Annotated in this window: 57 protein-coding genes (2 of these 57 cut by a window edge); 24 read left to right on the top strand and 33 right to left on the bottom strand. The window is 41.1% G+C overall.

The genetic code is table 11. From position 1 onward, the window contains the following. Nucleotides 1-146, top strand: the end of a protein-coding gene (locus I2F62_RS02865) for a hypothetical protein (RefSeq protein ID WP_324625515.1). The gene continues 244 nt to the left of window position 1, outside the view; 146 of the gene's 390 nt are visible here — the last part of the coding sequence; its start codon lies off the left edge, out of view; its stop codon occupies nucleotides 144-146. 36 nt (nucleotides 147-182) lie between these two features. Here I2F62_RS02865 and I2F62_RS02860 read toward each other — a convergent pair whose 3' ends face one another. The 6 genes from I2F62_RS02860 to I2F62_RS02835 form a co-directional block, all read right to left on the bottom strand. Then, nucleotides 183-1,862 (bottom strand): AMP-binding protein, encoded by a 1,680-nt coding sequence (locus I2F62_RS02860; RefSeq protein WP_324625514.1) that lies wholly within the window; start codon nucleotides 1,860-1,862, stop codon nucleotides 183-185. 103 nt (nucleotides 1,863-1,965) lie between these two features. Beyond that, nucleotides 1,966-4,185: a DNA topoisomerase IV subunit A gene (gene parC / locus I2F62_RS02855; protein ID WP_324625513.1), complete on the bottom strand. Its 2,220-nt coding sequence runs from the start codon at nucleotides 4,183-4,185 to the stop codon at nucleotides 1,966-1,968. 215 nt (nucleotides 4,186-4,400) lie between these two features. Further along, nucleotides 4,401-5,720 (bottom strand): MFS transporter, encoded by a 1,320-nt coding sequence (locus I2F62_RS02850; RefSeq protein ID WP_324625512.1) that lies wholly within the window; start codon nucleotides 5,718-5,720, stop codon nucleotides 4,401-4,403. A 50-nt stretch (nucleotides 5,721-5,770) separates the two neighbouring features. Next, nucleotides 5,771-6,412, bottom strand: coding sequence for a trimeric intracellular cation channel family protein (locus I2F62_RS02845; RefSeq protein WP_324625511.1), 642 nt, complete (start codon nucleotides 6,410-6,412; stop codon nucleotides 5,771-5,773). Between the two features lie 43 nt (nucleotides 6,413-6,455). After that, nucleotides 6,456-6,926, bottom strand: a complete 471-nt coding sequence (locus tag I2F62_RS02840; RefSeq protein ID WP_420713707.1) for a YchJ family protein — start codon at nucleotides 6,924-6,926, stop codon at nucleotides 6,456-6,458. A 66-nt stretch (nucleotides 6,927-6,992) separates the two neighbouring features. Beyond that, nucleotides 6,993-8,570 (bottom strand): TerC family protein, encoded by a 1,578-nt coding sequence (locus I2F62_RS02835; RefSeq protein ID WP_324625576.1) that lies wholly within the window; start codon nucleotides 8,568-8,570, stop codon nucleotides 6,993-6,995. A gap of 389 nt (nucleotides 8,571-8,959) precedes the next feature. Here I2F62_RS02835 and I2F62_RS02830 point away from each other — a divergent pair, with 389 nt between their 5' ends. Further along, nucleotides 8,960-9,574, top strand: coding sequence for a TIGR00730 family Rossman fold protein (locus I2F62_RS02830; protein ID WP_324625509.1), 615 nt, complete (start codon nucleotides 8,960-8,962; stop codon nucleotides 9,572-9,574). Between the two features lie 90 nt (nucleotides 9,575-9,664). Here I2F62_RS02830 and I2F62_RS02825 read toward each other — a convergent pair whose 3' ends face one another. The 3 genes from I2F62_RS02825 to I2F62_RS02815 form a co-directional block, all read right to left on the bottom strand. Next, nucleotides 9,665-9,949, bottom strand: coding sequence for a YciI family protein (locus I2F62_RS02825; RefSeq protein ID WP_324625508.1), 285 nt, complete (start codon nucleotides 9,947-9,949; stop codon nucleotides 9,665-9,667). Nucleotides 9,950-10,072: 123 nt separating this feature from the next. After that, nucleotides 10,073-11,881 carry an aminopeptidase P family protein gene (locus I2F62_RS02820; protein WP_324625507.1) on the bottom strand — a complete coding sequence of 603 codons (1,809 nt, stop codon included), beginning with the start codon at nucleotides 11,879-11,881 and terminating at the stop codon, nucleotides 10,073-10,075. A 3-nt stretch (nucleotides 11,882-11,884) separates the two neighbouring features. After that, nucleotides 11,885-13,408, bottom strand: a complete 1,524-nt coding sequence (locus I2F62_RS02815) for a peptide MFS transporter (RefSeq protein WP_324625506.1) — start codon at nucleotides 13,406-13,408, stop codon at nucleotides 11,885-11,887. A 453-nt stretch (nucleotides 13,409-13,861) separates the two neighbouring features. Here I2F62_RS02815 and I2F62_RS02810 point away from each other — a divergent pair, with 453 nt between their 5' ends. Next, nucleotides 13,862-14,227, top strand: coding sequence for a hypothetical protein (locus I2F62_RS02810; RefSeq protein ID WP_324625505.1), 366 nt, complete (start codon nucleotides 13,862-13,864; stop codon nucleotides 14,225-14,227). A gap of 185 nt (nucleotides 14,228-14,412) precedes the next feature. Here I2F62_RS02810 and I2F62_RS02805 read toward each other — a convergent pair whose 3' ends face one another. After that, a complete protein-coding gene (locus I2F62_RS02805) occupies nucleotides 14,413-14,781 on the bottom strand; it encodes a SemiSWEET transporter (protein ID WP_324625504.1) in 369 nt (122 codons plus the stop codon). Between the two features lie 289 nt (nucleotides 14,782-15,070). Here I2F62_RS02805 and I2F62_RS02800 point away from each other — a divergent pair, with 289 nt between their 5' ends. After that, nucleotides 15,071-15,460 (top strand): hypothetical protein, encoded by a 390-nt coding sequence (locus I2F62_RS02800; RefSeq protein ID WP_324625503.1) that lies wholly within the window; start codon nucleotides 15,071-15,073, stop codon nucleotides 15,458-15,460. Between the two features lie 2 nt (nucleotides 15,461-15,462). Here the strand turns inward: I2F62_RS02800 and I2F62_RS02795 are convergent, their stop codons facing one another. Both I2F62_RS02795 and I2F62_RS02790 read right to left on the bottom strand, forming a co-directional pair. After that, a complete protein-coding gene (locus I2F62_RS02795; protein WP_324625502.1) occupies nucleotides 15,463-16,428 on the bottom strand; it encodes a 2-hydroxyacid dehydrogenase in 966 nt (321 codons plus the stop codon). 106 nt (nucleotides 16,429-16,534) lie between these two features. Next, nucleotides 16,535-17,800: a hypothetical protein gene (locus I2F62_RS02790; protein ID WP_324625501.1), complete on the bottom strand. Its 1,266-nt coding sequence runs from the start codon at nucleotides 17,798-17,800 to the stop codon at nucleotides 16,535-16,537. A 316-nt stretch (nucleotides 17,801-18,116) separates the two neighbouring features. Here I2F62_RS02790 and I2F62_RS02785 point away from each other — a divergent pair, with 316 nt between their 5' ends. Next, the gene (locus I2F62_RS02785; protein WP_324625500.1) at nucleotides 18,117-18,395 is read left to right on the top strand and encodes a hypothetical protein; all 279 of its coding nucleotides are present in this window, start codon (nucleotides 18,117-18,119) and stop codon (nucleotides 18,393-18,395) included. A gap of 54 nt (nucleotides 18,396-18,449) precedes the next feature. On the opposite strand, the gene I2F62_RS02780 is transcribed toward I2F62_RS02785, so the two are convergent. Beyond that, a complete protein-coding gene (locus I2F62_RS02780; protein WP_324625499.1) occupies nucleotides 18,450-19,196 on the bottom strand; it encodes an IS5 family transposase in 747 nt (248 codons plus the stop codon). A gap of 225 nt (nucleotides 19,197-19,421) precedes the next feature. Between I2F62_RS02780 and I2F62_RS02775 the strand changes: the two genes are divergently transcribed. Further along, nucleotides 19,422-19,940, top strand: coding sequence for a hypothetical protein (locus I2F62_RS02775; RefSeq protein WP_324625498.1), 519 nt, complete (start codon nucleotides 19,422-19,424; stop codon nucleotides 19,938-19,940). Nucleotides 19,941-19,996: 56 nt separating this feature from the next. On the opposite strand, the gene I2F62_RS02770 is transcribed toward I2F62_RS02775, so the two are convergent. Continuing rightward, complete coding sequence (locus I2F62_RS02770) at nucleotides 19,997-20,569, bottom strand: hypothetical protein (RefSeq protein ID WP_420713706.1); 573 nt, start codon at nucleotides 20,567-20,569, stop codon at nucleotides 19,997-19,999. A 103-nt stretch (nucleotides 20,570-20,672) separates the two neighbouring features. Beyond that, nucleotides 20,673-21,149 (bottom strand): Holliday junction resolvase-like protein, encoded by a 477-nt coding sequence (locus I2F62_RS02765; RefSeq protein WP_324625496.1) that lies wholly within the window; start codon nucleotides 21,147-21,149, stop codon nucleotides 20,673-20,675. Nucleotides 21,150-21,275: 126 nt separating this feature from the next. Here I2F62_RS02765 and I2F62_RS02760 point away from each other — a divergent pair, with 126 nt between their 5' ends. From I2F62_RS02760 to I2F62_RS02740, 5 genes are all read left to right on the top strand, one after another. Further along, complete coding sequence (locus I2F62_RS02760; RefSeq protein WP_324625495.1) at nucleotides 21,276-21,920, top strand: ParA family protein; 645 nt, start codon at nucleotides 21,276-21,278, stop codon at nucleotides 21,918-21,920. Between the two features lie 120 nt (nucleotides 21,921-22,040). Continuing rightward, nucleotides 22,041-23,129: an AI-2E family transporter gene (locus I2F62_RS02755; RefSeq protein WP_324625494.1), complete on the top strand. Its 1,089-nt coding sequence runs from the start codon at nucleotides 22,041-22,043 to the stop codon at nucleotides 23,127-23,129. A 244-nt stretch (nucleotides 23,130-23,373) separates the two neighbouring features. Continuing rightward, the gene (locus I2F62_RS02750; RefSeq protein ID WP_324625493.1) at nucleotides 23,374-23,916 is read left to right on the top strand and encodes a superoxide dismutase family protein; all 543 of its coding nucleotides are present in this window, start codon (nucleotides 23,374-23,376) and stop codon (nucleotides 23,914-23,916) included. A 162-nt stretch (nucleotides 23,917-24,078) separates the two neighbouring features. Continuing rightward, a complete protein-coding gene (gene yccS / locus I2F62_RS02745) occupies nucleotides 24,079-26,229 on the top strand; it encodes a YccS family putative transporter (RefSeq protein WP_324625492.1) in 2,151 nt (716 codons plus the stop codon). Between the two features lie 11 nt (nucleotides 26,230-26,240). After that, on the top strand, nucleotides 26,241-26,786 hold the full coding sequence (locus tag I2F62_RS02740) for a hypothetical protein (RefSeq protein WP_324625491.1): 546 nt from the start codon (nucleotides 26,241-26,243) through the stop codon (nucleotides 26,784-26,786). Nucleotides 26,787-26,834: 48 nt separating this feature from the next. On the opposite strand, the gene I2F62_RS02735 is transcribed toward I2F62_RS02740, so the two are convergent. Both I2F62_RS02735 and I2F62_RS02730 read right to left on the bottom strand, forming a co-directional pair. Next, nucleotides 26,835-28,061, bottom strand: coding sequence for an MFS transporter (locus I2F62_RS02735; RefSeq protein WP_324625490.1), 1,227 nt, complete (start codon nucleotides 28,059-28,061; stop codon nucleotides 26,835-26,837). A 302-nt stretch (nucleotides 28,062-28,363) separates the two neighbouring features. Beyond that, nucleotides 28,364-29,773 carry an FAD-binding oxidoreductase gene (locus I2F62_RS02730; RefSeq protein ID WP_324625575.1) on the bottom strand — a complete coding sequence of 470 codons (1,410 nt, stop codon included), beginning with the start codon at nucleotides 29,771-29,773 and terminating at the stop codon, nucleotides 28,364-28,366. A gap of 324 nt (nucleotides 29,774-30,097) precedes the next feature. Between I2F62_RS02730 and serA the strand changes: the two genes are divergently transcribed. Together serA and I2F62_RS02720 are read left to right on the top strand one after the other, a co-directional pair. Beyond that, nucleotides 30,098-31,330, top strand: coding sequence for a phosphoglycerate dehydrogenase (gene serA / locus I2F62_RS02725; protein WP_324625489.1), 1,233 nt, complete (start codon nucleotides 30,098-30,100; stop codon nucleotides 31,328-31,330). A gap of 95 nt (nucleotides 31,331-31,425) precedes the next feature. After that, on the top strand, nucleotides 31,426-32,325 hold the full coding sequence (locus I2F62_RS02720; RefSeq protein ID WP_324625488.1) for an EamA family transporter: 900 nt from the start codon (nucleotides 31,426-31,428) through the stop codon (nucleotides 32,323-32,325). Between the two features lie 36 nt (nucleotides 32,326-32,361). Here I2F62_RS02720 and I2F62_RS02715 read toward each other — a convergent pair whose 3' ends face one another. Continuing rightward, nucleotides 32,362-33,132, bottom strand: coding sequence for a sulfite exporter TauE/SafE family protein (locus I2F62_RS02715; RefSeq protein WP_420713703.1), 771 nt, complete (start codon nucleotides 33,130-33,132; stop codon nucleotides 32,362-32,364). Between the two features lie 7 nt (nucleotides 33,133-33,139). Further along, nucleotides 33,140-34,051 (bottom strand): tRNA pseudouridine(55) synthase TruB, encoded by a 912-nt coding sequence (gene truB, locus I2F62_RS02710; RefSeq protein ID WP_324625487.1) that lies wholly within the window; start codon nucleotides 34,049-34,051, stop codon nucleotides 33,140-33,142. A gap of 259 nt (nucleotides 34,052-34,310) precedes the next feature. Between truB and I2F62_RS02705 the strand changes: the two genes are divergently transcribed. Continuing rightward, nucleotides 34,311-35,351: a lipase secretion chaperone gene (locus I2F62_RS02705; RefSeq protein WP_324625486.1), complete on the top strand. Its 1,041-nt coding sequence runs from the start codon at nucleotides 34,311-34,313 to the stop codon at nucleotides 35,349-35,351. Nucleotides 35,352-35,412: 61 nt separating this feature from the next. Next, the gene (locus I2F62_RS02700; protein ID WP_324625485.1) at nucleotides 35,413-36,375 is read left to right on the top strand and encodes a triacylglycerol lipase; all 963 of its coding nucleotides are present in this window, start codon (nucleotides 35,413-35,415) and stop codon (nucleotides 36,373-36,375) included. 70 nt (nucleotides 36,376-36,445) lie between these two features. Here the strand turns inward: I2F62_RS02700 and rplS are convergent, their stop codons facing one another. From rplS to ispH, 12 genes are all read right to left on the bottom strand, one after another. Beyond that, nucleotides 36,446-36,817 carry a 50S ribosomal protein L19 gene (gene rplS / locus I2F62_RS02695; protein WP_324625484.1) on the bottom strand — a complete coding sequence of 124 codons (372 nt, stop codon included), beginning with the start codon at nucleotides 36,815-36,817 and terminating at the stop codon, nucleotides 36,446-36,448. Between the two features lie 229 nt (nucleotides 36,818-37,046). After that, nucleotides 37,047-37,784, bottom strand: a complete 738-nt coding sequence (gene trmD / locus I2F62_RS02690; protein ID WP_324625483.1) for a tRNA (guanosine(37)-N1)-methyltransferase TrmD — start codon at nucleotides 37,782-37,784, stop codon at nucleotides 37,047-37,049. Nucleotides 37,785-37,827: 43 nt separating this feature from the next. Further along, nucleotides 37,828-38,376: a ribosome maturation factor RimM gene (gene rimM, locus I2F62_RS02685; protein ID WP_324625482.1), complete on the bottom strand. Its 549-nt coding sequence runs from the start codon at nucleotides 38,374-38,376 to the stop codon at nucleotides 37,828-37,830. Nucleotides 38,377-38,389: 13 nt separating this feature from the next. Then, nucleotides 38,390-38,647, bottom strand: a complete 258-nt coding sequence (rpsP, locus tag I2F62_RS02680; RefSeq protein ID WP_324625481.1) for a 30S ribosomal protein S16 — start codon at nucleotides 38,645-38,647, stop codon at nucleotides 38,390-38,392. A 136-nt stretch (nucleotides 38,648-38,783) separates the two neighbouring features. Further along, nucleotides 38,784-39,227 (bottom strand): type IV pilin protein, encoded by a 444-nt coding sequence (locus I2F62_RS02675; protein ID WP_324625480.1) that lies wholly within the window; start codon nucleotides 39,225-39,227, stop codon nucleotides 38,784-38,786. After that, entirely contained in the window at nucleotides 39,227-39,691 is a 465-nt protein-coding gene (locus tag I2F62_RS02670) for a prepilin-type N-terminal cleavage/methylation domain-containing protein (RefSeq protein WP_324625479.1), read from the bottom strand. The genes I2F62_RS02675 and I2F62_RS02670 overlap by 1 nt, the downstream gene beginning before the upstream one ends. Before the next feature lie 8 nt (nucleotides 39,692-39,699). After that, nucleotides 39,700-43,299 carry a PilC/PilY family type IV pilus protein gene (locus I2F62_RS02665; protein ID WP_324625478.1) on the bottom strand — a complete coding sequence of 1,200 codons (3,600 nt, stop codon included), beginning with the start codon at nucleotides 43,297-43,299 and terminating at the stop codon, nucleotides 39,700-39,702. 17 nt (nucleotides 43,300-43,316) lie between these two features. Further along, nucleotides 43,317-44,021, bottom strand: a complete 705-nt coding sequence (locus tag I2F62_RS02660; RefSeq protein WP_324625477.1) for a pilus assembly protein PilX — start codon at nucleotides 44,019-44,021, stop codon at nucleotides 43,317-43,319. Then, entirely contained in the window at nucleotides 44,018-44,920 is a 903-nt protein-coding gene (locus I2F62_RS02655) for a prepilin-type N-terminal cleavage/methylation domain-containing protein (protein ID WP_324625476.1), read from the bottom strand. Before I2F62_RS02655 ends, I2F62_RS02660 begins: the two co-directional genes overlap by 4 nt. Nucleotide 44,921: 1 nt before the next feature. Beyond that, complete coding sequence (gene pilV, locus I2F62_RS02650; RefSeq protein WP_324625475.1) at nucleotides 44,922-45,458, bottom strand: type IV pilus modification protein PilV; 537 nt, start codon at nucleotides 45,456-45,458, stop codon at nucleotides 44,922-44,924. Further along, nucleotides 45,448-45,906 carry a pilus assembly FimT family protein gene (locus I2F62_RS02645; protein ID WP_324625474.1) on the bottom strand — a complete coding sequence of 153 codons (459 nt, stop codon included), beginning with the start codon at nucleotides 45,904-45,906 and terminating at the stop codon, nucleotides 45,448-45,450. The genes pilV and I2F62_RS02645 overlap by 11 nt, the downstream gene beginning before the upstream one ends. Nucleotides 45,907-46,032: 126 nt before the next feature. Further along, on the bottom strand, nucleotides 46,033-46,983 hold the full coding sequence (ispH, locus tag I2F62_RS02640; protein WP_324625473.1) for a 4-hydroxy-3-methylbut-2-enyl diphosphate reductase: 951 nt from the start codon (nucleotides 46,981-46,983) through the stop codon (nucleotides 46,033-46,035). A gap of 129 nt (nucleotides 46,984-47,112) precedes the next feature. Here ispH and gmk point away from each other — a divergent pair, with 129 nt between their 5' ends. The 6 genes from gmk to bfr all read left to right on the top strand — a co-directional run bounded on the left by gmk (nucleotide 47,113) and on the right by bfr (nucleotide 51,982). After that, nucleotides 47,113-47,733, top strand: a complete 621-nt coding sequence (gmk, locus tag I2F62_RS02635; protein ID WP_324625472.1) for a guanylate kinase — start codon at nucleotides 47,113-47,115, stop codon at nucleotides 47,731-47,733. A gap of 74 nt (nucleotides 47,734-47,807) precedes the next feature. Beyond that, nucleotides 47,808-48,086, top strand: coding sequence for a DNA-directed RNA polymerase subunit omega (rpoZ, locus tag I2F62_RS02630; RefSeq protein WP_324625471.1), 279 nt, complete (start codon nucleotides 47,808-47,810; stop codon nucleotides 48,084-48,086). 196 nt (nucleotides 48,087-48,282) lie between these two features. Continuing rightward, nucleotides 48,283-50,391 (top strand): RelA/SpoT family protein, encoded by a 2,109-nt coding sequence (locus I2F62_RS02625; protein WP_324625470.1) that lies wholly within the window; start codon nucleotides 48,283-48,285, stop codon nucleotides 50,389-50,391. A 148-nt stretch (nucleotides 50,392-50,539) separates the two neighbouring features. Further along, nucleotides 50,540-50,917 (top strand): RidA family protein, encoded by a 378-nt coding sequence (locus I2F62_RS02620; protein ID WP_324625469.1) that lies wholly within the window; start codon nucleotides 50,540-50,542, stop codon nucleotides 50,915-50,917. 155 nt (nucleotides 50,918-51,072) lie between these two features. Continuing rightward, on the top strand, nucleotides 51,073-51,267 hold the full coding sequence (locus I2F62_RS02615; RefSeq protein WP_324625468.1) for a bacterioferritin-associated ferredoxin: 195 nt from the start codon (nucleotides 51,073-51,075) through the stop codon (nucleotides 51,265-51,267). Nucleotides 51,268-51,511: 244 nt separating this feature from the next. Continuing rightward, entirely contained in the window at nucleotides 51,512-51,982 is a 471-nt protein-coding gene (gene bfr / locus I2F62_RS02610) for a heteropolymeric bacterioferritin subunit Bfr (RefSeq protein ID WP_324625467.1), read from the top strand. Between the two features lie 72 nt (nucleotides 51,983-52,054). Here the strand turns inward: bfr and I2F62_RS02605 are convergent, their stop codons facing one another. Further along, nucleotides 52,055-53,731 (bottom strand): PglL family O-oligosaccharyltransferase, encoded by a 1,677-nt coding sequence (locus tag I2F62_RS02605; protein ID WP_324625466.1) that lies wholly within the window; start codon nucleotides 53,729-53,731, stop codon nucleotides 52,055-52,057. A 184-nt stretch (nucleotides 53,732-53,915) separates the two neighbouring features. Between I2F62_RS02605 and I2F62_RS02600 the strand changes: the two genes are divergently transcribed. Next, nucleotides 53,916-54,839, top strand: a complete 924-nt coding sequence (locus I2F62_RS02600) for a pirin family protein (protein WP_324625465.1) — start codon at nucleotides 53,916-53,918, stop codon at nucleotides 54,837-54,839. A gap of 270 nt (nucleotides 54,840-55,109) precedes the next feature. Continuing rightward, nucleotides 55,110-55,838 carry an META domain-containing protein gene (locus tag I2F62_RS02595; protein ID WP_324625464.1) on the top strand — a complete coding sequence of 243 codons (729 nt, stop codon included), beginning with the start codon at nucleotides 55,110-55,112 and terminating at the stop codon, nucleotides 55,836-55,838. A gap of 45 nt (nucleotides 55,839-55,883) precedes the next feature. On the opposite strand, the gene I2F62_RS02590 is transcribed toward I2F62_RS02595, so the two are convergent. After that, complete coding sequence (locus I2F62_RS02590; protein WP_324625463.1) at nucleotides 55,884-56,750, bottom strand: pirin family protein; 867 nt, start codon at nucleotides 56,748-56,750, stop codon at nucleotides 55,884-55,886. 233 nt (nucleotides 56,751-56,983) lie between these two features. On the opposite strand from I2F62_RS02590, the gene I2F62_RS02585 reads away from it, so the two are divergent. Beyond that, nucleotides 56,984-57,671, top strand: the 5' portion of a protein-coding gene (locus tag I2F62_RS02585; RefSeq protein ID WP_324625462.1) for an FFLEELY motif protein. 23 nt of this gene lie beyond the right edge of the window; 688 of the gene's 711 nt are visible here — the first part of the coding sequence; its start codon is at nucleotides 56,984-56,986; its stop codon lies beyond the right edge, outside the window.

Below are 57,671 nucleotides of genomic sequence, written 5' to 3'. Positions count from 1 at the left end.
GTTTGGTGGATAATTATTTTAGCTATCAACATGCATTCGATTTTCCACATTTTAAAATGCAATTATCAGGCATGTTGCCCTTTTTGGTGATTATTCACTTTGCTCGCCCTTATTTAGACCAAATGATGCTCAAAAAAGAGGCATAAAAAAAGACCGAGAATTCGGTCTTTTTTTTAAACACTTTATTTAGTCTGGTTGCGCAGTTCTTTACGCAAAATTTTCCCTACATTCGATTTCGGTAAATCATCCATAAATTCGACATAGCGCGGGCGTTTATAACCAGTCAGATTTTGCTTAGCGTACGCCAACAATTCTTCGGTGGTTAAGGATTGATCTTTTTTCACCACGAACAGTTTTGGAACTTCACCCGATTTTTCATCTGGCACACCAATCGCGGCCACTTCCAGAACTTTTGGATGATGAGCAATGACTTCTTCAATTTCGTTTGGATAAACGTTAAAGCCAGACACCAAAATCATGTCTTTTTTACGGTCTACAATTTTAATATAGCCGCGCTCATCCATCACGCCAATATCGCCAGTGCGGAAATAACCATCTTGAGTCATGACTTTTTCAGTTTCATCGGGACGGTTCCAATAGCCTTTCATCACCTGCGGCCCACGAATACCAATTTCTCCGCGCTCGCCCAATGGAACTTCATTGCCATCATCATCTAAAATTGCCACATCGGTTGAAGGCACAGGAATACCAATCGCGCCTGAAAAATCTTCCGATACAGGCGGGTTAAATACCGCCACCGGTGAGGTTTCAGATAAACCATAACCTTCATGAATGGTAATACCAGTATATTTTTTCCATGCTTCAGCTGTCGATGGCAATACCGCCATGCCGCCACCCACTGCTATTTGCATTTTGCTATGGTCAAGCTGTCTAAAGCTTTCATTATTAATCAAAGCATTAAATAAGGTATTTACGCCAGGGAATAACGTTGGCTTAAATTTATCAATTTCTTTAATTAAAGCTGGTAAATCACGTGGATTTGCAATCAGCAAGTTGGTTGCACCTTGGCAAATACCATACAGTTCACACACGGTGAACGCTAAAATATGATAAAGCGGCAAAGCCGAAATTAAACGGAAATCGTCAATTGGTTCTTGGCTGAACTTGCTGTCAAATAAGTTTTGAATTTGCAGCATGTTGGCAATTAAATTGCGATGGGTTAATTCTGCTCCCTTCGCCACACCGGTAGTTCCGCCGGTATATTGTAAAACCGCCAAATCGCTAAGCGTCAGCGTTGGGCGCTTATACGCGCTTGGGCTAACTTTGCTGATTGCATCATTAAATGAAATATGGTGAGGAATATTCCATGCTGGAATTTGTTTACGCACGCTGCGTAAAACAAAGTTCACAATATTGCCTTTAATGAATCCGAGCATGTCGCCCACTGAAGCAACCACAACATGCTTCACTGGCGTTTTACCTAAGATTTTTTCATACACTGACGCAAAATTTTCAATAATCAGCAGCGCTTCTACACCAGCATCGTTTAACTGATGTTCTAATTCTCGCGCGGTGTATAAAGGATTCACGTTCACAAGCACATAACCTGCGCGAATAATCCCTAAACTTGCAACAGGATATTGCAATACATTCGGCATCATTACTGCCACGCGCGCGCCTTTAGATAAACCTAAGCTTTGCAAATATGCCGCAAATTTGCGACTGGCCAGTTCAAGTTCATCGTAGGTGATCTTTTTATCCATAAAAACAAAAGCATCACGCGTACTGTATTTTTTTAAATTACTTTCAAAAACATCAACTAAAGACGTGTTTTCAGCAGGTAAAGTAATTTTATCTTGAATGCCTGTTTTTTTATATTCGTCAAACCAAATTTTTTCCATAATGCCTTTTATCTCCGTCCTACATGTTTCCGTTATATTCTTGGCAAGGTCTTTGTTTATAACCATACCATATTTAACGTATTTATGAAGAACCTTGCTAGGTTTATCTTTGAACAATAAGTTTATTGGCTTTTTGATAGCCACGTGGTAAAAGTTGTCCTTTGGTCGCACGTTTTCCAATATATTTTTGCAAGTCATCGGCCTTTAATTTCAACTGCTGTTGTCCTGCTATGACCTGCAACGTATCGCTCAATTCTAATAAAGTAAATGCAATTATCGTTTCGCCTTGTGCCAATTGCATCAGCTTGTTGCCCTTACCTTTGTTTAAAACCGGCAATTCTGCAAGCTCAATCAATAGCAATTTACCCGCAGAACTTAACACCGCAACGTGGGTAAAATGATGGATTACCGACACAGGTAAAATTTGCGAATCATCCGGTAAAGTTAAGAAGGCTTTTCCTGCTTTTGCGTTGGTATCCAATGCAATGGCTGGGGCTTTAAAGCCGTAGCCGGCATCGCTCATCACCAACAGCGCTTGCTGGTCATCTGCCACTAAAACTTGAACAAAATTAACCCCAGTTGCAGGCGACAATTTAGAACTTATCGGTTCACCCAAACCTCGTGCCGAAGGTAAACTGTTAATTGGCAAGGCATAGCTGCGCCCTGCACTGTCCATCACATAAACGCGTTGATTGGTTTTACCCACGGTATGACTTAAGTATTGATCGCCAGCACGATAATTTAAACTTGGCGCATCGACATCTGCACCTTTGGCCGCACGAATCCATCCCGCTTCAGACAAAACCACAGTTACGGTTTCAGCCGGTAACAAATCTTGTTCTTTAATTTGAACGGCTTCGTCACGTTGTACAATCGCTGAACGGCGGTCATCACCAAATTTTTTCGCATCGTCTTTGAGTTCATCAATCATTAAGCTTTTTAATGATTCTGGATTGGCCAATTGTTCACGAATAATTGCCGCTTTGGCAGCCAATTCGTCTTGTTCTTGGCGAATCTCCATTTCTTCAAGTTTGGCCAAATGGCGTAACTTTAATTCTAAAATGGCTTCAGCTTGAATATCATCAATATTAAACCGCTGCATAAGCACGGGTTTGGGCTGATCTTCTTCACGGATAATTTGAATAACGGTGTCGATATCCAAATACGCAATCAGTAAACCTGCCAAAATATGTAGACGTTTTTCAATTTTATTTAAATGATACTGCAAACGGCGAGTGATGGTCTGTTTGCGAATTTCAATCCACTCAAGCAAAACCTGACGAATCGATTTCACTTGAGGGCGACCATCGGCACCAATCATGTTCATATTGACACGATAACTCGATTCTAAATCGGTGGTGGCAAATAAATGGCTCATGACTTGGTCGGCATCGACCCGATTCGAACGCAGTACAATCACCAACCGCGTTGGATTACGATGATCTGATTCATCGCGAATATCGCTCACCAACGGTAATTTTTTGGCCTGCATTTGGTCGGCAATTTGGGTAATGACTTTTGAACCAGACACCTGATATGGCAAATGCTGAATCACAATCTCATTTTTTTCAACCACATATACCGCACGCATGCGGTAACTGCCACGCCCTGTAATTTGAAGCTTTAACAGCTCTTCTGGCGGAGTAATAATTTCCGCCTGTGTCGGCAAATCTGGGCCGGGAATATATTCAGCGACTTTTTGGTCGGTCAAATTCGGATTACGGACTAAAGCAATGGTGCCTTTAATGACTTCACGTAAGTTATGGGGCGGGATGTCAGTTGCCATACCCACCGCAATGCCGGTTGTGCCGTTTAATAAAATATTGGGCACACGTGCTGGCAGATGCAGCGGCTCTTTTAATGAACCATCGAAGTTGTCTTGCCAATCGCAGGTGCCTTGCCCTAATTCAGACAATAACACTTCGCTATATTGCGACAATTTGGCTTCGGTATAACGCATTGCGGCAAACGATTTTGGATCGTCAGGTGAACCCCAGTTGCCTTGTCCTTCAACAAAAGGATAACGATAGCTAAATGGCTGCGCCATTAAGACCATAGCTTCATAACAGGCAGAATCGCCATGCGGATGGTATTTACCTAATACATCCCCCACAGTACGGGCCGATTTTTTGGGTTTGCTGCTAAATTTTAGCCCAAGTTCACTCATCGCATACACAATACGACGCTGTACAGGCTTCAAACCATCACTAATGTGTGGCAATGCACGATCCATGATCACGTACATGGCATAGTTTAAATAAGCTTGTTCGGTAAATTCCGCTATGGAACGGTTTTCTGTCGCTTGGTGCGAAAGGCTTGTCATAAAAATAGAACCTATAAGGACGCTTAGACCAATTTCATTCGCTAAAGTGATATTTAACTAGATTGCAGGACAAACGTAAATTAAAACGCTGTGTGAATCTTCTCTTTGCCTAATTTTTAGATGTATAACCCAATATTTCCATCATTTTATTGTATTTTTTAGCAATTTTCGATTCAAACTCAATCCATGTTTAGATTGAGATGAATCTACACGTCTTACAAACCAATGGACTCGAGTGTTTTACCTTTGGTTTCTTCGCCCAAAATAACAATAATTGCAGCCACCGCAATCAGCACCAAAGTAAACATCATAAAGACCTGTTGAAAGCCATGTTCGGCAACCATTAAATGGGTCACGGCTAAAGGCGCAACAATGCCGCCAATCCGACCAATTGCCGATGCCCACCCCGAACCAAATGCGCGAATATTGGTGGGATATTGTTCGGGCGTATAAGTATATAAAACGCCCCATGCACCTAAATTAAAAAACGACATTAAACAGCCCCACAACATAATACTGCTGTCGGAGTTCGCTTGACCAAAAAAATACGCACATAAAGCACATAAGCCAATAAAGCCTGCCAAGGTTGGTTTGCGCCCTAATTTTTCGACCAACCACGATGCAACCACATAACCCGGAAGTTGGGCTAAAATCATAAATAAAACATATTCAAACGATTTTACAATGTCGTAACCTTGTTTAAGTAACAAACTCGGCAACCAAGTAAAAATACCGTAATAGGAAAACACAATGCCAAACCACACCAACCACAGCATAAGGCTGCGTTTACGCAAGTTTTTTTGCCACAACTGTGCAAAAGAAACTTTGTGCTGATGCGCAACCGTAACCACTTCAATGTCGTCAATAACATCAACACCTGCTTGGCGCTCTAAGCTTTGCACCAACCGATGTGCTTCATGAATCCGCCCACGATGAATTAAATAAGGAATCGATTCAGGGATGTTTTTTAAAATCACTAAAATATAAAACACAGGAAGGCCGCCAATTAAAAAGGCCAAGTGCCAACCAAATTGAGGAATCACAAAATAAGAAATACAGGCTGCGAGTAACCAGCCTAAACCCCAAAAACTTTCAAGTAATACAATAAAGCGACCACGTACCTGTGCCGGAATATATTCACTAACCAAAGTAACCGCAACCGGCAGTTGACCGCCCAAGCCAAGCCCAACCACAAAACGAAATGCAAGTAACCATGTTAAGTTCGGAGCAAATGCACACGCGGCGGTGGCTAAACTATAAATACACAATGTGCTTGCAAATAATGTTTTGCGGCCAAAACGGTCCGCCAACGCGCCTGAAAGTACCGCACCAATGGCCATACCAATAAAACCAATACTAATAATCCAACCACTTTCGGCAGGACTTAAACTCCAATCCTTGACCATTTTTGCCATGATAAAGGCAATCATGCCAGTATCCATTGCATCAAACATCCAACCTAAGCCCACCACCCATAGCAACCGATAATGAAATTTTCCAATGGGTAAGCGTTGTACTCGAGAAATTATATCCATAGTTTTATGCTCTGATGTGGCATTGTGCTGGTACAGATTCAAATAACGTTTTATTCATCCTTAGACGATGCCGAATGGTGATCGTCATCTTGATAAATAAATTTAGGCATTTCTAAACCAAAATAAATGGCAATAACACGTAAACTAAAGCCAAAGGCAAGCGTGGTAATAATGGTCGCCTCCAAAGCCAAACCGACTTTGGTACATAGCCAATAGCAAATTACAGACACAAAGGAAATGCTGGCATACAGTTCTCTACGGAAAACCAAGGGAATATCATTACACAAAATATCGCGTAAAATTCCGCCAGAAACACCCGTTAACACCCCTGCAACCGATGCAACCACAAAACCCTGCCCCATTTGTAATGCAATTTGGCAGCCAATAATGGTGAAACCAATCAGGCCTAAAGCATCTAATAATAAGAAAATAGAATGCATATGTTTCATCCATTTGGCAATCACAATCGTGAATAATGCCGCACAGCAAGTCAGCACCAAATATTCAGGATGTTTCACCCAACCTAATGGATAATGCCCCAGCAACACATCACGCACCGAACCACCGCCCAGTGCCGTCACACATGCAATGAGCACTACGCCAAACCAATCCATACTGCGCCGACCTGCCGAAAGTGCGCCTGTCATCGCTTCGGCAGTAATTGCAATAATATAAATAAAGGTTAACAGCATCGGTTCAATCTCGGGCAGGCAAATGTGGCGCTATTTTACGAGATTAGCGAATAAAAGTAGCACAACAATGCTTAAATTTTTTCTCGGAACCACATAAACAGGCGTGTTTCATGCTTGGGAAGGTTTGAAGCGTCGGGTCGATGAAATACCATGCGTTTTGATGTTTTACAAAATAAGATTGTTCATGATGAATGCGCGCTTGGCCATCGGAATAATAGGCTTTAAATTCCACCATGGCGTGAGATGCATCGACACGAGGCACGCTGTTTAAAATTTCAAGCTGTTGCCATGCATTGTCTATACTCCACGATAACAACGCCGCACGATCTAACTGTGCCTGCTGGCCTATGGCGGTTGTCGCAACAATATAATCGACCTGTTGTTTGGCAAATGCGCTATAACGCGAACGCATCAGTTGTTCTGCTGTTTCAGCCTTGGCTTTGCCCAAATGTAGCGGCTCACAGCAGCTGCTATATTGACCTTGTCCACACGGACAATGGGTGAATTCCATAATAAAATAGCCCTTTTTTAAAGGGCTATTTTAAAGAGCAAGCAGCACTTTGCAAAGTGCCGCTTGGGGTTATTCCGACACGGCTTGCTCGGGCACAATATGAACTTTTTCGATTTTATGTCCATCCATGGTTACAATTTCAAAACTATATCCATCGATTTTCACAACATCGCCATTTTCGGGTAACCGGCCTAAATGTAAGAGCAAATAACCTGAAAGTGTGGAATATTCTTCACTGTCATCGACCAAGTTTTGCCCAAGCAATAATGACACATGACGAATATCGGTTGAACCTTCTAACATCAATGAGCCATCTTCTAAACTCTCTGCTGCTGCTTCAAGTTCATCTTCGTCAGGGAACTCACCGGCAATGGCCTCTAAAATATCAATTGGTGTCACCACACCTTCAATTGAACCATATTCATTTAAAACAATCGCCATTTGCAAAGGTGCTTTACGCAATTGTTCCATCACCATCAGCACATTGGCATTTTCATGCACAATCATCGGTTCACGGATGTGCGTGGCAAATTCCAAACGCTCGGTTTCAATATAATCGTTTAGAATTTTATGGGTCAATGCAATACCGGCTAAATTATCCAACTCGCCATGGGCAAACACTAAGCGCGAATGGGTCATTTGCATTAATTGTTCTTTAACCGCTTCGGCAGGTTCATCTAAATCAATCCACTCTAAATCGGGGCGTGGTGTCATCACCGATTTAACCGGACGTTCAGACAACCCCAACACACCTTGCACCATCACGCTATGGTAAGCACTGTTTTCGCCATCGAATAATTCTTCCGCTAGCGCTTGAGTGGCTAATACATCGGTGTCATGGGCTGTTGGTTCATTGCTTGCACTATTGCCACCAAGCATACGCATGACCGCTGAAGCGGTTTTATAACGTAAGTCGGTGGTGGTGACTAATTTTTCTTGGTTACGGCGTGTGACCTGATTCAAGGCTTCAATCAACACCGAGAAGCCAATGGCAGCATATAAATAGCCTTTTGGAATATGATAGCCAAAGCCTTCAACCAATAATGAGAAACCAATCATCATTAAAAAGCCCAGACACAGCATGACCACGGTTGGATGTTTGTTCACAAACTCCATGAGTGGTTTCGATGCCCACATCATGATGCCGACCGCAATCATCACGGCAATCATCATCACTGGCAGATGTTTCACCATACCGACCGCAGTAATCACGCTGTCTAGCGAGAACACCGCATCAAGCACCACAATTTGGACAATCACCATCCAAAATGTGGCATGTACAGGATTCTCTTCTTTTAAATGTGTGCGACCTTCGAGGCGTTCATGCAATTCCATGGTGCCTTTAAACAGCAGGAACACACCACCAAACAGCAGAATTAAACTGTGGCCTGAAAAAGGATGCCCAAAAAGATGAAACAGCGGTTGGTCGAGCGTGACAATCCACGCAATCGATGCCAACAACACCATACGCATACATAGCGCAAAGGTTAAACCGACAATTCGCGCGGTATTACGTTGTTCAGGTGGAAGTTTTTCTGCCAAAATTGCAATAAAAACGAGGTTATCAATACCTAAAACAATTTCTAGAACAACCAAAGTTGCAAGGCCTACCCATGCAGAAGGGTCCGACATCCATTCAAACATCAGTGATTACCCTCTATTAATGGCTTGGCATCCGATTTGATATGCATAAAAGAACAAAAAGACCCGCACAGTTGGGTCAAATTTTTTATTGTGGAAAAAGAATATCGCGAGTGACTACAACCACTACTCATATTGATCTATACGTTGTGAATCGAATTTTTAGTATAGGCAAGATTTTTTAGAAATTCATCATTTTTTATCCACTTTATTCTGCTTTTATTTTGCAATTTGTAGCTTAACTGCATGCATCGCAAGAAATTTCGCCGCCATGCGTCTGATTTTTTCTACAAAAGATGCACAAATATCTTGTATCACCCAGCGCAAGCCCAGTTAAATTGTCATAGTACTTGCTTAATCTGATAACAGAAATCATGATAAGGCTAAACTCAACAATGAATAGTGCGATGGATATGAGTAAAAATTTAGGAAAAGAGACCGTAGAAAATGTACAACCGCTTATCGCATTATATTGTGGATCACGTGTTGGCAATAAAGCAATTTATCTAGAAAGTGCCATAGAACTTGCCGAAGGCTTGGCACAGCACGGATTTGGAATTGTTTATGGCGGTGCAAGCATTGGCTTAATGGGTCAAGTGGCAGATACTGTTTTAGAAAACGGTGGCGATGTAATTGGCGTGATTCCTGAATTTATGTTGGATTACGAAATTGCCAATGATCGATTAACTGAATTACACATTGTACAAAGTATGCATGAACGTAAAGCGCTCATGGCAGAACGTTCAAGTGCTTTTGTTGCGCTGCCAGGTGGATTAGGCACTTTTGAAGAAATTCTAGAAATTGCCACATGGGGACAACTTGAGCAGCACCAAAAACCAATGATGTTATATAACGTCAATGGTTTTTATAACGCGCTGATTAGCCAATTAGACCATGCCGTTGCTGAAGGTTTTCTACCGCCACAGCACCGTGCCAAATTGATTGTTTGCCAAACCTTAGCCGATATTTACGCCAACATTCAGTACTTAAAAGAATCTGAACTGGTTTAAATAAAATTTAATCGCAGAGTAAAGCGTGTTTAAATGTCACGCTTTACTTTTTTTATTACACCACCTAAAAAGCTGTTCTAGCGTTTAACATTAAATTAATGGATTGATTTCATCTAAGTATTTGGTCGCTTCAAAGCGCATAAAATCATAATCGGCGATGCCGTGAATAAAGAACGGATCCTGCGCCATAATCTGCTTGGCTTCTGTCACTGAATCGACCAACACAATAATCACCCCACCAATCCGGTTTTCGCGGCGCCCAGACACTAAAAATTTCTTTTGTGCATAATACGTGTCTAAAAATGCAAGATGCTCAGTTAAAACCGCGTCAACATCGGCCAGTGGTTTTTTATAACTGAGTGTGACCACAATCATTTTTTTAACTCCATTTTTTAATCTTTTGATTTCAACCAAAGTACCCTTCAAAATAAATCACTTACTTTGGATATTGGTATAGCATGCAAAAAAATAATATCCCCGCAGGGATGTTATTAAAATTTATGCTAAGGCTTGTGTCATCTGTTGCAGCCAAGTTTTGGCATCGCCTGTGACATAAGGCGATAACTTATCCCAAACTTCGGCATGGTATGCATTCAACCAAGCCAGTTCAGATGTGTTCAGCAAAGTTAAATCGATACAACGATAATCAAACGGGCATAAGGTCAAATTTTCGAAATATAAAAAGTTGCCATAACCGGTATTGGCATTTGGCATCGGCTGATTGACCACCAAATTTTCTAAGCGAATGCCCCATTGCCCCTCACGATACAAACCCGGTTCGTTCGAGGTAATCATGCCGGCTTTCATGCCGGAATGTGCAGTAATTGGCGCGTAATACGACAAAACTTGCGGCCCTTCATGCACATTTAAGGCAAACCCCACCCCATGACCTGTACCATGTCGATAATCCAACTGCGCTTGCCATAATTCTTTACGGCAAATACTGTCAAGCAATGGCGCGGCAATGCCTTCTGGAAATACTGTTTGTGCCAATGCAATATGCGCTTTTAGAACCAGCGTATAGTCGCGAGATTGTGCAGGCGTTGGTTGTCCAATCGGAATGACACGGGTGATGTCGGTTGTACCTGCCACATATTGACCACCAGAATCGATCAGCAGTAAACCTTGCCCATCAATCACTGAAAAAGCATCTTTTGTTGCGCGATAATGCGGTAACGCGCCATTTTCATTAAAGCCTGCAATGGTGGCAAAACTGAGGCCTAAAAAGCCTTTTTGCTTGGCGCGAAATGCGGTGAGGTGCTCATCAATATCCAGCTCAGTCACTGTTTCTTTAGCTGCCAAAGCCTGTTCAAACCATGAAAAAAATTCGACCAGTGCCACACCATCTTGCAGCATGGTTTGGCGCATATTTTCTATTTCAAGCGGGCTTTTTTGTGCTTTAAACACACTACTTGGATTAAGTTCGCGCACGATCTGAATATGGCTTGGGCACGCTTCGACATGTGCAATCGACACTTTTGCCGCATCAATCCATAAACGTTGAATGGCTAAATTTTGCAGTACCGATTGGGTGTGCGTATACGGTAAAATTTGAATGCCATCTGCAATTAATGCCGCCTGAAGTGCTGAATTCAGTTTCACTGCATCTACAAATAAAATGGCGGTGTGCTGGTCTAAATAAAAATGAGCCAAAAACACAGGATTAAATTCAACATCGGCACCGCGTAAATTCAGCAACCATGCAATATCATCTAAGGCGGAAATAAAATGTCCATCGCAATTTTTTTGCGTTAACGCCTGCCGCACCGCAGCAATTTTTTCCTGTCGTGAGATCGCAATGGCATGTTCGGGCAACGCATAGATTGGTGCTTGCGGTAAATTCGGACGCTGTGTCCAAATCGCTGCGATTAAATCTAAATCGTTACGTAACTGATAACGTAAACCTAATTGCTGCGTCAATTGCGCATAGATTTGCGCAGATATAACAGCGCCATCCATGGCAATGCTGGCCTGTTCTGGCAAATGCTGTTGCAACCAAAATATATAACTGCTGTTGGGATCGGGCGTTTGCTTTTGTAAAGTAATGCCTGTGCCTTCAAGCTGCTTTGCCGCCTGTACCCAATAGCGGCCATCGACCCATAAACCAGCTTCATTTGCTGTAATGACTAAGGTACCCACCGACCCGGTAAAGCCAGATACCCAACTTCGGCTTTGCCAATGTTCGGGTAAATATTCTGACATGTGCGGGTCGGCACTAGGAATAATATAAGCATCTACACCATGGCTTTGCATTTCTTTGCGCAGTTGTGCCAAACGTGTTTGAACACACAATTCTTGGTTTTGCATGGCTTAGCCTTGTTCTGTTTGCTGTTGCATTAAGCGTAGCATTGGTTTACGTAACAATGCCAGAATCACGGCACCGATCAATAAAATCATCACACATTTAGAAAATAATGGCGGCAATTGGTTCAATTGGTTTCCAGAAACATGACCGCCAATCCAACCAGCAACCAAGTTACCCACCGCAGATGCGGTAAACCAAATGCCCATCATTTGTCCACCCAAGCCTTTTGGCGCCAGTTTGGTCATGGCAGATAAACCCACGGGGCTTAGGCACAATTCACCAAAAGTCATCATCAATAAGCAGCTGATTAACCAAAATGGAGATACCAAACCACCATGATTTAACACCTGCTGCGCTGCCAAAATCATAATTGCAAAACCCAAGGCAGCAAATACCAAAGCCAGACTAAATTTGGCCAAATAGCTCGGTTCACGCTGTCGGCGTGCCAACGTCATCCACACCCATGCGGCAATTGGCGAGAAAATGATAATAAAAATGGCATTAATAGATTGAAACCAAACTGTTGGAATTTCAAAACTGCCAATACTGCGGTTGGTGTAATCTTGTGCAAATAAGTTTAAAGAGGTCGGTTGTTGTTCAAAGACCGCCCAAAACAAGGTGGCCGCCACAAATAAAATAAAACATAAAATCAGGCGATATTTTTCTGTGCGATTTAAACCTTTAAATAAAAATAAGTAAGCAAAGTAGCTCATCACCACAGCAACAATAAACAAGGCAAAATATTCGATAATTGCAATGGGTTGTATTATCACCCATCCTTGATACACACTCCAAATTGCAGTAATCAGTGCCAAGGTTGCCAACATAACACCGCGTTTAATACTGCGGATTTGCTTGCTATTCGCCGCAGGCTGCGGCAAAGGAAAATCGGCTCTTAATCGCGCCACTTGTGGCATGGCCAGACCGCGGAAGATGAGTAGTGAAACCAACATACCGACTCCACCAATACCAAAGCCAATGTGCCAGCCGTAATTTTTAAGTAATGCGCCTGTGATTAATGGTGCAAAAAATGCCCCCAAATTAATGCCCATATAAAAAATGGAAAAACCCGCATCGCGGCGTTGGTCTTGTGCTTGATATAATGTGCCGACAATAACGGAAATACAGGTTTTAAATAGTCCTGAACCAATCACCAAAAAGACTAAGCCTAAATAAAAAAAGACGCTTGAACCCCACGCAGTCAGCGCAATCGACAAATGACCGAGCGCAATAATAATTGAGCCGTACCACACCGCACGTTCTTGTCCTAACCAATGGTCAGATAACCAACCGCCGACCAAAGTAAACAGGTAAATACAGCCTGCAAATAAACCCACAATGGCCGCAGCATTGGCACGGTCTAAACCTAAGCCGCCTTGGCTGATCATTGCCGTCATATACAAAATAAGTAAAGGGCGAATACCATAATAAGAAAACCGCTCCCAAAGTTCGGTTAAAAACAAACCTTGTAGGGGTTTGGGATGTCCGAAAAAATCTTGGTCTAATCGGAGAATGTCCTTATTTTCCATATGCCATCCTTCATCTTCTATCTGTTCATCAAAATGAACATGAGGTTAGCACAAAGTATTTTAAAACCCGCTTAAATTTAACCGTTCACTCTATGTATTTTGTTGAAATTTAGAATAAAAAAACATCAAATCAACTTTTTTGCTTTATTTTTGTTGAATCATGCATCCCATACAGATGCAAAACAACTCAACATCCTCCCAACACAATACCCAAAATGGCAGCGCAGACAGCATGATTGAACCGCTTAAAGTAATGGCGACAACAAGCGTTATCTACAAAAAATCAGCGGCAGTATGTCCTTAAGCGTTTCTGATCTTACTTGACCATTACTGGTTTTTTCAGTACACATTAAGCCAATTGATCAAAAACAAGATAGATCATCATAGGTTGGATGCCGCCACAATCCGAAGTGAACGTCTTCTAATCCTTCAGCATAAAAATCAGGAACATGCATGATCACCGTAGAAACCATTCAACAACTTCAATTTGCAAAGCAAAGTTCTCCTCCAGAAATTATGGTTAAAGGAGATTTAGCAAACAAGTTAAAAATGGGACGTCAAATATCCAAAACCACTAAATGCGTCATCTTGGGCATTTGTCTTCCTTTTTACGTGCTTATGAAACTGGCGCCATTCTATTTTTCAGAAAGCGTCATGCGGATCGCTGAGATATTCGCCCCACTTGATGTCCCCGTCTTTCCTATTGCGGTCATTGTTATAATCATGACCGTCATCCCAGATGGTCTTTTTCTGGGTTATGTCGTAAGCAGCTATTCAAAAGATCAGTTAATTTTAAAGCGGGGAAGAATTTTTTTGTAATGCATCCTGTGCTATGCGCTGAATGAGCACAAGATTTCAGCTTACAAGATTTTATACAGTAATGCTTTTGCACATTTACAGCCAATCGCGAATGGTTTTTTTGGCATTAAAAAATCCGTCATTGCATAGCCATAAATGCTTTGTGCTGACGGATTTTTTCATGCAAATAATGACAATATTAAAGATTAAGCACTGGTTTGTAAGAACTTTTTCATTCTTTTGGGACGTTCGTGATACAGTTTTAATAAAATAACCGACATGGCCAAAACTGCAGTTAAACCATTGGCAATCATAATTGGTAAATCGTGCATTTTAAATCCGTACACCGTCCAACTGGTCACACCAAAAAATAATGCGGCATACATGCCTAAAGACACACCTTCAGTATTTTTATTTTTAACAATATGAATCACTTGCAATAAAAAAGATCCGGTGGTAATCCATGCTGCTAAGGCGCCGAGCGCGACCGGCCAACGGTAAAGCATTAATACAGATAACACCACAGCCGCAATGGTTGCCAATACAATATAAATTTTCTTATAAAATTCTTTCATCGATATTTATTCCCCGATAATTGAATTCCCTTCAGATGAGCATGAGCAAAAAATGACAATGCTCATCGGAAGAAAACTACGAAATAATAAAAATTAATCTGTTTTTACCATAACAACTCTATGTACACGTTTTCAACTGAGGTAGCAAACCGTAGCATTTATTCACAAAAAAAGAACAATGCGCGATTTAGATCTTCAACAACAATAAACAAGCAACAACAAAAGCATTGCATGACTTTAAAGCCGCACTGTTTATAATCATTACACGCGTTTTAAAGGAAAATTTCGCATGCACAATTTATTGCGTCGTTGTACTCCGTTGTTTTTGCTGACAGCAAGTTTAAGTCTGGCCAGTTTTGCAGAAACGACAACAACACCAACGAATACTTTACCTGACAATCCAAGTTTGGGTCGGATGCTACTTTATAAAACGGGGCAAACCATTACCCGCGTAGGCGATGCCACACAACGTGGAGCTGATCGTGCATCGCAAAAAATTGCCACCACTTGGGACAATTCAAAAACAGTGGGCGCGCAAACGGGACAAGCCATTGAAAATAAAACCGAGCAAGTCAAAGAAGCGACTGCACAAAAATGGCAACAAACTAAAGAGGTCGTCACCAGTAGCCGCCCTTCAGGCACGAATATTCCAATCGAACAAGTCAGCTTAAGCCAATAATTTTAGCTGGCGTTGACTTGCCTAATCGGTTGCTGACTCAAAAATGCCGCCGCATTTTCTGCCAGTTGTTCTACAATCCGTTGCCTTGCCTGAACACTGCCCCATGCCGAATGGGGCGTGATAATGAAGTTCGGTAAGGTCGTATCTAATAAAACATTGCCTTGTTTGGGTGGTTCTTGACTGAGTACATCGGTTGCAGCACCAGCAATAATGTGGTTACGTAACGCATCAGCCAATGCAGCTTCATTTACAATACCACCACGCGCGGCGTTAATTAAAAAGGCCGTGGCTTTCATTTGTTTTAATTCAGCTTCGCCAATTAAATTTTGGGTCTGTTCAGTCAATGGACAATGTAAGCTTAGAATATCCACTTGCGGTAAGAGTTCTTCAAGGCTTAAACGATCGGCATGTGCGGGTCGATGCGGCAACTGCCCTACCAAAACATTCATACCCAAAGCGCGCGCCAAACGAGCAACTTCTTGCCCCAATTCGCCATACCCCAATATGCCCAAGGTTTTTCCAGACAGTTCAATAATGGGATAATCTAAAAAGCAAAACTGTTCTGCTTGTTGCCAACGTCCCTGCTGCACCGCATTGTGATAGCGCACTAGATTGGTCGCCAGTGCAAACATCAGTGCCAGTGTATGCTGTGCAACTGATGTTGTGCCGTATCCCTGACAATTACACACCACAATGCCCTGTGCTTGGGCTGCCTGTAAATCAACATTATTGACGCCAGTTGCCGATACCAAAATCAATTTTAATTTCGGCAATTGCGACAAAATGGCTTGATCTAAAGTCACTTTATTAACAATCACAATCTCAGCGTCAATAGCACGTTCAACCACATCTACAGGCGAAGTTGCCGCATACAACGTTAAATTGGGTAGAACCTGTTGTAACGGGGTAACATCTAAATCTTGCTGATCTAAACTGCTGTAATCTAAAAAAACTGCCGGATTAACCATATTATTTTCCCCTATTCTAAGGCTGTAATCACCGTTTAAAATCTATGCGTTTGAAATCTGCACGTGCAAAAAAAAGCAGAAGATTCTCTCTTCTGCTTTGTACAATTTAGGCAATAATGAATTGTTGCTGATCTTTGACTGGTGGATCAACAAAATAACATAGACCTAAATCGTCACTATGTAAGTTTTGCTGCTTGTAACTCAGCACATAATACTCTGCATGTTTTTTAATAATAATTGGGCTCATGTCTGAAGATAACGCATCGTCTTCTTTCACCAACTTCATAACATGACGGTCATTCATGGCAATCATATAACGTTCGTTATTTAATTCGACTTTTACAATACACGTCGCTTTGGTCAGCAGCGGCACTAAATATTTATGATTTAATTGAATAGCATCTTGCGAATAGCTTTCAATTTTATGGCTAATCAAATTAAAAACTAAGAAATTGCCATAATGATCTTGCAGTTGCGCACGCGTGGTATCGACAGGTAAATTAACTTTAATGCCCAGTTTTTGTAAGTCTTGCTCGGTGACTTGGCGTTTGCTTAGCATAATGCGGGTAATCATTTGCTTCAGGCTGGCGTCAAAATATTGATCATCCAACTGCATTTGATTACTGCGTAAAATACGTCCTAAGGCGGCGCTATGGCGAGTTAATAAATTACGAACAACGGTACGATAATAAAATTTACTGTTCTTTTTTACACGGCGCATTTCTTGGTAGAAATAGTTTTTATCCCAAGGATGGCGAATAAAATCGTTTAACAAACTTGAACTTGCCAATACCGACAACGCCTCATGCCCTGTAAATGGTAAATGCAGTGTATGCACATGCTTCAGTTTCGATTTTATTTTTAAATAGTGTTCACGGTCTTCTGCATAATACGGATCGTAAACAATAATGTATTCACTGTTTGGCAGCACATCGTCTGCTTCAATTTGCATATCGCGATGCAATGCAACATCAAAAAATTCGGCATAACGGCGGTCTTCGACCTGCTGCGGGTCGATACTATATTGCGGAACAAAGGCAATAATTCGATTCATTTTCAGCAATTTAGAATATTTAATCGCTGCATAGCCGCCCATAGAACCGCCATAGCCAATCACTGTTTCAAATTGGTCTAAAATAGGTTGTACAGCGCTCATCATCTCGGCCATGCTGGTGCTTGGAAACCACGATTTTTGCTTGGGCATAACCCCAATCACATTATATTCGTATTTCGCCAATGATTTTTCAGCATTGATGCTTAAACCTTTGGCACGGGTAATCAGATCGCCAAACGAAAAAATAAGCTCCTTGGAATTTCCTTTTAAAAAAATTACTCGGATTTGTTCGTCTTCAAAAATAATTTGTTTATCCATTACCATACCGAAAAATCAAAAAGGGGGATGCTGCAAGGCGTCACTTGCATAAAATCGAACAGATGCAAATTGCTCTATTTTATAAAGCCTGTTCAGATTAAACAGGGCAAAAGATGACACATTTGTATGATCTTATTTAATTGGGACTATTGTTCATTAAAGCAAGATCGAAGTCTATGTTTTATCTGCATGATTTTACCGCCCGTTTAGCTTATTTTTAAATTTTTTATAGCTATGGGTTCTCAACACGTTAAGGATTGAGTCGAGTCTAAAACTGCTCTACAGTAAACTGCATATTCAAAGCAGAGTCATGTTCATGTCGAAATGGTGGTGTACGTTTAGTATTTTACTCGCATCGGCACTTCCCTTAAGTGCATGTATTATTGTGCCAGAAACAACCCAACGCACCGAATCGACCACGCGCGTGTATGTGAATGACCGTGCAGGAGCAACGCACGTTGAAGTGAGTCGACCACAGATCATTATTATTCAGCAACCGAGTTTGCCTTATCCACCACCGCGACCAGAAAAACCGCGTTGTCACATCCAAAGCAATGGTTTATCCATGCCGCATTTTCCAACGGTATGCGATTAAACATTCACTCTTTTTACGCTAGGGTCTGTTGACACTTACTGCTGAAACTCTGCTCTATAGAGGTAGCCATAAAAATATACAAGCGAGAGCAACTGAACTTTCATAGTTTCGTTTCAGCTTGTCATATCGAGTGGCTATCCCTCTAAATTGCTTCAGTCTACAAAACATATTTTCAACTAAGTGTCTGATTTTATATAAATACCAATCCATATGATCATTACTAGATTTAGTGTTAGATTTTTTTGGTATATTTGCTTTAGTATCAGTAGCTCTAATCTGTTCACGCAAAGGTTCTGAATCATAACCTTTATCTGCACACACTATGTCTGTTTCTGATAAATCTAGCTTTGAAATTAAGTCAGGTGCAACTTTTATATCATTCGTTGTTCCATCTGTAATGATGAAATCAATAGGATTGCCATGCGCATCTACAACTAAATGTATTTTGGATGAGTTTCCACCAATGCTTTTTGAAATAGCTTGTTGAGCAATGCCAGCAGAATGTTGATGCGCACGTACATGAGAACCATCAATAAACACCCACTCCATATCCGTGCAAAAAGATAATATTTTAAATAAAATAAGTAATTTGCTACTCGCTGACCAACGGTTAAAGCGTTTAAAAATAGAGTTTGCTAATCCAAAATCTGAAGGTAGATCACGCCAAGGGCAACCTGTTCTAATTCTATAAAGAATGGCTTCAATAAAATTACGTAAATTTGAGTTGTGGTGAATCGATAAATTACGGAGAATAGGTTTCAACTTTTGCCAGTGTTGATCTGTCAGCATGGTACGAGGCATAGCGAATAGTAAAATTTGGTTTGGCGATTTGATTTTACTACTTCGCTATTTTTTATACTAAAAGTGTCAACACACCCTATTTAACTTATCAACAAAGATAAAAAAGTTATCCACAATTTGTCTATTTTTGCTGACAAAATAATCTTAGCTGACATCGCTGCATCAGCAGGGATTGGCTTATAATCACCTTTATAGCCCCTTTTAATTTCACACGGATACAGCTTTATGCGTTCTCTTTTTATCTCTTGTGCGCTGCTTTGTAGCCTTGTTTTGGTCGCAGGATGCCAGAAAAAATCGCCCCCAGAAAATCACACACAAACAACCTCTGAACCAGCGCCAACCTTACCAAGCGGTGTACAAGCTTTTGCTCCAACAGCACAAGATGCCGCAGATATTGCACAATTTGATCAGTTTAATCAGAAATTTAATAGCATGTCGCAAGATATGAAAACGGAGCTTGAGCAATTAAAACAACAAGGTCAGCTCAGCCCTGAATTTTTAGCGCAGCGTAAACACGATCGTATTTTATCGGCCTTAAATATGCTTAAAGATTTAGAATTACACACCGAACAAGGGCATTATATTCAAGGATTAATGGCAAATTATTGGGAAGAAAAACGCCAAGATTCAGAGCACAACGCCAACAGCCGTGCGGCCTCTGAAGTGCGCAATGAGGCACTCAATTTAATGCGACAAGCAGAGCAGCAACTCGATTATTGGAAAAGTCAGCAAGCGAAAAACTAAGCGCGCAAACAACGTCACGCCTTAATTATCTTTTGGCGTGACTGTTTTTAGATTGATTATAAATCGGTGCGATCGACCCATTGAATTGAATTAACCCGAAATAACTTACATGCACCATCGCCAATATTATAATTATTTAATGCAGAGCGCCAAACCAAATCATTGTCTTTGACTTCAACTAAATCGCCACGCAGACGCACTAAATCGCCCCGTTTGACTTGCTGAATTTGTTTAGCAATTTGCGGGTTAGCCGGAATAATATGCATATTCGAAACCATCTGCACCGCTTGATGGGGTGGAACAGGCAGCGTTTTCATCTTCCAGTTTAAAAAGCGGTCGTATTGACGTACATCAATTTCACGGGCAATTTTAGGATTGGCAAACATTCCCCAACTAACCGCATAATCGATTGGGGAAAATTTGGCTTGCTCATCGTGGGTATAGGTTTTGGACGCGAGAATCCGAAATTCGCCCTGATACGGCATCAACACTGAAATGGATTGACCTTTGGCGGCGGGTGAAAATCCATTGGCAATATTATATTCAACTGACTGCGAACCCGAGGCAAAGCTCGCTGTCGCCAAGAGTGTTAAAACACCCCCCAATATGGCATGATAAATCCTTCGCATCATGGTTTCTCCATTCCACTTTAATGTTTAAGTTTAAAATGATTCTTGGAAAAAACGTGACATGAAGCGTAACTTTAGCCAAGCTCCCTGTTATATTTTTGTACTAACTTGCTTCTTCATTCCAGTCAATCCGAATGGTTTCAAAACGCACTCGCCCTTGTTGAATGGCGTGAGCAATCGCTTGCTGCCCTTTGGTTAAACGGGCTTGTCCACTTTTAATATCAATTAATACCAACTCTAAATCGTCTGCACTGGCATTGCCTTCTCGAAAAGCGCTGTAGCCATTAAACACCACATAATCGACTGGATCGCCTAAAAATTTGGCATCGCTGGGTAAATAGTTAAAGCCCGGTAAAACCGGTGCAAACTGCTCTGCCATTTTGCCTTTTAGCACCGCGCGACTGGTATTGACACTGCGTTGCTGCGCATCTCTTAACGCTTGTTGATGCTCTAATTTTAACTGAACTATTTTTTGTTCATATTCAGCTTGAATTTTGCCATTTCGCAAATTGGCCAATAATGCTGTGGCAATAAATGCTCCGAGAAGGCCTCCAATCAACATTGCCATCCAAATCGACATCGCTTTCCCGCTGTTTTTTTCAATACTTGCATTTAAACAAGCTCGGCTGTTTTTGTCATGTTCGATTACAATTAAAAGTGCTAAAGTAATTTTAATGGCCGTTGAATTAGTTAAAAAATACTCATCATGAAAACAATTTTAATTGCAAACCAAAAAGGCGGATGCGGGAAAACCAACACTGCAATTACTTTAGCCACTGCCCTTGCAAGTAAAGGCTACAAAGTTGCACTGGCCGATGCCGATAACCAAAAGTCGTCCCTGCAATGGTTAAAACAGCGCCCAGACAGCGCAACCAAAATTCAAAGCTTGGATTGGCGCAATGAAAAATCGATTGGCGATGTGCCAAAACAGATTGAATATTTAATTATTGATGCGCCCGGTGCCTTATCTGGCGAGCAGGCGGAACATTTAATTAGCGAAAGCCATGCCATTATTACGCCGTTGCAACCCTCTTTTTTTGATATCGACAGTACACGACGTTTTCTCAAACATTTGCAGGATATTAAACGGATTCGTAAAGGCAAAGTTGAAATTTTCTTGCTGGCAAACCGAGTTAAACCAAACAGTGCCAGCAGCAAAGAGATTCAAGAATTTTTCAGCAAAATTGAACAACAACCGTTGGCGTGGATTTCAGAACGCAGTGCGTACGGACAAATGGCCGTGCAAGGTTTAAGCATTTTCGATAAAAACCAAAAAGCCTATTTAATGATTCAAAAACAATGGCAACCGTTATTAAATGCCATTATTGACGATCAAACGGCATGGTTCTAAACAATTACACAACAGCAGATATAAACCGATTCTTGTAGAAGCTTTGTACATTCAGTTGCCTAAGAGACGTTTTTAGTTAAGATACCTTGTAGAACAATATACTTATACTAGAGGACGGACGTGCAAAAATCTGCCCCACTGCAACTACATCGTATTTTACTGTTTGGTTTATTTTTCATTTTAATTTATTTAAGTTTTAGCGTACTTAAATATTTTATTATTCCTGTGGTTTGGGCCATGATCATCACCTATATGACATGGCCGATTTACCAATGGATTTTAGCAAAATGTGGGCACAGTCGCCCCAATATAGCCGCAACACTCATGCTATGCTTAATGATTTTAATGCTGGGCATTCCACTGGTTTTTGGTGTGATGCTGTTACAAGATGAAGGACGCAATCTCTATTTACAACTGCAACAACAACTGTTTTCAGGTCATCTAAGCGTTCCAGATTTTATTTTAAATCTGCCAGTAATTGGAGCAGATATTCAGCGCATAGTGACTGAAATTAACAATAACCCGCAAATTTTAACCCAAAATATCGGCTCTTGGATTCAAGCACATTTAAATTATGGACGCTTCGTTTTAAGCGAAATTAGTCGTAATTTAGTAAAGCTTTTTTTAGTGTTGTTCTCACTGTTTTTCTTTTACCGCGATGGTCGAAATATTTTAAATCAAGTACGCACGGCTCTTGAAAAAATTATTGGCCCACGCATTCACCATTATTTAAAAACCATTTCGGAAACCACACGTGCGGTCGTGTATGGTTTTGGCTTAACTGCTGTGGCTCAAGCGCTATTGGCAGGCATTAGTTACTTTGTGGCCGGCGTTCCAAATCCAATGCTGCTGACCCTAATCACCTTTGTCGTGGCATTAATTCCATTTGGTACGCCGGTGGCATATTGTGCAGTGGCATTATGGCTGTTTTCACAAGGTCAAATTATGGCGGCCGTTGGTGTGCTAACTTGGGGCGTGTGCGTTGTCAGTACTGCAGACAATCTCATTCGTCCTATCGTTATTTCAGGTGCCACACAAATTCCGTTTCTGATTATTATGTTTGGCGTATTAGGTGGTATTAGCAGTTTTGGTTTGGTCGGTCTATTTATTGGGCCAGTTATTTTGGCTATTTTACTGGCCATTTGGCGTGAATGGATTCACTCAATCAACCAAAAAAGGATCATTATTCCACCCAACCATACTGATTGATTAATACACAAATTATTACTATCCGTTGAAGCTTTTTATGCAAAAATTTGGGCTGATGTTCATACAGCAATTACGTGAAGCTCACGCTGTTTAAACAATTTAAGTAAAAAAACACGGATTCAATTTTTATTAAAAGCGATCCATCATAAACTTTAAAACTGAGGTGCTTTAAAACAACCACTTATTTTTTAAGGTTTATTTTTAAATTTTTCAGAATGATATTTTAAAATTAGGAAGTATACATATGAAATTTTTGACTTTATCTGCAACCCTCAGTCTAGGGCTTCTGCTTGGCCTTGCAGGTTGTAGCACGATGCCCTCACCTGCCAATACACAACAAATTAATGTGTATGCCGTCTCTGAACAAGGCATGCAAGAAAAAATTGGCACCATCCGCTTTTACGATAGCGCGGAAGGTTTAGTCCTCAAAACGCGTCTGTCGCACATTCCATCGGGGCCACACGGCTTTCATTTACATGATTATCCCGATTGTGGCACACAAGCCACCAATGGACAATCTGGTGCGGCACTTGGCGCGGGTGGGCATTTTAATCCCACACAAGTTCCGCATCATGGCAGCCCAACAATGGGCCATTTAGGCGATTTACCCGTGTTGGTTGCAGACGATAACGGCAATGCCAATCAAACGCTGATTGCACCGCGTTTAAGTGTAAAAACCATTCAACAACATGCGATTATTATTCATGCCGGTGGCGATAATTATTCAGACTCGCCAAAACCTTTAGGCGGTGGAGGCAATCGTATTGCCTGCGGAATTATTGCATAAGGCTTCTCTTTTTCGGCACTGTGGATAGATAAAAAGTTATCCACAGTTTGGCTGAAAAAAACCGCATATTATTTTGTTAAAATAATTTTTGCAGAACAATTGACAGTGCCTTAAAAAGCCGTCACGCTGCTTTTATCCTTTCTGTTTTTATAAAAATAAATCGTGAGCAACCTCTTTGCATTTTTAAAACCATATCAATCGAATGCTTTAGTGATTTATTGCTTACAAATGTTTATTGTGTTGTCTGGAACAACGCTGGGTTTGTTCTATGCCGGACTGCATCAATTTATTGTACCAATTACCCTTGGCGCAATTGCCGCATCCTTAACCGACTTTGATGACCGACTAAGTATTCGCTTAAGAAACTTTGCTTATGTTTCGGTGCTTTTCTTTGTCACCAGTACCATTTTAGAAGCACTGGCGCCCTACAAATTTTGGTTTATTGTTTATTTAGCAGCATCAAGCGTATTGTTGGTGTTGTCGGGTGCCTTAGGACAACGCTACGCCACCATTTCTTTTGGCACCATTTTATTATCTATTTACACCATGTTTGGTTTAGGCGAATACACCCCGTGGTATTTCCAACCACTGTGCTTTATGGTTGGCGCAATCTGGTATAGTTTAAGTTCGATTATCTTTTATTTACTCAAACCCACGCTTGCCGTGCAAGATAATTTATCACGCACTTTTTTCAATATTGCCCAGCTACTCACTGAAAAATCTAAATTATTTGACCCCGACAATAGCATTCATACCGAAAAGCTTTTATTTGAATTGTCGTTAAAAAGTGCAGCGGTCGTACAATGTTTAAATACCAGTAAAGCGTCATTACTCACGCGGCTAAAGGCCTCGCGCGCCAATAAACACACCATTTATTGGTTGCATTTGTATTTTCTTGCTCAAGATATTCATGAAAAAGCTTTATCGACTTATTTGCACTACGAACAAGTGCAACATAATTTCAGCCGCAGTGACCTGATTTTTCGAATTCAAAAAAATGTGAAATTTCTTGCCCGTGCTTGTCAGGATTTATCGGAATGTATTTTACAACGCAAAGCCTATGAACCGCGCACCGAAGATCGTTTTGCGCTAGAACAACTTGAAAGTTCAATGCAAGATTGGATTGCACAGCATCCAAGTAATTTAGAAGTGCGCAATTTACATCTGATTTTAAAAAATTTATATAATTTTCACGAGCAATTGGCCAGTTTAAATAACTTGCAAAAACAAGCCCCTGCGCTAATTAGCAAAACCAATGACAACTTTAATTTACTCGATGATGATGTTCAAGATTGGCACGATTTTGTCTTAAAATTTAAAACGCATTTAAGCCCACAATCGGCATTGTTTCGGCATGCCATTCGTATTGCCATCATTTTTATTGTCGGTTATGCAGTTTCGTTACTGCCCTTTTCGCAAAATGGTTATTGGATTTTACTCACGGGTTTATTCGTCTGCCAAAGTAGTTATTTTGCGACCAAAAGCCGTTTAAAAATGCGCACCTTAGGCACATTATTGGGTGTATTGCTCGGCATTCCTATTTTGTATTTTGTCCCTAGTGTGGAAGGACAGCTCATGCTGACCGTCATTTGTGGGGTGTATTTTTATTATTTAAGGGTCAAAAAATATTCGATTGCCACTTTAATGGCAACTTTAATGGTGTTACTGATCTTTAATATGAAAGGTGCAGGCTATGCCATTATTTTACCACGTATTATTGATACACTTTTGGGCTGTGGCATTGCATGGTTAGCAGTCAGCTTTATTTGGCCCGACTGGAATTTTCGTAATATCTCGAAAAATATTGAAAATAACACCCAAGCCACGATGAATTATTTAAATGAAGTGGTGCAACAATATCAGCAAGGTAAAAACAACAGCATGGCTTATCGCCTAGCACGGCGCAATGCCCACAACAAGCAAACTGAACTGGCGAATATGATTTCGAGTTTAAGTACCGAGCCACATCCGAATCCTAACTTAATTCATAACGCCTTTCGTTATTTGGTCTATAGCCATAGCCAACTCAGTTATATTTCGGCCTTAGGGGTGCATCGTAATTATGTCAAAGACCCACAAATTTTAGCATTTATGCAGTGGTGCCAAACCATGCTCAATGCAATATTGCTACAACATCAGGCTTTACCTGAAGTTGAAATTCAAAACAAACTTTTAGAAATTCAGCAGTTAAGTGTGCAGCCTAATTTGTCTGACGAAGTTTTATTAATTTTAAAACAAATCAGTTTATTGCTTGAAACCTTACCCGAGCTGCTCAATTTAAGCCAACAATTGCTACAACAGGAAATCAGATAAAGGATTCATCTATGAACCATTTTTTATTCCGTCTTATCGCAGCATGTGGCTGCACGGGCTTTTTTTTCAGTCAAGCCCATGCGCTAAGCCAAAACGAACTCAAACAGATGATTGAATGCAGCGCAAGTCATCAGCAATATGCCGCCTTAGGTGCCGATTATGAAAAAGAATTTAAAACATTAGGTTGGAAACGCATTAATCTGCCCGATCAGCCTTTGCTTTATGTGTATAAAAATGCCAAACCGATTAACTTATTTGGCCATGCAACCCATGAAATTGCGCTTTCGGGGAATGCCATTTTAGCGCTGTATCGTGATGCCGACGTTCAACAATTGGCCCAGCAATTTAAGATTCCTGAATACACCGAATATGGCAAATTGCCTTTTTTCCGTGGGGTTAAAAAGGTACGTACCGAACGCGGTGTAGATGGCGATGTCAGCTATCACATCAATCTGAATTTATCGGAAATGCAAGGCAAAAGTAATTTTGTTTTGCTCGGTTGTAGCTATGAACCTGACCGTGAAGAAATGGAACGCTTGCTAAACTCAACCAATTAGAGAAAACAACCCCGAGTCACATGGCTCGGGGGTTGTTCTTTAAATGTGTTAAAAAGTTCCTGCTTCACGGCGCTCTTTCATCACCTGCATTAAAAAAACGCGTGGATACAACAACCAAATCGCCAAAAATGCCAAGCAACTGCATGCAAATGCCATTAAATGCCACTGCATATATAACCAACGTCCAACTTCAATAAACACAAAGAAGCCGAACATAATAAGCATGGAAAGTGAGGCCGCAACAGTCCCTTTAGATACGTCCGATGACATTAATGCAAAACGATACAGCACAGAGAAGCACAAACCTTCACCAAAGCTAATAATGCTCATGCCAATTAAAATTAAAGCTAAAGCATGTTCAGGAACAAAAACCGCCGCCAGTAAAAATAATGCGCCAAAACACATCATTGGAACGCCCACCAAAACTGTACGTCCCAATTCAAAGCGATCCATAATTTTAATCAGGACGATATTTCCTGCAATTAGGCCTATAAAAACTGGAAATTGTGACAAGCCATAGGCAAAGCTACTGAGCTTGAGTTCATCCACAAGCATAACCGGTGAAAGCGCAATCCAAAGCATCAGTGGCATATTTCCTAACGGCAATGCCAAACCTAAAGCTAAGAATTTTTTATTTGAAAAAACCTGTTTAAAATCTTGGAACAAGGTATTAAATGTTTTTTGAGTCACACTTTGTTGTTGCTTGGGCATGCTTTGGTTTAAGCCAAACCAAGCAATTAACGTCAGCACTGCAATACCAATAAAGCCCCAATGCCACGACACATAGTCAATTAAAAATGCGCCAACAACAGGCCCAAGCAACGGTGCAAGTAAAGAAATGTTCGACATTAACGCCATCACTTTAATGGCATCGCGTTCGGCAAAGCTTTCCTGAATAGCGGCATATCCCACAGCAGAAATAACGGTCAATCCAATGCCTTGTACAAGGCGCATGGTTAAAAACTGTTGCATGTTTTGGGTGAATAAAATCAAAATACAACATAGCGCAAAGAACAATGCGCCTGTGAGCAAGACACGGCGACGACCAATTCGGTCAGACAATGGCCCAAGTAGCCATGCCACACATGCGCCGCCAAATAAATAAAACGACATTGCAGAAGGTGCCAAATTCGCGCCCACCCCAAAATCACGGGTAATTGCCAGCATAGCGGGCTGAATTAGGTCATTGCCCATATAAACGGCAAATTCAAATAAAACTAAAGCAAGAGGAAACATTAAAGTCGAGCGACTTAATGTTTGTTGAACTGGTTGCATGGAGTATTCTTCAATAGCAATAGCTACCGCGCTGCATAGAACAGCCGATAACAAAAAAGATTAAATTAAATCAATAAGATGGGCGATTTAAAAATCGTAAAGGATTGAACCGATAAAAATGTATCGATCAGATGAGTGTAGCATAACATTTTTTTAACACATGGTCGAGAAAACGTACTTAAGCTGCTCGGCAGCTCAATTAGGCAGATAGCATCTTATATGTAGATAGATTGCACTTGCGCAACCATTAAGACAAAAAAAGCGCATCTTCCGATACGCTTTTAAATTCATTCACGCTGATTTTACAAATCGAATAATTTCCCCGGATTCATAATTCCATTCGGGTCAAATACCTTTTTCAAGGCTTTCATATATTCAATTTCTTCTGCTGAACGAGAATAGTCTAAATATGGCTTTTTGGTCATGCCGACGCCATGTTCTGCTGAAATTGAACCATCGTATTTTTTGACTGTTTCAAACACATATTTATTGACGACCTGACATTTGGCAAAGAATTCATCTTTACTTAAGTTTTCAGGTTTTAAAATATTTAAGTGCAAGTTGCCATCACCAATATGTCCAAACCAGCAAATTTCAAAGTCCGGATAATTTTGCGTCACAATTTCATCAATTTCGGCAATAAACGCAGGAACATGGCTAATCAAAACCGAAATGTCATTTTTATACGGCGTAAATGGCGCAATCGATTCAGAAATATCCTCACGTAAGCGCCATAAATTTTGTACTTGCTCTAAGCTTTGGCTTAACACGCCATCATAGACCCAGCCTTGCTCCATGCAATGTTCAAAAATTTCCATCGCCTTGTCCATAATTGGCTCGTACGGCGCTTCAAATTCAAGCAAGACATAAAATGGGCACGCGGTTTCAAATGGGCGTTGTACATGACCATGATCTAACACTTTTTGCATGGCCAATTCGCCAAAAAACTCAAAAGCAGTTAAATCAATTTTGCTCTGGAAGGCATGTAAAATTGGCATAATGGCAGCAAAATCAGGGACGCCCAAAACCATTACTTGTAAATCTTGCGGTTGGCGTTCTAATTTAATTTCCGCTTCCGTCACCAAACCTAAAGTGCCTTCGCCACCAATAAATAAATGCTGCATGGCATAACCCGTAGCATTTTTAACCATGCCTTTGTTTAAACGCAGCACGTCGCCTTGGCCGGTTACTACGGTTAAGCCCAACACCCAATTCCGTGTCATGCCGTATTTAATCACTTTAATACCGCCGGCATTGGTGCCAATATTACCGCCCATTTGGCTAGAGCCCGCCGAAGCAAAATCGACTGGATAATACATGCCTTGTTCTTCGGCATAATTTTGCAGTTGCTCTGTCACCACCCCTGCCTGTACACGCACCATACGATCGGCTGGGAAAAACTCCAAAATTTGGTTCATTTTATCCATACTGACCACAATTTCGCCATTGGCGGCCACCGCCCCTGCCGAAAGACCAGTACGCCCACCCGATGGGGTAATGGCAATATTAAATTGGTTGGCAAGTTTTACAATGGCTTGGACTTGTTCTGTGCTCGATGGAAAAACCACAACCGACGGATTTGGGTCGAAGTGTTTAGTATGATCACGTCCCCAGTTCTGTAAACTATCCACATCTGTTTTAATGCGGTTTTCACCCACAATAGCAGTAAGTTGGGTGAGTAAATCCGGTGTTAAAGCAACTGGAGCATTCATCATTCACAGGCCTAATAAGAAATAAATAGGGGGTTAAACATCGCAATAGTGCACCCTTTAAACTGGCTAAAGCACACAGCCGAGCTGCCTATTGCTTGCACTATTTTACATAGAAGCACCCTTTGGATAAAGCAGCCTTTCAAAATTCGCATCGGGATGGTTACGACTTTTTATGCCTGTTTGAATAGTTGTCACGCTGCTGCCTGTATAAACTGAATTTTATTCAGCAATACCTACCATATCTATTATTGATAATGGATAAACATGCAGCATGACTTATGCTATTATCCTGTGACCAAATTTGGCCTTTGTAGCGGAGCCGTAATGAGCCAACATCTTTCACTACCTAAAGATAAAATTCGTTTCTTATTGTTAGAAGGCGTACATCAAAACGCGATTGATACGCTAAACGCTGCGGGTTATACCAATATTGACTATCACAAAACTGCTCTTGAAGGCGATGCCCTAAAAGACGCAATTAAAGATGCTCACTTTATTGGTATTCGTTCTCGTACCCAACTCACCGAAGAAATTTTTGCAGCCGCAGAAAAACTGATTGCCGTGGGTTGTTTTTGTATTGGAACCAACCAAGTAGATTTAAAAGCAGCCATGCAACGTGGTATTCCTGTATTCAACGCACCATATTCTAATACGCGTTCGGTTGCAGAATTAGTGCTTGCTGAAACTATTCTTCTACTTCGTGGCGTTCCAGAAAAATCTGCAAGCTGTCACCGTGGTGGCTGGAACAAATCGGCAGCAGGTTCGTTTGAAACGCGTGGCAAAATTTTAGGTATCGTGGGTTACGGCTCAATTGGTTCACAACTTTCTGTACTTGCAGAAAGCTTAGGCATGCACGTCATTTATTACGATGCAGTCACAAAATTACCGATGGGGAATGCGCGTCAAGTCGGTTCATTAAACGAATTGCTTGCAACCGCAGACGTGGTGACTTTACACGTTCCAGACGTTCCATCTACCCGTAATTTCTTTAAGAAAGAACAATTTGCACAAATGAAACAAGGGTCTATCTTCTTAAATGCTGCACGCGGTACGTGTGTAGTCATTGAAGATTTAGCCGATGCGATTAAATCGGGTCATATTGCTGGTGCGGCGGTTGATGTATTCCCGAAAGAACCAAAAGCCAATGGTGAAGAATTTGTATCACCGCTGCGTGGTTTAGACAACGTGATTTTAACCCCTCACGTGGGTGGTTCAACCATGGAAGCGCAAGCCAATATTGGTTTAGAAGTTGCAGAGAAATTTGTGGCTTATTCCGACAAGGGTATGACACTTTCTGCGGTGAACTTCCCTGAAATTGCCTTGCCACTTGCAGAAGGCAAACACCGTTTATTGCATATTCATAAAAACATTCCAGGCGTGTTATCTAAAATTAACAACCTGTTTGCAGAACAAGGCATTAACATCTCTGGTCAAAGTTTAATGACCAAAGGTGATGTCGGCTATTTAGTTATGGATGTCGACGCATCAGCTTCTCAAGAAGCGCTCGATATGTTGAATCACGTTGAAGGTACTATTCGCGTACGCGTATTGTTCTAATCCTTCAAAGCGCATCAGAAAAGCCACAGCCATACGGTTGTGGCTTTTTTATTTTTCAGGCATGCTGCATGAAAATAAATCTTAGATAGACCTAAATGCTGAACAAAAACACCACTATACAGTCCTTATGTTTGCTGTTGCTTGCCATGATCTGTGTGCAAAGCAGCGCCTCTTTAGCCAAAAGCCTCTTTGCGGTATTTCCTGTGCTGAGTGTGGCCGCGCTCAGACTTTTTTTAGGGTTTAGCTTATTGGCAATTTTTTTTAAGATTTGGACAGTCGATTTTCGTGCTATCCGCTGGAAAACCATTTGCAGTTATGGTGCTGCACTGGCAGGCATGAATGCAATTTTTTATTTATCCCTACAACGTTTGCCATTAGGCATTGCGGTATCCTTTGAATTTGTCGGGCCATTAAGCGTGGCATTATTTCATGCCAAAACTCGTTTCGATTTTATTTGGGTGCTTTTAGCCATTTTTGGCTTGGTGTTGATGTTTCCTTTTCACGATGTGAACGCCTCTCTAGATCTTTTTGGGGTCGCCTTAGCCCTACTTGCCGGTGCATGTTGGGCCATTTATATTTTATCAGGACAAAAAAGTTCAGGTATTTCAGGGCAACATACCGTTTGTTTAGGCATGTTTGTTGGCTCATGTATTTTAATGCCAATCGCGCTGGGTACGGGCATGCCTGCACAGGTTTTATCTGTGCCGTATGTGTTTTATTTTATTGGCTTGGCTTTACTGGCCAGTGCCTTGCCCTTTTCTTTTGAAATGGTGGCACTCAAACATTTAACCCCGTTATCTTTTGGTACACTGATGAGTTTAGAACCCGTCATGGCGGCGCTCTCTGGCATTTTATTTTTATCGGAACATTTACTCTGGACACAATGGCTGGCACTGTTAATGATTATTTTGGCATCTTTAGGTTGTACTTACACCACGCACCAAGCCAAACAGCGAATTGAAAGACAACTTAACGCCGAAAAAAAAGCATCCTGAATATTCAGGATGCTTTTTTTAAGCTGAATCCGCCCATTAAAAAAACATTTGATAACCAATTCGGCAAATTAAAATACTTACCAACACCAAGAAAATTTTACGGATAAAACCACTGCCGTATTTTAATGCGGTGCGTACGCCAACCACTGAACCAATCACATTGGCAACCGCCATCATTAAGCCAACCCCCAACCACACATGTCCGGTTGGAATTAAAAAACTTAACGCGGCAAAATTGGTCATAAAGTTGCCAATTTTAGACAGCGCGGACGCATGTAAAAAGTCGACCCCTAAAAAGCGAATAAAAAAGAATATGAAGAAACTGCCTGTGCCCGGGCCAAAAATACCATCATAAAAGCCAATCGCTAAACTGCCAATTGCCGCTAAAATTAACACTTTAGGCGTGATGCGCAGTTCATAATGCACTTGCCCAAAATCTTTTTTAATTAACGTATAAATGGCAATCACAATCAGCATGACAAAAACAAACGGTCGCAGCACCGATTGCGGAATCATCGACAAAGATGCCGCGCCTGCAAATGAGCTGATTAATGCACAAATGGCAATTACCGCCAATAACTTCCACTGTAGCTTCACTTTTCGCGCAAAGGTATATGCTGCCGATGCCGTGCCACAAATAGACGACATTTTATTGGTTCCAATTACGGTTGCCGTCGACATCGTTGGGAAGGTACTCATAATTCCGGGAATTTGAATTAATCCACCACCGCCCACCGCAGCATCAATCGCTCCCGCTGTAAAAGCAAACCCAATTAAACTAAGGGCAGTCAGAACACTTATATCCATATTGATATCACTTGTTTAAATGTAGAATCCGTTTCGGAACCAAACGTTTTTTATCGGTAATTTCAGCCAAACCCAAACAAGTTTCGGCATCAAAAACCAGCACTTGCGCTGCCGCAGCATGCTCAATATTGCTTTCCATGCCATTGCAGAAATAAGCACCGCGACCTTCAGGAATTTGGACTTTCGGAAAATGATCGACCGGTGCATAGGCCGGCAATAGCAAAGCTTCGCGCTCAGCTTCAGTTAAGCTTTCTAAATAGTCGATGGTATATTCAGGAATTAAATCAAACGCGCCTGTGCCAATGCGGTGTAAGCGCGTTAAATGTCCGCCACAGCCTAAAGCCTGCCCAATATCTTCACCAAGCACGCGAATATAAGTACCTTTAGAACAGGTCACATCTAAGGTAATACTGTCGGTGCTAAAATCGAGTAATTCTAAATGATAAATGCTGATCGGCCGGGCTTCACGTTCCACTTCAATGCCTTGGCGTGCCAATTCATACAGCGGTTTGCCTTGACGTTTAAGTGCCGAATACATCGGTGGAATTTGCTGAATATCGCCACGAAATTGCGCCAAAACTTGCTCAATTTTTTCAGCAGTCAAAACAGGCACTTGTTTTTGTTCTAAAATATCGCCTTCGACATCGCCTGTTGCCGTAGTTACGCCCAAGCGCACGGTGGTTTGGTAGCGCTTGACTGAATCTAATAAATAATGTGAAAACTTGGTCGCTTCGCCCAAACAAATGGGTAATAAACCCGTTGCCAGTGGGTCGAGTGCCCCAGTATGCCCTGCTTTTTCAGCTCGAAATAGCCAACGCACTTTTTGCAATGCAGCATTGGAACTAATCTCTAGCGGTTTATTTAATAAGAAAACACCACTAATGGGACGGCGAACAATTTTTTGCTTAGCGGCAGACATATTTCCAGCTTTGATCTAAAAGACGCTGCATTCTAACAACACCCAAACAAAATGACAACTTATAAACATTTTGTTAAGTTTGAGACAAAATGCACGTATTTGTCCAAGTAACAAATGCCATGTTGACTTATTTTATTTAATTATTCATTAACTTAGATTAAAAATAGTGCATTTGCACTAATTAGTTCAGTTTAAAAATCGCTCATCACTTAAAACAACAATATAATCAAAAAAATGAAGAAAATGAAAAGGACATTCAATGCCAAAACAACAGACCAGCCGAACGTGGTTGGTGATATTTCTTATCGTCATCGTATTGATCGCAGTATTGTTTTGGTTTTTAGCGAAAAAAACCACTGCAAGCGTGTCGAATAGCAATGGAGTTGCCTTAAATCCTACGGCATCGGAATCATCGGCTCAAAATCAGGCGATGGCAGCCAATCTTTCAACATCCAGCAGAAGCAATAGTCAAACCGATACGCAAATAGACTGTCAAATCAAACTCAATTTTAGGCATAAACTGGTGGTGAATGAGCAAACCCGAGATTGTTACGAATATTTTATTACCCAATATGGCGAGAAAAATTTTGCCCAAATTGACCAAGATTTAAAACACTATGCACAAATGTCGTTTCAAGCTCCTGCCTCAGGCGAAATCATTGATTTATGGTCGCGCTATTTAAAATATCGTGAAGCATTGGGGCAATTGTCTGTGCCAAGCGTGAATCCGAACGACAGTAGCTATTATCAAAATGTATTAACAGCAACCCAAACCTTGCGGCAAAAATTCTTTTCAAGTGCTGAAGTTGCAGGCTTATTTGGCAATGAAGATCTATACGATGACTATACCCTAAAGCGCATGCAGGTTTTGCAAAACACAGCGCTCACCAGTGCAGAAAAAGCCACACGCCTCAAAAGCTTACTGGAAGATTTACCAAAAAGTTGGCGCGAGCAAATTAAACAACAAACCGTAGTACAAGATTTACATCAACTCACCGCAGAACTCAAAGCTCAACATGCCACGCCTGAACAAATTCAGGACATGCGTATTGATTTGGTTGGTCGCGAAGCAGCACAACGTCTTGAAACCCTCGATCAGAACCGACAAGCGTGGAATAGCCGTGTCAGCCAATACTTAACTGAGCGGGACAACATTCTAAAAAGCAACGATAGCGATTCAAGTAAGCAACAACAAATTCAACAATTGCAACAACAGCAATTTAGCACCCAACAAGAGCGGATTCGCTTAAAAGCCTTTGAAACAACACACGATCAGGGCAACAGTTCGCTACTGAATTAAGTTTTTAAACTCACTTCTCGCATAGATTGGATCTATGCGCATGATCTAAAAGGAAAGACCCATGAAAAAAATTGCGTTACTTGTTAGTCTTGGTTTATGTTTTGGCATCAGTATGTCAAGCTCAGCAAACTTGCAATATCCGAGTGTCACCGCAAATAACCATTATGCCACCACGCGTTATCCCATTGTTTTTGTGCATGGCATGTTCGGCTTTACTCGCCTAGGTACCAGTAGCTTTGGCATGGATTATTTCTACCAAGTACTTCCCGATTTAGCACGTAATGGAGCCAATGTATTTGCAACACAACTTTCTCCGCTTGAGTCGACTGAAGTGCGTGGTGAACAACTGTTGCAACAAATTGAAGAAGTCAGAGCTATTACTGGGCAAGATAAAGTCAACTTAATTGGGCATAGCCACGGCGGCCCGACCATTCGTTATATCGAAATTGTTAAACCTGAATATGTCGCCTCGCTGACAGGTGTGGGTGGCACATTCCGTGGCTCTAAAGTTGCCGACACGGTTTTATCGAGTAATCCACTGCATTCGGTGATGAATTTGGTGGGCAACCATATTTTAAGCCCGACCATTCAGTGGGCAGAAGGTAATTCCAATTTACCCATCAGCACCACACGCTCTTTACAGTCAATTAGCCAAGCGGGCTCGGCTGAGTTTAACCGCAAATATCCAAGCGCTGCACTCGCAGCATCGTGCGCTCAAAATGGGGCCGGCTATAACAATGGGATTTATTACTACTCTTGGACCGGTACAGGGCAAATTACCAATCCGCTGGATGTGACCGACAGTGCCATTGCCAGTATTGGCCCATTGGTTTATTTAAATCGGGATAATGATGGATTGGTCGATCGTTGCAGTACACATTTTGGTAAAGTCATTCGAGATAATTATAATTACAGCCATTTAGATGAAATTAACCAAATCCTTGGTATGCGCAGTATTTTCTCACCCGATCCGGTGGCACTTTACCGTCAACATGCCAACCGATTAAAACTACAAGGTTTATAAAGCCCAAATCATCACCCATAAAAAATGCGCCAAAATTGGCGCATTTTTTTGCTCGCAAGCAAGGCTAAAATTAACCTTGTTTACGTGCTGGTAATTTTTCACGGATACGTGCAGCTTTACCAGACAATTCACGTAGGTAATAAAGTTTCGCACGGCGAACATCACCACGACGTTTAACTTCAATTTTAGCAACGATTGGAGAGTGAGTTTGGAATACACGCTCAACACCAACACCGCTAGAAATTTTACGTACTGTGAACGCAGAGTTCAAACCACGGTTTTTCTTCGCAATTACAACACCTTCAAATGCTTGAAGACGCTCACGATCACCCTCTTTAACTTTAACTTGAACGACAACAGTGTCACCCGGAGCAAAAGCTGGGATATCAGATTTTAATTGTGAATTTTCAATTGCTTGAACTAAAGGATGCTTACCACTCATGTGGGATACTCCATAATTGCGGGTTCAGAGAGGTCTGAATAACCGCTGGGGATAGAGGCTCAATCGCATATCGACCCGTTTGCTTTCCCCCTAAACTTTTTTATCTAAATAAAAAAGTAATAAGAGGCCTGAATAATCTTAAATTGATGAATGATCGATTTAAGATTTTAAAAACTGGTAGAAGCAAAGCTTCTGGTTTTACTGCTCTATCTACATACGCAATGCAGATTTATTTTTGCTCTTTTAGCCATTTTTTTTGCTGCTTGCTCAATTCGACTTTTTCGACCAACTCAGGTCGACGTTCTAAAGTTCGTTGATAACGCTGCAAAAAACGCCATTTTTCAATATTGGCATGATGCCCCGATTTAAGTACCTCAGGCACATCTAAACCTTCAAAATGATCAGGCTTGGTATATTGTGGACAATCGAGCAGACCATCTACAAAAGAATCTTGAATATGCGATTGTTCATCTGACATCGCTTCAGGTAAACGCCGAATTATGCTGTCTAGCAGCACCATTGCAGGCAATTCCCCACCCGACAACACGTAATCACCAATTGACCATTCTTGATCGACATATTTTTCGATTAAACGCTCATCGACACCTTCATAACGCCCACACAGTACAATCAAACCGTCATAGTCGACAAATTGTTGCACAGCAGACTCATTCAGCGTTTTTCCTTGCGGTGACATATAAATCACAGGGCTGTTTTGGCAGCCTGCTTGCAGCGCAAGTTGTTTGGCATAATTAATTGCTTTTGCCAACGGCTCAGCCATCATCACCATACCCGGACCACCACCACAGGGCCGTTCATCCACCCGTTTGTAGTTGCCCTCAGCAAAATCGCGCGGATTAATACAATGCACGTGTACCAATTCACGTTTTGCTGCACGCCCGCTAATCCCGTGCGCGGTTATCGCATCAAACATTTCGGGAAAAAGTGTAATGACTGCAAAAAACATCGCAGACTCCTTTTTTCCTACTGCGTTTGCCTAATCGAAAAGATTAGTAATCTACGCCCCAATTGACGTAAATACGATTCGCTTCAAGATCAACACGTTGCACCACATCTTTATGCCATGGAATCATGCGTTCTTCAGCATCAATACTGTCTGGTGTGGCATGCACGACCATCACATCATTGGCACCCGTTTCGAACATTTCATGAATCTTTCCAAGGTTCACTTCTTGCTCGTCATCATTTAGCCCTAACACGGTTAAGCCTTTTAAATCTGACCAGTAATACTCATCCATTTCTGGTTGAGGAAGCTGACTCTTAGAAATCCAAATCGTGGCACCAACCAATTCATCGGCTGCGGTGCGATCTGCCACACCTTTTAATGCAGCAACCAAACCTTTGCCATGTGGTTTCCAACGTTTGACGCTGGCGGTTTGCCATCCAGCCTTGGTTTGGATATACCAAGGCAGATAGTCAAACACATTGCTCATGGGTTCTGTATTGGAATACACCCAGAGCCACCCATTGAGTCCATAAGCGGAACGTAGCTGTCCAATCTGAATCCGATCTTCAGGAACATTCTGTGTTGGAGTCATGGGCGTTCTCTACTTATGCAGCAGAAGCAGCTTTTTTAGCTTGAGCAGCTAAAGAAGCAACACGTTCAGAAGGTTGAGCACCTTGAGAAACCCAGTGAGCAAAACGATCTGCGTCTAAACGAAGTTTTTCAGCTTGACCTTGAGCAGTTGGGTTAAAGAAGCCAATACGTTCGATGAAACGACCATCACGTGCATTGCGGCTATCAGTCACAACGATTTGATAGAATGGACGTTTTTTTGCACCACCGCGCGCTAAACGAATAACAACCATGATAAAAACCTTATAATTCTTACGGATTATCCCTGTTATCGACCACCGATAACGCTTCAAACCCCTTTCATAGAGGGCAATATTTTACGTGAAAACTGCGCTGAAGGAAAGATGCTTTTTTGACTAATCTGTAAACTTAGTTGCCATCCCAAGTCGAACTATTCGATAACACACACGCTGTTGCGCCTTTGGTCCAAAATTTTTGCCCATCTTGGTTTAAACAGACCACGCCATTACCATTTTGTACGGTTGTTACGGCAGGTGTTGCAGTGAGTGTATAGCCTTGATTATCAGACTTATCTACTTCTAAGCTAATGGTATAATAGGCTGTTCCTGTAGTTGGATAGTTTTCTGTTATACCGCCGCCAGAGATTGTTGCATCTTTATAGCTGTTGTTTACAAGCTTATAACTTTGCAAACTGCCTGCAATCTGCATAAGTTCACTTTGCACATCGGCGCGATTGGTTCGCACTTTGTAACTGGTATAAGACGGATAGGCAATTGCCGCTAAAATAGCAATAATTGCCACAACGATCATGAGTTCTATGAGGGTGAAACCCGCTCGATTTTGTTTTTGCATTACCAATTCTCTGAACCCTCTGCGGTGGTACCACAACTAGCATAAGTAACTTTTGTAGATGTCTTATTTTTACATCGAATCCCAGAGCTGGTCATTAACAGACTGTAATTTCTAGGATCAGTTGTGGTTGCATTAATCGCCCAACTTTGCCCTGTTCCACTGGCAAGAGCTATTGCTGTAGTTGTTGAACTTCCATCCACAACCGAAATTGTATAAGGATATTGCGTTTTATCAGCAACAGTCGTTTGAACTGTAGAAAAGCTCTTATAGCTAAAATTACGCGACTTAGAACGCTCAAGCAACACCGCTAAGCGTTGCATTTCTTGTTCAGCTTGCGCTGTACGCGAACGTCGCGCATATTCTTGATAGCTTGGAATAGCAATTGCAGCGAGAATCGCTACAATCACTACCACGACCATAAGCTCAATTAAAGTAAACCCCTTAATAGAAGATATATTTCTCATGCGATCTCCTATTTATTCATCTCGTACCAGCGCAGAGTTTTAATCGACCCATCACTAGAGAAAGTTTGGCATTCGATATTATTTTTATTTTTAATATCAGTACAATCTGTTGTAGATGTCACACTACTTTTGATCTCATTCCCTTGCTGATTTGCAGCACCTAAAGTAGAACCGAGCAAACCTGCGCCCAGTTTAATACGATCAGCACTACCATTTACTGCATTTAATGACGATTGAAAACGGTCACATTTTCCCGTAGGTAAACAGAAACGATATAAGTAGGAGTCTCCTTTAACGCCCGCACCACAAGACCCGCCAATCCCTTTTCCATCACGATAGTAGACATTGGCATATAAAATACTATCTACTGCATAAAGGCCATTCATACCCTTATAAACACCAGCACCCGAACCAAACAGATATATCCAACCGTTATTTCCAGTAACAGAAACACCATTTATATTATTTTTATTGAGTGAAGCCAACTTCACGTTTTGGGTTTGCAATCCTTTAGCCGGGTCGGTATTTCTAGTATAGAAGTCAGTACGACCCACATCTTTATCATAAATAACAAATACACCATCTTCAGCACTTGCACTGAATTGACTGTTATTCATACCTACCACACCAGCCAGTGGATTACTACGGTTACCAGAAGTTAAGGCCACAGCAACAAATAAATGGCTTTCTTCATCGCGTTGCACAGATATACTTGGTATTTCATAAAAACGAGGACTGCTGCCGTTATCAACATGTTGACTATTTAATAAGACAACACGTGCATCAATTGCATGGTCACTTTTTGATAAAGCATTATTCAAGTCAATACGAAATATTTGCCCGCCCAAATCACCAAAATATAAACTATCGACCAAACCATCGCCATCTCGATCAAGCGTGTTAATTTGACTGGCCACACTATATTTCAAATCATTGCTTTGGGTAAAAGCTTGGGCCCCCATGGCAGCTGTAGCATTTGCACTTGTCCACCATAAGAGGTCGCCATTTTCGGCATCAAACATATAAATGCCCGCACCTTTTTTATTGGTTTGATTATAATTATCGGCTTCATATCCTACATCATAACCACCACCAACAATCATGACTAACTTAGATACACCGCCAAACTTCACGCGAGCAATCGTAGGCTTAGACCAACTTTGCCCCATATAATTAAGTGCATCAACATTATTTGATTTAGTCGAATTCACAATATTTGAAGCAGTCTCTTTTGGATTAATATGAAATTTCAGAGCTGGTTTCTTAATATCAGCTAAATCTAAAGCATAATAGCTTTGCCCACCCATGCGTAAACCGCCATACACATATTGTGTGCCATGAATATCTTGGCTGCGGTCAGATGTTCCAACAGTCAACGATCCATCTTGATTTGCAACATATTTGGTATATGCAACCCAAGGTGCATCTATCCCGTAGAACAACTGATTACGCCCACCTGTACTCATCGCTGGGTTCATAAAGGCTTTACGTTGTTGACTATTTTCCATCATTTCGTTTGGTACAAAAGCAAAAACCTCTTTGCCATCTTTATCTATAACGTGCAATAGACCTTGGGTTGTACCAAAAAGCAAATAATCTTCACGGTTCTTCGTGCTTAAGTCAGACTCGATTTTTCCGCCTTGGGTTAATAAAATTGGGGTTGAATGCATATCCGCACCTAACTGACGCAAGGTAGCCGTTTTGGTCGCAAACAGATCTAATGTATCTTTATTATCTTCAGCAATATCATATCCGAGTAAACTCAACCAATAATTTCGCTGAGGATCATCTTTTAAAGCTCCACCATCTAAAGTCACCGCATTTAGCGTCGCAACCTCAGCAGGATTAGTGCCAATGCTGCGATTGGTATACAGGGTACGATTGAGTAGGGATGCGCTGTTCATGCCCAAATTCAACTGCCCTTTAACACCACCCAACCAAAGACCTGCTGCACCTGTATTTAACGTCCCTTCTGAAAATAATTTACTCACCCCATCTGCACCATACAACTGCCCCTCAATCAATTTGTATTTATTTAAATTCCCCAACCAAAGCTGAGTACTATCTTGAGGTGTTGGGGTAAATGATGCGTAATAGCCATAAGGTAAAGCACGTATTGGATTTAATGCATCTTGAGGAAGTGTTGGGGTACCAGTCGAGATTGGGTCAAATGTGGGCTTCACATCATCTACAAATTTAACGATACTTGTGATTACATCATCTGTAGATTGTGCCGAGTAAAAACCACCTTCGCCATATCCACCGACTCCAGGCAAATTAGGATGAGATTTTGCCCCCCAATTACACGCATTTTTCGCATCTACTTGTGCAGCTGGAATTTTTGAACAGTCGTAGTAATCTCGCATTTCTCCCGTTGTAACACCACTATTATTAATATAAGGCAAACGTTTAATTACCGCACTGCGGTCAATATTAAATTCTGAACCAAAACCAACTACAGCGGTTTTAATAGGAATTCCTAATGGGTTACGTTTGGAATCATTTAAAGCTTTTGCAAACTCGCCAATTGCAGTGATGCTGTTTCCTGCTTCAGCGCCGTTAGGTAACCCCCCCTGACTTGGCACACTAAATAGTGAACCTTTATTCCCCAAAGCAGCTTGCATTAAAGGAACAGGATAAGGAGCACTATTTGGGCGACCATCTGTTAAAAAGTATATACCTTGTCCATTACATTGGGCATTGGTTGTCTCTAATGGACTCTGATACTCATTTTGATTATTTAGTTTTTTAGAGTCGCGAACAGAGTTTAAAAAACCACTATAGCCAATCTCTGCAGCACTGCCTGATGCTGGTTCAAGCAGACAAGTCGTACCCTTTGAATAAAACGCACAAGGTTGTGTAGGTGCACCTTGAGTACCATATAACAAACCACTATTTGCCTGCCAATAGGTACAATACAAACCAGACCATTGGGTACATTTGCCAAATTCAGGACTTCCCCACGAATAACGACCTGTACTCACATAAGCTTCTCGCATGCCTTGAATATTGGCAGTTGTATTTGTCCCCAACATATATGCTGCTACTTCAGCATAGGCATTGGCTGTGGGTGTACCATTTGCTCCATCTAATCGAGCAATTGCATTTTTAATCGCTAAACGCTGAGCATCATCTAAAGGACGCGCCGGAACTAATATTTTCCCACTAGAGCCATCGGCAGCAATTGATGTTCCATCGCTTTTACTTTGTGTTGAAAACTGACCTAAACCAATCGAAACAGTTCTTGAGTCTAACTGCTGATTATCCATTAAGGTAAAGATTGCATCTTTCAAGCGTGTGATACGATTGTACGCTTTGGTTTGATCACCTCTTTTTCTTTGACAATAATACCGAGTATATTTGGGTGTAGTAGCTGAATTTTCAGAATAAAAATTTACAAGATTTTCATTGTAGCTATCTGCAACATCACAAGCTCTACCCGCCATACTTCCTGAAGTATCTAGCATTAAGGTAATTGTAGTTTTTCCACCTGTGGCATTACTATAAATAGAGATGTCACTTGCTTTAACCGTAGTTTGGCAAAGCGTTGCCACCATCAAAGCCGACACCGTAAAAGAAAGTATTTTTCCTTGAAACTCTTTTTTCATCACAAATCCCCAATCCATTACGATGTTTTTAAAGTTGGTGCGGCACTTACTGTGTAATCTGCACGCTGAATGTTATATGGAACATTAAGTTGTTTAAAACATGCTCCCACATCATCTTGATTCTTCTTAAAACAGGCTTCTAAATTTGCAGGTGTATAAGCAGTAAGGCCTGGCAGTACCGAAATTACTGTCACTGTGATTTGTTTCGTGGCATTTGAAATATTGGCAGTTTGTCCAGTACTCATTCCTACTGTTAAATTCACTAATGGTTGTGATGAAGCACTTGCGAGGCTTAAATAAACCTGCGACACAATTGCAGATCGGCCTGTCGTATAAGATTTTTCCGTACAGAACCCAGCACTACCATTTTTTGTTATCGTGCCATCTGAAGAAATAACACTCGCATTTTGCAAACTAAAGAAATTGTCATTTTTACCTTCGTAACAAAAGACCAATTGATCTTGTGCATGGTCTGAAGAGTCAAAATAAGCAAACATACCATTGGCTGCTAGCTGAGTTTCAACTTGCTTTGGGTCTTCCACACGAAATAATGCCGTATCAGAATTTTCAAACAATAACTGCTGCGCTTGCCCAGCAGTTGCAATATTAAGTGACACTAAACTTTGCTTAACGGCTAAAGTTCCAATAATAATAATCAACAATAAAATCATCAAAACAATAATTAAAGTTGCCCCTTGCTGAGCACGTCGCTGAATAATCATGAACGCCCCCCTAATGCATTGCGCATTGCAACGGACTGGATAAAAACTTGGCGTAGATTTTTCACATTTGAATTTTGAATGGTGCTATTTAAAGTGACTGCCTGATCTAAAACATTAAAGGGCTTTTTATTCCTTGAATCTACATTTGAATCCGCCCCAATAGATTGACTTGAACGGGCTAAAATGCCGAGTTTCACACCTAAAATACGCGCCGTAGGTGTTTGACTTAAATAATCAGCAATGCTCATATCTCGCAAGTTATTTGAACTATCCTGCACCACCAACAGCACATGAAAATAATCCACACGCTTCATAAGAATTTGACCATTTGCTGCATTAAAAGCAGCAATATTATTTGAACGCCCCGCAGCACAAGCCAAGCCTAAAGCATTCTCCGCTGTTTCATTCGCTGCTCGATGATTATCGGCACGAACAAAATAGCGCTCTATGACATAAGTTGAAGTATCTTCAACTTTAGTCCCTTCACAGTCATACAACCCATTGGTAATTTGTGTTTGCGTAGGTAAATATTGAATAACCAATTGATCACTTCCAACAGTAACATTTGAAGTACCACTCACAGCACTTTGTGATACTGCTGTCACATCTAATAATTGTTTTGTACTAAAAATAATACCGCTACCCAAATTGGTTGAGTTACCCTCAGGAGTTCCAACCATATTCACAGATGAACTATCTAAATTCGCCATGCGAATATTTCGTGTCATATAATTTAAAGCAAAATTGGCATTATCTTGAATATCTGCTGAACCTTGTTGTAACGCTAAGCTTTTTTGACCCGCAATAAATAACATGGTGGCAGCAGCAATAATAATGAGCCCTAAAACCAAAGAAACCATAAGCTCAATAAGCGTAAACCCTTGTTGTGACTTCTGCATATTAATACGTCTCCATCACAATACAGGTTGAATTATCGACATAAGCAAAACTAGAACCAGTACTTCTCGTACAGGCACTAGTGCTATCGCTCACCGTTGTATCGGTAGGCTGTGTTTTTCCCCACGCCACATAAATACACTGTCGTCCACTCGATGTTGCAGGACAAACCATCATACTTAATGTCATACCAGCATTGCTTGCTTGTTGAAAAGATTCTCTTGCATCGGATCGCGCCTTATCAGCTGGAGAACAACTTGATGTATAGCACGAGCCACCCGTACTGCTTGCCTGACTCGTTGCTGTATTATTTCTTAATATATCTTGATAAGCCGAAATAGCATCTGAGCTATTATTCATTCTTATTTTTTCAGCCAAATCACGCGCAATATTCATCGCCTGAATTCGATTAAATCCTTCAGATGTCGCCTCCACCGCACGTAATTGCAACGCGACAAAACCAAGTACTGCAATTGCTAACAACATCAGGGCAACTAGGACTTCTAACAAACCCACACCTTGTTGAGTCTTAATTTGCATGACACCCCCCTTCAACTAATGCCCCTTGCTGGATTGTTCCCATGCGAGAAATACTCACTTGTTGTGAATAAGCTGCCTGTTCTTGTGGTTGATCGCATAGCAGAAAAGTGATCTGTTCACTTTGTAAAGGCTGCGCTGTGTTGCTTGGGTCTTGCACCAATCCATCTGAACGAAAGGTTATGCTTTTTATGTTTGATACCAAAACAGATTTACCTGCAGGCTGCCAATTTGTACTGGTAGAATCAAGACTAACCCCCACAGAATTGTGATGTAAAACAGCATCCACCCGTGCGTCATTCAAAACAATCGCCAATTCACGGGCACTTTTATTTAAGTTTTGACGTAAAATCATACGGGAGAATGATGGAGCAGCCATTGTGGCAATAATTGCCAACACCACAATGGTGATGACCAGTTCAATTAATGTAAAACCCCTTACTGGTCGCATTACGACCTTCCCCCTATTTTATTCTTTAAAAATTATACTACGCAGTATCACAATAACGATACGATACAGACAAAAGGTACAAAAAAGCGGATAACATCCTATCCGCTTTTAAATCTAATAAAAATTTTAAGCTTGCGTGACTTGAATTCTTAACTCTTTCGGCAAACTAAAGGTGATATTTTCCTCACGCCCATCTAATTCTTTTGGCAATTGCGCGCCCCAATCTTGTAAGCGCTGAATCACTTGTTTAATTAAAATTTCAGGTGCAGATGCGCCAGCGGTTACCCCAATACGACTGTCTTTTTCAAACCATTCGAATTGAAGTTGATCGGCATTATCTACCAAATAGGCATGTTTGCCCATGCGCTCAGCAAGCTCTCTTAAACGATTGGAATTTGATGAATTGGGCGATCCCACCACCAAAACCACATCACATTGGGTTGCCAAGTCACGCACCGCATCTTGACGGTTTTGCGTGGCATAGCAAATATCATCTTTACGTGGCCCTTGAATACTTGGATATTTGGCACGCAATGCATCAATTACCTTGGCGGTATCATCAATCGACAAGGTAGTTTGGGTCACAAAAGCAACTTTTTCAGGATGGTTAACATGAAGTGCAGCCACATCTATTTCATCTTCAACCAAGTAAATGGCACCACCATTTGACAGATCATACTGCCCCATGGTGCCTTCAACTTCAGGATGACCGTGATGCCCAATTAAAATGGCTTCTACCCCTTCTCGGGCATAACGCGTCACTTCGATATGTACTTTGGTCACTAAAGGACAAGTCGCATCAAACACTTTTAAACCACGGCGACTGGCTTCTTGTTGTACCGCCTTAGATACACCATGCGCACTAAAAATCACAATGTTATCGTCAGGTACTTCATCTAATTCTTCAACAAAAACGGCACCGCGCTGACGTAAATCATCCACCACAAATTTGTTATGTACCACTTCATGACGCACATAAATCGGCGGTTGAAAGCATTCAAGTGCACGATTGACGATTGCAATTGCTCGGTCTACGCCTGCACAAAAACCACGGGGATTAGCCAATACAATTTCCATAAGGTCCTCAATTTCACACTTAAAAGCAATTTATCTGAAATTCTTGTATCTTCGTGACACAAACTATTCAGTTTAGCGGCACTCTACTTTAAAATAGAGACGATATTTTATCATATCAGGAAAAATATCATGTCGGGTCTATTGTTTGTCGTTTCTGCTGCATCAGGAACGGGCAAGACATCACTGGTAAAAGCCCTTCTTGAACGTGTCAGCAATTTACATGTTTCAGTTTCTCATACCACACGGGGTCAGCGTCCAGGCGAACTCGACGGGGTACATTATCATTTTACCAGTAAAGAAAGCTTCCTTGAACAAGTCAACCAAGGTGGTTTTATTGAATATGCTGAAGTATTTGGTAATTATTACGGTACATCGCAGGCCACAGTAAAACAGCAACTTGCCAAAGGGCACGATGTTTTACTCGAAATTGACTGGCAAGGTGCCGAACAGGTTCGTAAATTGTTCCCTGAATCGATTCAAATTTTCATTTTACCGCCTAGCCAATTCGATTTACGTCAGCGTTTATCTAACCGCGGTACCGATGCGGTTGAAGTGATTGAACATCGTTTAGATTGTGCTGTGGCAGATATGCAGCAATATTTAAACTTTGATTATGTGATTATTAATGACGATTTTAACAAGGCGCTTCACGACCTCGATTCTATTGTCAATGCCAATCGCTTAGGCACATTACAACAAGCCCATCGTCATCAAAAATTAATTGCTCAATTGTTAAAGCCTGAAAGTTGATTAAAACTTGAGTATATCGGCAAAGCATTCTATACTTTGCAGTCTAGTTAAATTTAACTGATAAGAGATTTGTTATGGCACGCGTAACTGTTGAAGATTGTTTAGACCACGTAGACAACCGTTTTGAATTGGTTCTTGTGGCAAGTAAACGTGCGCGCCAATTAGCCCGTCAGGGAATTGAACCAACTGTAGAATGGGACAATGACAAACCGACTGTGGTTGCGTTACGTGAAATTGCAATCGGACATGTAAGCAAAGATATCTTGAAGCAACGTGATCAAGATTATCAAACTTCAAGTCTTGACCTTGCTCTTTCGGCGAATAGTTTAGGTTTAGAAGGTTTTACTTTCTAACTTTACATTTTTCGCAAAAAAGCCTAGTTTGCCCAACTAGGCTTTTTTCTTTGTACCGCCTAAATAACCTCCAAATAGGCTAAACCAATCGGTTTAATGAAAAAAATTATGTACTTTTTGTTAACGAAAATTTGACAATCTAGGCAGAATGTTTTTCATTAGAGAACTCGGATATTTTGTAATTTAAAGGTGGTCTATGCCAGGTGAAGATGTCAGCCAAGCGAAGCAGCAGCTCAAAGTTATTATCGATGAATACTTAGAAGCAAGTGTCGTCGAACAAGTACTTGCGGCTTGTGATTTTGCTGACCTTGCTCACAGCGGCATCACACGTAAAAGTGGCGAACCATATATCCTGCATCCAATTGCGGTCAGTTGTATTTTAGCGCGCATGCGTTTAGACCCTGAAACGCTTATGGCAGCGTTATTGCACGATGTCATTGAAGACACCGAATTCACCAAAGAAGAAATTACCCAAAAATTTAATAAAACCGTTGCAGAACTGGTCGATGGTGTCACCAAACTGACGCATTCTAGCGACAAACAAGTCAATAAAGCCGCATCTTTTCGTAAAATCTTGCAAGCCACTTTACAAGATCCACGTGTCATTATTATTAAATTGGCCGACCGCTACCATAATATGACCACGCTAGATGCACTGCGCCCAGACAAGCGCGCACGAATTGCCCAAGAAACCTTCGATATTTTTGTACCGATGGCGCGCATTGTGGGTATGAACGAAATGGCCGACAATTTAGAATATCTGTGTTATCAAAATCTTGATTTAGATATGTTTAACCAAATTCAGAGCGCGCTTTTAGAAACGCGTCCGAAACGTTGTGAATATCAGCAAGTCTGGGAAAAGAATTTAAGCCATTTATTACAGCAATACTTAATTACCGGGCGTATTAAAAAACAAGATAACAATATTGGCCTGATTCGTAATTTTATTAAAAACCGTATCAATTTACACGATTTAACCCGCAGTCATTCCTTTGAAATTATTTTAAATAGCATTTCCGACTGCGATCGCTTGGTGGATATCTTAAAAGAAAGCTTTACGGTGATTGTGTATGAAGATCATATCCGCCGCCCATTGCCCGGTGGTAATCAATCGTTGAAAATGGTTTTAAAAGGTGAACAAACCTTTTTATCATTAACCATTCAAACCGAACTGATGCGTAAAGCGGCACGTTTTGGTGTTGTACTGGGCGAAAATGCGCCGCAAGCCTGTCGTTCTGCCATTCAAGCCTCGATGAAAAACCTAAATACCTTAATGGATGGCGAATGCGCAAAAACCACTTTTAATGACTTGCTCGACTATTTGCACCAAGAAAAAATTTGGGTTTACACCCCGCATGGACAATTACACGAATTACCACAAGGTGCCACAGTCATCGATTTTGCTTATGCTGCCAGTTTGTTCTTAGGCAACCATGCCATTGGGGCCAAAATTGATGGGGAAAGCAAACCGCTCTCTACCCCGCTGCATAACAGCCAAGTGGTTGAAATAATCACTGATGTTCTGGCCACACCGAATCCCGATTGGCTCAGCTTTATTAATACTCAAAAAGCCCGCCGCGCCATTCAAAATATTCTGCGTGAACAAGATATTGATGAACAGCGTATGGTCGGTGAACAAGCGCTTAATCGTGCATTACGCCTATTTAATCTGTCTTCACGCGAGCTTTCTGAAGAAGATTGGCTCAATCTTTTACAATGGCGACATGTTCAAAGCAAAAACGATTTATTTGAACAGATTGCAACCGGCGACTTGCTGCCACAATTAGTTGCCAATCATTTATTTGCACTCGAAACCAGCAGCAAAGAAATCCAATCCTCGCATCGCCTCATTCAAGGAACCGATGGCATTGATGTAAAATATGGCCGTTGTTGCAATCCTGTACTTGGCGATCCGATTCAAGGCCATTTGTCACGCCGTGGCTTAATTGTACATCGTGCGCGCTGCCATAATCTGTTGCACGAACAGCACTTGCATCCTGAAAATATCATGCTGCTGCAATGGAATACCGAAGACACAGAAGATGTCAGTTTTACTGCATATTTATCGATTGATATGAATCTGAATGATGAACAAATCTCTGAGTTGATTTATCAATGCCGTAAAGCCAAAACTGGCGTTGAAGCGGTTCATGCGCACGACAATAAAACTTACGTCAATATTGTAGTGAATAACCGACTACAAATTGCCGAGATTATTCGTGAATTACGTATGCTGTTTGGTTTTCCACGCATTTTACGCTTAGATGCGCCGCTTTCGGTGACTGAAACCAAGCAACCTGCCTAATCGGAATACACTGGCAAGCTGAAACGAATTTATGCTATATATAAAGCGAATCAGAAATATCTAAACAGAAAATGGCAAAAAAATCTGAGCTTTGCCGCATTTCTTGCGTTTACTCATTTTATAAATAGCGATTTAAAGGAGTTCGTTGATGTCACGCCAAGTTATTCATACTGAAAATGCACCTGCTGCAATTGGAACATATTCACAAGCCATTCTTGCTGGGAATACTTTATATCTTTCAGGCCAGATTGGTTTAGATCCATACAGCATGGAATTGGTTGATGGCATTGAAGCACAAATCCGCCGCGTATTCGACAACGTAAAAGCCGTCTGTGAAGCGGCTAATGGCTCTTTGGCAGACATCGTTAAACTGAATATCTTCTTAACTGACTTGTCTCACTTCCAATTAGTGAATCAAATTATGGGCGAATATTTTGCACAGCCGTATCCTGCTCGTGCCGCATTAGGTGTTGCAAGTTTGCCTAAAGGCGCATTAGTAGAAATGGATGGTATTGTTGTTATCTGATTTTATTGATGTTTTTAAAACCACCGATTAGGTGGTTTTTTTCTATTCAAAAAGCCAATGAGAATAATATCGTTTTTAAAATGATTTTAATTGACAAACGATAATAATTATCAATAATATCAATCATCGTATTTAATTTAACCGAAGGTGTGCAAATGTATGTTTGTTTATGTCGCGGTATAACAGACCAAGATATCAAAGATGCGATTGCCGATGGCGCTGAAAGTTTCCGTGAAGTTCGCGAATTGCTTGATTTGGGTACATGCTGTGGTCGCTGTGCACCCGAAGCGCGTGATGTCATTAATCAAGAATTATCAGCCATTGCTGCGCGTCTTGGCGTAGCGGCTTAATGAATTATAAAAATAAAAAACAACGATAAAAAAAGAATCATTATATAAAATGATCGTGTTAAAAATCACCATTTCCCACCGCCAAGAAATTTTGGCGGTTTTATTTTTATAATCATGCACATAAGAAACTGTATGTGATTGTGATTTTCATTTGCTGTTCTATAAAAAACTCGCAGATTAAAAGTGAATTGGTTAATATAGTCGCCTAATTGTCAGTAGATTTTATTTGGGCGGAGAAACAATTATGAAAGGCAATCGCGAAGTTATTCAACAACTTAATCAAGTTTTATACCATCATCTCACCGCCATTAATCAATATTTTCTACATTCACGCATGTTTAACGATTGGGGCATTGAGAAATTAGGTTCTGCTGAATATAAAGAATCGATCCGCCAAATGAAACATGCAGACAAAATTATTGAACGTATTTTGTTTTTAGAAGGTTTGCCGAACCTACAGCATTTGGGTAAATTGTATATTGGACAGCATACCCTTGAAGTGTTGAACTGTGACGTGCGTAAAGTCAAAGAAAACATTGAAGCACTACAAGTTGCAGTTAAATTGTCTGAACAACAGCAAGATTACGTTTCTCGTGATTTAGTGCAAGAAATCTTAGAATCAGAAGAAGAATATTTAGATTGGGCAACTACGCAAATCGACCTTGTCGATCAAGTAACTATTGAAAATTACATTCAAAGCAACATGTCAAAATAAGCATTATTTTTGACCCATAAAAAAGCAGCTCATTGAAGCTGCTTTTTTATAGCCTTATTTACAGATTGATCATTAATGATGTGGCACCAAAGCTTTAGAAACTGCAAGACTTAATGCACGGCCATTTTGGTCTTTGGCCACCAATAATTCACTGGCCGCATGGTCGGTTTGATATAACCCACGAATCAATTGAAGTTGGTGCGCGGCCTCTTGCATTTTGCCGTTATAGGCCAACAACTGTGCGTATTTAAATAGATCGTAATGGGTTGGGGTAATTACTACCGCGCGATGAAAATCGGCCAATTGCGCATCAGTGCATTTGCTAAAACGATTCAACACATACCAATCTGCCCGATGTTCAAATTGATCTAGAACATAAATTTTTTGGCTATGTTTAAACGGTAAGCCTTGATCTGAATGTTTATGCGCCTCGTTTAATACATCTACCGAATTTAGATAATCGCGCCAAATTAAACCGTAGAGCAAAATACCAATCACCAAAATGGTGGTGTTGATCGAGGACTTAATTTCTATGCTGCTAAGCTTAGGCATATTGGCTTGCGTTAAGCCAAGTAAAAATCCGATTGGGAATAAAAAGTACGCATAGTTTTGCGGAAATTCGAACATTGCATGAATGAGCACACAGCCAACCGTAGCCATCGCAATCACAGATTCTCGATCGCGTTGTTTTAACAGTTTTACCAGCCACCACATGGCATAAGCAACAATTGCCGTGCCTAAAATTACCCCGTTCCAAACCAGCATTTCTAAAATTAAATTATGCGCACTATTGGTTCGTTCGTTATGTGCTAAGAAATCTGCGCCTGCAAGCTGTGCAACACTGGTTTGATTCCAGCCATAACCTAACCATGGATGTTGCTGAATGGCATAAATCATTTGCATCCAAATATTAAAGCGAGAATGGCTTGAACTGGCACGTTCAATGACATCGCCCATTTGAGAATGCGAAAATCCTAATTGTACTAACAAATTATTTAATGCAGGAACCAAGAGCAAACAGCCAATGTAGGCTAAAACCCAAAATGCCAAATGCGGCATCTTAAAGCGCTGTAAACTATTTTTATTCCAAATAAAATACACACTAAAAACGAAACAGGCCACCCAAGGCGTCCGAGATTGACTTAAAGCGATGGTAAACACCAAGAAAGCCGCTCCAAGCGAGATCAGCCACGTCGGTAAACGGCGTGTTTCAAATAAATATAAACAACCCATTAAACTCATCATTAAAAACGTTGCCATATTGTTGGGCTGCGCAAAATTGGCATACGGGCGGTTACCACGCAGCTGCATCATGACTTGTCTTAAACCACCTTCTAAGTCAAGCCATTGCAGCAATGCCATCGCGACACATAACAGCCCAACAATAAAGGTTAACAAGGCAAATCCTGACATTATTTTTTGGCGTAAGTACTGTTCTTGACCTAAGTTATTGCCCACAATCACCATGCTCATAAAGGCAAATAAATACAAAAATGACAACAACGCTTTATTCCAATACAACTCAATCCCTAAGCCAAATTGCAACAATGGAATACATGCAATGAAGAGCAAAGGCAGCTGTATTTTTGGAAAAAATAAGGATTTTTCACTATACATACCAAGCAAACATAACGCAGCTGCATAAGCCAGCAATTCACTTGAAAAGGTCAACCAAGGGGTATAATGAAAAGGCGATAGCCACGACAAACCTAACAGCAACGCAACAATCAGCAACAGATATCTTTGCATAGACAAAGTACAAGCAGAAAAATAAAGCGCATAGTATAGAGGATGCAGCACAAATCGGCATTGAGTTTTATTGTGAATAAATATGAAGCAGTTTTGACAAGTGCCTATGTAATAGATAAAAATAAAACCAACTGATTAAATAACACCCACAACGCATTAGGCAAAATATCTTCAGGGTAGAATAATGACAACATCATCAGAAGACGCTTCGGCAGCCACAGCGCAATTACAAGAAATTGCCTTACGTGGCGCAAAAATTGGGAATGGCACCCGCATTCAACGTGCCCTGCCATCCCGACATAAACGCATGATTGGTGCATGGTGCTTTTTGGACCATGCTGGCCCTGCCCAGTTTGAACAAAATGATGGACTTAATGTTGGGCCACATCCGCACATTGGACTACAAACCTTTACGTGGATGATTGAAGGCACGCTAATGCACCACGATAGTATTGGCTCGGAACAACTTATTCGCCCCAAACAGGTCAATTTAATGACTGCAGGTTGCGGTATTTCTCATACCGAAGTAACTCCAAAACACGAAACCCAATTGCATGCCGCACAACTTTGGATTGCCTTACCTGATCATCTACGCAATATGCCGCCGAAGTTTCAGCATTATCCCGACTTACCAACAATAGACCAAGATGCGTTAAATTTCACTATTTTGGTCGGTGATTATTTAGGATTAGAGTCGCCCGTAGAAGTTCACACGCCTTTAATTAGTTTAGATATCCACGCGCCAAGCGCTGCAAAAACGGTGCTTCAATTACGTCCAGACTTCGAATACGGCATTTTATTGCTTGAAGGTGCGGCAACAGTCGAGCATCAGCGCTTACAAATGGAAAATATGTTTGTGCTTTCAACAGGTTTTAATACCTTAAATATTGAACTCGAAGCCAACAGTCGTGTGCTACTGATTGGTGGTGAACCATTTACACCGCCTATTTTATTATGGTGGAATTTTGTCGCTCGAACAGAAGCAGAGTTAAAACAAGCCAATCAAGACTGGATAGATCATCATCCACGTTTTGGCAACATTCCAAGTTATACAGGCCATCGCCTAACGGCACCGCCTTTTCCCGCGCATATAAAATCGAGCACCTAAACACCTAAACACCTAAACACCTAAATATATTGCCATCTCGATAATATGATTGATTAAAAAGAATAAAATTTGAATATACAGTATTAATTCTATTCACGCGCAGTTAATGTTTAAAACAGTTTTCTGTGCGATTTAACCAAAATAAAACTGAAATTTTGCAAACAAATTTGTAGGCTAAATAGGTATTAAAAAAGGAGCTCAAGTTGGCTCTTCCCTGTTGTTATCATTAAAAATGGTCGGTTTTATTCAGCTAAAAATAGAGAGTATTTTATGCATAAAAAATTATATTTATTCATGGCAGCAAGTTCTGCTCTTTTTTTAACTGCTTGTCAGCTTGCACCGTCTAAAGCCGCCACACAAAATACAACCGCTGCCACACAACAATTAAATGATTATATGTGGCAATATCAACCGACGGGTCAGTCTGAGCGTGTTCAAGTTAATTTTGATGCCAAAGGCAACTTATTGATTCAAACTCCATGTAATAACCAGTCAGGTACGTGGAAACAGGCAGATGCTCAGCATGTTGCGACCACCCCTTTAGCATCGACCATGATGATGTGTTCGCCAGAAAAAATGCAACTTGAGCGCTGGTCAATACAAGTATTTAGCCAGCAGCATTTACAATATCAAATTACAGGCACCAAAGACGCACCGACCTTAACGCTAAATACCGCACAAGGTCAAAAATACCAACTGACCGGCAGCTTAAAGCCTGAAATTAAGTATCAAACTCAGGCGCAAACGGTATTTTTTGAAGTCGCACCACAACTCGAAAAATGTAATGACCAAACAGCATGTTTACGTGTTCGAGAAATTCATTACGACCAAAATGGCATTAAGCAAAACACACCTGCAACATGGCAAGTGCTAAACACTCCAATTCAAGGCTATCAACACGACCCCAAAATTGCCAAAATCATTCGGGTGAAACAATATAAAACTGTGCAAGGCAATGTCTTTATTTACGATATGACCGTTGAACAACGGGTTTTATAAGTCAAAAATGCCTCTATTGATTAGAGGCATTTTTTTAAGCGTGACTTAGTCCATCACGCCAAATTGACCACTTTGAAAATCGTGAAACGCCCGCATAATTTCTTCTTGCGTATTCATAACAAACGGCCCATACCCTTGAATGGGCTCATTTAAAGGTTCACCAGTCAAAATCACACACTCACTTTCAAGCATAGCATGCACTAAAAAAGGCTGCTCATCTTCACGGTCAAATAAAACCACGCTATTGGGCTGTACTATGTGCGCTTGATTGATCTGCACTTCACCAGATAAAACCACCAATAATGTTGTATGCCCTTTCGGTACGCGAAACTGATGCTGCTGATGTACTGCAAATTGCACATCCCAAACATTGACTGGACTAAAAGTCGTTGCCGCACCTCGCTGCTGCTGATATTCACCCGCAATGACACGCAATTGGCTGCCGGCATTATCTAAAGCAACCAAAGGAATCTCATCAGCACGAATGGCTTGATATTTCCCCGGGGTCATTTTGTCTTTTGCCGGCAAATTAACCCACAGCTGCACCATTTCAAGCACCCCACCTTGCTCACTAAAGGCATGTGAATGAAATTCTTCATGCAATAAACCGGCACCGGCTGTCATCCATTGCACATCGCCAGTTTGAATGGTTCCACCACCACCGCGTGAGTCTTTATGTGCAACTTCACCTTGCTTGGCAAGCGTTACGGTTTCAAAACCACGATGTGGATGCGAGCCAACACCGCGTGGGGTTTGGGTGGGCGTAAAATATTCAGGTGCTGCATAATCCAGCAATAAAAAAGGACTTAATGCCTGCCCCAATTGCGCATAAGAAAATAGCGTCCGCACATGAAAACCGTCACCCACCCAATGTTGCTGCTGCGTGTGGTACATACCAATGATTTTTTTCATGCTCAGCACTCCTTTCTTCTTAATCGCGAGATCATTTCATTTTATCGTTCCTTGTGCGGCAAAAAAATGCCAAAATAGCAAACGTATATCGTGAAAACAGAACGATAAAATTGAATGAGCTGATTCATTTAAGGCTTATTTATTCGTTAATGACGAGATGAATACTAAAAAATATCACTCTTTTTCAAGCCAGTGTTTTAAGATAGTTTCTTTTGCATCTTTTTTTCAAGCCAATGTCTAAACTTGCTGCACTCGATCATTTATTAGAACGCTATCAGGCACTCCAATACCATCAAGATCCTGTTTTATTTCAGCGTTTGCAAGACGTTCAAACGTGGCAAAAGGCGCGTTTAAAAGCCTCGCATCAGGCGTTATTTTCAGCGAAAAATAATCAACTGATGGCCGCGTATTTTGTCGACCGACTGTATGGCGGTCCAGATTTCGACATTTTAGCCCAACAAATTGCACGGTTGGCAAAACATGCGCATAAAGTTGAAAGCTTGATTCCTGAAAATGCCATTAAAACTGGAACGCATGGCATTGAATTGGCCATTTTAGCGGTTGAACTCGATGAACAAGTCGCAAAACAACTGCTACAAGATTATTCTGTTGATGAAACTTTAACTGATCAGATGATGAGTCAAACCTACATTCGTTTGAATCAGGCGGATTTACGTTTAAAACAACTGCGCATGGCAGATGAATTTGGTGGCTTCCTCGACACTTATTTACGTTCCTTTATTATTCAAACCGCCTTTAAAATGTGTAAGTCGGTGGCGTATAAACACCAATTTCAAGCCATGTACGATTTTATGAGTGACGGTTTTATCGCCTTAAAACCGTTAAAATCGGCTGAAGAATTTGTGAAAAAATTTACCGCGCAAGAGCGACAAGTGATTCAAAAGGTACATGCAGGTCATC

It is taken from the genome of Acinetobacter sp. MD2(2019), from assembly GCF_035615615.1.
In the GTDB taxonomy this organism is placed as follows: Bacteria; Pseudomonadota; Gammaproteobacteria; order Pseudomonadales; family Moraxellaceae; genus Acinetobacter.
Note: the sequence above shows the minus strand (reverse complement) of the source record. Positions and strands in the feature narration are given on the sequence as shown.

Excerpts from the sequence above, each read along its gene's own strand:
- I2F62_RS02860 (WP_324625514.1), bottom strand. The coding sequence starts at position 1,862 with ATGGAAAAAATTTGGTTTGACGAATATAAAAAAACAGGCATTCAAGAT.
- parC (WP_324625513.1), bottom strand. The coding sequence starts at position 4,185 with ATGACAAGCCTTTCGCACCAAGCGACAGAAAACCGTTCCATAGCGGAA.
- I2F62_RS02850 (WP_324625512.1), bottom strand. The coding sequence starts at position 5,720 with ATGGATATAATTTCTCGAGTACAACGCTTACCCATTGGAAAATTTCAT.
- I2F62_RS02845 (WP_324625511.1), bottom strand. The coding sequence starts at position 6,412 with ATGCTGTTAACCTTTATTTATATTATTGCAATTACTGCCGAAGCGATG.
- I2F62_RS02830 (WP_324625509.1), top strand. The coding sequence starts at position 8,960 with ATGAATAGTGCGATGGATATGAGTAAAAATTTAGGAAAAGAGACCGTA.
- I2F62_RS02825 (WP_324625508.1), bottom strand. The coding sequence starts at position 9,949 with ATGATTGTGGTCACACTCAGTTATAAAAAACCACTGGCCGATGTTGAC.
- I2F62_RS02820 (WP_324625507.1), bottom strand. The coding sequence starts at position 11,881 with ATGCAAAACCAAGAATTGTGTGTTCAAACACGTTTGGCACAACTGCGC.
- I2F62_RS02815 (WP_324625506.1), bottom strand. The coding sequence starts at position 13,408 with ATGGAAAATAAGGACATTCTCCGATTAGACCAAGATTTTTTCGGACAT.
- I2F62_RS02810 (WP_324625505.1), top strand. The coding sequence starts at position 13,862 with ATGATCACCGTAGAAACCATTCAACAACTTCAATTTGCAAAGCAAAGT.
- I2F62_RS02805 (WP_324625504.1), bottom strand. The coding sequence starts at position 14,781 with ATGAAAGAATTTTATAAGAAAATTTATATTGTATTGGCAACCATTGCG.
- I2F62_RS02800 (WP_324625503.1), top strand. The coding sequence starts at position 15,071 with ATGCACAATTTATTGCGTCGTTGTACTCCGTTGTTTTTGCTGACAGCA.
- I2F62_RS02795 (WP_324625502.1), bottom strand. The coding sequence starts at position 16,428 with ATGGTTAATCCGGCAGTTTTTTTAGATTACAGCAGTTTAGATCAGCAA.
- I2F62_RS02790 (WP_324625501.1), bottom strand. The coding sequence starts at position 17,800 with ATGGATAAACAAATTATTTTTGAAGACGAACAAATCCGAGTAATTTTT.
- I2F62_RS02785 (WP_324625500.1), top strand. The coding sequence starts at position 18,117 with ATGTCGAAATGGTGGTGTACGTTTAGTATTTTACTCGCATCGGCACTT.
- I2F62_RS02780 (WP_324625499.1), bottom strand. The coding sequence starts at position 19,196 with ATGCCTCGTACCATGCTGACAGATCAACACTGGCAAAAGTTGAAACCT.
- I2F62_RS02775 (WP_324625498.1), top strand. The coding sequence starts at position 19,422 with ATGCGTTCTCTTTTTATCTCTTGTGCGCTGCTTTGTAGCCTTGTTTTG.
- I2F62_RS02770 (WP_420713706.1), bottom strand. The coding sequence starts at position 20,569 with ATGCGAAGGATTTATCATGCCATATTGGGGGGTGTTTTAACACTCTTG.
- I2F62_RS02765 (WP_324625496.1), bottom strand. The coding sequence starts at position 21,149 with ATGTCGATTTGGATGGCAATGTTGATTGGAGGCCTTCTCGGAGCATTT.
- I2F62_RS02760 (WP_324625495.1), top strand. The coding sequence starts at position 21,276 with ATGAAAACAATTTTAATTGCAAACCAAAAAGGCGGATGCGGGAAAACC.
- I2F62_RS02750 (WP_324625493.1), top strand. The coding sequence starts at position 23,374 with ATGAAATTTTTGACTTTATCTGCAACCCTCAGTCTAGGGCTTCTGCTT.
- I2F62_RS02740 (WP_324625491.1), top strand. The coding sequence starts at position 26,241 with ATGAACCATTTTTTATTCCGTCTTATCGCAGCATGTGGCTGCACGGGC.
- I2F62_RS02735 (WP_324625490.1), bottom strand. The coding sequence starts at position 28,061 with ATGCAACCAGTTCAACAAACATTAAGTCGCTCGACTTTAATGTTTCCT.
- I2F62_RS02730 (WP_324625575.1), bottom strand. The coding sequence starts at position 29,773 with ATGAATGCTCCAGTTGCTTTAACACCGGATTTACTCACCCAACTTACT.
- serA (WP_324625489.1), top strand. The coding sequence starts at position 30,098 with ATGAGCCAACATCTTTCACTACCTAAAGATAAAATTCGTTTCTTATTG.
- I2F62_RS02720 (WP_324625488.1), top strand. The coding sequence starts at position 31,426 with ATGCTGAACAAAAACACCACTATACAGTCCTTATGTTTGCTGTTGCTT.
- I2F62_RS02715 (WP_420713703.1), bottom strand. The coding sequence starts at position 33,132 with ATGGATATAAGTGTTCTGACTGCCCTTAGTTTAATTGGGTTTGCTTTT.
- truB (WP_324625487.1), bottom strand. The coding sequence starts at position 34,051 with ATGTCTGCCGCTAAGCAAAAAATTGTTCGCCGTCCCATTAGTGGTGTT.
- I2F62_RS02705 (WP_324625486.1), top strand. The coding sequence starts at position 34,311 with ATGCCAAAACAACAGACCAGCCGAACGTGGTTGGTGATATTTCTTATC.
- I2F62_RS02700 (WP_324625485.1), top strand. The coding sequence starts at position 35,413 with ATGAAAAAAATTGCGTTACTTGTTAGTCTTGGTTTATGTTTTGGCATC.
- rplS (WP_324625484.1), bottom strand. The coding sequence starts at position 36,817 with ATGAGTGGTAAGCATCCTTTAGTTCAAGCAATTGAAAATTCACAATTA.
- trmD (WP_324625483.1), bottom strand. The coding sequence starts at position 37,784 with ATGTTTTTTGCAGTCATTACACTTTTTCCCGAAATGTTTGATGCGATA.
- rimM (WP_324625482.1), bottom strand. The coding sequence starts at position 38,376 with ATGACTCCAACACAGAATGTTCCTGAAGATCGGATTCAGATTGGACAG.
- rpsP (WP_324625481.1), bottom strand. The coding sequence starts at position 38,647 with ATGGTTGTTATTCGTTTAGCGCGCGGTGGTGCAAAAAAACGTCCATTC.
- I2F62_RS02675 (WP_324625480.1), bottom strand. The coding sequence starts at position 39,227 with ATGCAAAAACAAAATCGAGCGGGTTTCACCCTCATAGAACTCATGATC.
- I2F62_RS02670 (WP_324625479.1), bottom strand. The coding sequence starts at position 39,691 with ATGAGAAATATATCTTCTATTAAGGGGTTTACTTTAATTGAGCTTATG.
- I2F62_RS02665 (WP_324625478.1), bottom strand. The coding sequence starts at position 43,299 with ATGAAAAAAGAGTTTCAAGGAAAAATACTTTCTTTTACGGTGTCGGCT.
- I2F62_RS02660 (WP_324625477.1), bottom strand. The coding sequence starts at position 44,021 with ATGATTATTCAGCGACGTGCTCAGCAAGGGGCAACTTTAATTATTGTT.
- I2F62_RS02655 (WP_324625476.1), bottom strand. The coding sequence starts at position 44,920 with ATGCAGAAGTCACAACAAGGGTTTACGCTTATTGAGCTTATGGTTTCT.
- pilV (WP_324625475.1), bottom strand. The coding sequence starts at position 45,458 with ATGCAAATTAAGACTCAACAAGGTGTGGGTTTGTTAGAAGTCCTAGTT.
- I2F62_RS02645 (WP_324625474.1), bottom strand. The coding sequence starts at position 45,906 with ATGCGACCAGTAAGGGGTTTTACATTAATTGAACTGGTCATCACCATT.
- ispH (WP_324625473.1), bottom strand. The coding sequence starts at position 46,983 with ATGGAAATTGTATTGGCTAATCCCCGTGGTTTTTGTGCAGGCGTAGAC.
- gmk (WP_324625472.1), top strand. The coding sequence starts at position 47,113 with ATGTCGGGTCTATTGTTTGTCGTTTCTGCTGCATCAGGAACGGGCAAG.
- rpoZ (WP_324625471.1), top strand. The coding sequence starts at position 47,808 with ATGGCACGCGTAACTGTTGAAGATTGTTTAGACCACGTAGACAACCGT.
- I2F62_RS02625 (WP_324625470.1), top strand. The coding sequence starts at position 48,283 with ATGCCAGGTGAAGATGTCAGCCAAGCGAAGCAGCAGCTCAAAGTTATT.
- I2F62_RS02620 (WP_324625469.1), top strand. The coding sequence starts at position 50,540 with ATGTCACGCCAAGTTATTCATACTGAAAATGCACCTGCTGCAATTGGA.
- I2F62_RS02615 (WP_324625468.1), top strand. The coding sequence starts at position 51,073 with ATGTATGTTTGTTTATGTCGCGGTATAACAGACCAAGATATCAAAGAT.
- bfr (WP_324625467.1), top strand. The coding sequence starts at position 51,512 with ATGAAAGGCAATCGCGAAGTTATTCAACAACTTAATCAAGTTTTATAC.
- I2F62_RS02605 (WP_324625466.1), bottom strand. The coding sequence starts at position 53,731 with ATGCAAAGATATCTGTTGCTGATTGTTGCGTTGCTGTTAGGTTTGTCG.
- I2F62_RS02600 (WP_324625465.1), top strand. The coding sequence starts at position 53,916 with ATGACAACATCATCAGAAGACGCTTCGGCAGCCACAGCGCAATTACAA.
- I2F62_RS02595 (WP_324625464.1), top strand. The coding sequence starts at position 55,110 with ATGCATAAAAAATTATATTTATTCATGGCAGCAAGTTCTGCTCTTTTT.
- I2F62_RS02590 (WP_324625463.1), bottom strand. The coding sequence starts at position 56,750 with ATGAAAAAAATCATTGGTATGTACCACACGCAGCAGCAACATTGGGTG.